43 protein-coding genes and 2 pseudogenes (2 of these 45 cut by a window edge) are annotated in these 57,671 nt (G+C 69.5%); 21 read left to right on the top strand and 24 right to left on the bottom strand.

From position 1 onward, the window contains the following. The 3 genes from yczE to NNI01S_RS14285 form a co-directional block, all read right to left on the bottom strand. Window positions 1-578: the 5' portion of a membrane protein YczE gene (gene yczE, locus NNI01S_RS14295; RefSeq protein WP_245676135.1), read on the bottom strand. 7 nt of this gene lie to the left of the window's left edge; 578 of the gene's 585 nt are visible here — the first part of the coding sequence; the start codon lies at window positions 576-578; its stop codon lies beyond the left edge, outside the window. Between the two features lie 869 nt (window positions 579-1,447). Further along, window positions 1,448-2,086 (bottom strand): histidine phosphatase family protein, encoded by a 639-nt coding sequence (locus tag NNI01S_RS14290; RefSeq protein ID WP_063020572.1) that lies wholly within the window; start codon window positions 2,084-2,086, stop codon window positions 1,448-1,450. 124 nt (window positions 2,087-2,210) lie between these two features. Next, entirely contained in the window at window positions 2,211-3,245 is a 1,035-nt protein-coding gene (locus NNI01S_RS14285) for a uroporphyrinogen decarboxylase/cobalamine-independent methonine synthase family protein (protein ID WP_063917481.1), read from the bottom strand. A gap of 361 nt (window positions 3,246-3,606) precedes the next feature. Between NNI01S_RS14285 and NNI01S_RS14280 the strand changes: the two genes are divergently transcribed. The 3 genes and pseudogenes from NNI01S_RS14280 to NNI01S_RS14270 all read left to right on the top strand — a co-directional run bounded on the left by NNI01S_RS14280 (window position 3,607) and on the right by NNI01S_RS14270 (window position 8,432). Further along, the gene (locus tag NNI01S_RS14280; protein WP_063917468.1) at window positions 3,607-4,131 is read left to right on the top strand and encodes a P-loop nucleotide/nucleoside kinase family protein; all 525 of its coding nucleotides are present in this window, start codon (window positions 3,607-3,609) and stop codon (window positions 4,129-4,131) included. A 347-nt stretch (window positions 4,132-4,478) separates the two neighbouring features. Further along, a complete protein-coding gene (locus tag NNI01S_RS14275; protein ID WP_063020629.1) occupies window positions 4,479-5,195 on the top strand; it encodes a metal-dependent hydrolase in 717 nt (238 codons plus the stop codon). Between the two features lie 263 nt (window positions 5,196-5,458). After that, a pseudogene (locus NNI01S_RS14270) lies at window positions 5,459-8,432 on the top strand (Tn3 family transposase). A 147-nt stretch (window positions 8,433-8,579) separates the two neighbouring features. Here NNI01S_RS14270 and NNI01S_RS14265 read toward each other — a convergent pair. After that, entirely contained in the window at window positions 8,580-9,224 is a 645-nt protein-coding gene (locus NNI01S_RS14265; RefSeq protein ID WP_063020569.1) for a class I SAM-dependent methyltransferase, read from the bottom strand. Between the two features lie 256 nt (window positions 9,225-9,480). Between NNI01S_RS14265 and NNI01S_RS35695 the strand changes: the two are divergent. From NNI01S_RS35695 to NNI01S_RS14250, 3 genes and pseudogenes are all read left to right on the top strand, one after another. After that, window positions 9,481-10,200, top strand: a pseudogene (locus tag NNI01S_RS35695) (recombinase family protein); the annotation flags it as partial. A 312-nt stretch (window positions 10,201-10,512) separates the two neighbouring features. Then, on the top strand, window positions 10,513-11,511 hold the full coding sequence (locus NNI01S_RS14255; RefSeq protein WP_245676111.1) for an SMP-30/gluconolactonase/LRE family protein: 999 nt from the start codon (window positions 10,513-10,515) through the stop codon (window positions 11,509-11,511). A gap of 43 nt (window positions 11,512-11,554) precedes the next feature. After that, complete coding sequence (locus tag NNI01S_RS14250; protein ID WP_063020567.1) at window positions 11,555-12,793, top strand: lipase family alpha/beta hydrolase; 1,239 nt, start codon at window positions 11,555-11,557, stop codon at window positions 12,791-12,793. Between the two features lie 45 nt (window positions 12,794-12,838). Here NNI01S_RS14250 and NNI01S_RS14245 read toward each other — a convergent pair whose 3' ends face one another. After that, complete coding sequence (locus NNI01S_RS14245) at window positions 12,839-13,930, bottom strand: hypothetical protein (RefSeq protein ID WP_157114786.1); 1,092 nt, start codon at window positions 13,928-13,930, stop codon at window positions 12,839-12,841. 185 nt (window positions 13,931-14,115) lie between these two features. Here NNI01S_RS14245 and NNI01S_RS14240 point away from each other — a divergent pair, with 185 nt between their 5' ends. The 3 genes from NNI01S_RS14240 to NNI01S_RS14230 all read left to right on the top strand — a co-directional run bounded on the left by NNI01S_RS14240 (window position 14,116) and on the right by NNI01S_RS14230 (window position 17,714). Next, window positions 14,116-15,435, top strand: a complete 1,320-nt coding sequence (locus NNI01S_RS14240; protein WP_063020566.1) for a family 1 glycosylhydrolase — start codon at window positions 14,116-14,118, stop codon at window positions 15,433-15,435. 115 nt (window positions 15,436-15,550) lie between these two features. Next, the gene (gene prcB, locus NNI01S_RS14235; RefSeq protein WP_063020565.1) at window positions 15,551-16,360 is read left to right on the top strand and encodes a proteasome subunit beta; all 810 of its coding nucleotides are present in this window, start codon (window positions 15,551-15,553) and stop codon (window positions 16,358-16,360) included. Between the two features lie 532 nt (window positions 16,361-16,892). Next, a complete protein-coding gene (locus tag NNI01S_RS14230) occupies window positions 16,893-17,714 on the top strand; it encodes a hypothetical protein (protein WP_063020564.1) in 822 nt (273 codons plus the stop codon). Window positions 17,715-17,902: 188 nt separating this feature from the next. Here NNI01S_RS14230 and NNI01S_RS14225 read toward each other — a convergent pair whose 3' ends face one another. Both NNI01S_RS14225 and NNI01S_RS14220 read right to left on the bottom strand, forming a co-directional pair. Then, on the bottom strand, window positions 17,903-19,201 hold the full coding sequence (locus NNI01S_RS14225) for an NtaA/DmoA family FMN-dependent monooxygenase (protein ID WP_063020563.1): 1,299 nt from the start codon (window positions 19,199-19,201) through the stop codon (window positions 17,903-17,905). A 182-nt stretch (window positions 19,202-19,383) separates the two neighbouring features. Then, window positions 19,384-19,566, bottom strand: coding sequence for a hypothetical protein (locus NNI01S_RS14220; protein ID WP_063020562.1), 183 nt, complete (start codon window positions 19,564-19,566; stop codon window positions 19,384-19,386). A gap of 214 nt (window positions 19,567-19,780) precedes the next feature. Between NNI01S_RS14220 and NNI01S_RS14215 the strand changes: the two genes are divergently transcribed. Next, window positions 19,781-20,044 (top strand): hypothetical protein, encoded by a 264-nt coding sequence (locus NNI01S_RS14215; RefSeq protein WP_063020561.1) that lies wholly within the window; start codon window positions 19,781-19,783, stop codon window positions 20,042-20,044. A gap of 22 nt (window positions 20,045-20,066) precedes the next feature. On the opposite strand, the gene NNI01S_RS14210 is transcribed toward NNI01S_RS14215, so the two are convergent. Next, window positions 20,067-20,705, bottom strand: a complete 639-nt coding sequence (locus NNI01S_RS14210; RefSeq protein ID WP_063020560.1) for a TetR/AcrR family transcriptional regulator — start codon at window positions 20,703-20,705, stop codon at window positions 20,067-20,069. A gap of 61 nt (window positions 20,706-20,766) precedes the next feature. Between NNI01S_RS14210 and NNI01S_RS14205 the strand changes: the two genes are divergently transcribed. From NNI01S_RS14205 to NNI01S_RS14195, 3 genes are all read left to right on the top strand, one after another. Next, complete coding sequence (locus tag NNI01S_RS14205) at window positions 20,767-21,531, top strand: SDR family NAD(P)-dependent oxidoreductase (protein WP_245676131.1); 765 nt, start codon at window positions 20,767-20,769, stop codon at window positions 21,529-21,531. Continuing rightward, window positions 21,528-22,031 carry a VOC family protein gene (locus tag NNI01S_RS14200; protein ID WP_063020558.1) on the top strand — a complete coding sequence of 168 codons (504 nt, stop codon included), beginning with the start codon at window positions 21,528-21,530 and terminating at the stop codon, window positions 22,029-22,031. The genes NNI01S_RS14205 and NNI01S_RS14200 overlap by 4 nt, the downstream gene beginning before the upstream one ends. A gap of 148 nt (window positions 22,032-22,179) precedes the next feature. Next, window positions 22,180-23,055 (top strand): TIGR03619 family F420-dependent LLM class oxidoreductase, encoded by an 876-nt coding sequence (locus NNI01S_RS14195; protein ID WP_063020557.1) that lies wholly within the window; start codon window positions 22,180-22,182, stop codon window positions 23,053-23,055. A 13-nt stretch (window positions 23,056-23,068) separates the two neighbouring features. Here NNI01S_RS14195 and NNI01S_RS14190 read toward each other — a convergent pair whose 3' ends face one another. From NNI01S_RS14190 to NNI01S_RS14170, 5 genes are all read right to left on the bottom strand, one after another. Beyond that, window positions 23,069-23,938 (bottom strand): fructosamine kinase family protein, encoded by an 870-nt coding sequence (locus NNI01S_RS14190; RefSeq protein WP_063020556.1) that lies wholly within the window; start codon window positions 23,936-23,938, stop codon window positions 23,069-23,071. Then, on the bottom strand, window positions 23,935-24,714 hold the full coding sequence (locus NNI01S_RS14185; RefSeq protein WP_063020555.1) for a helix-turn-helix domain-containing protein: 780 nt from the start codon (window positions 24,712-24,714) through the stop codon (window positions 23,935-23,937). Before NNI01S_RS14185 ends, NNI01S_RS14190 begins: the two co-directional genes overlap by 4 nt. A gap of 156 nt (window positions 24,715-24,870) precedes the next feature. Beyond that, on the bottom strand, window positions 24,871-25,494 hold the full coding sequence (locus NNI01S_RS14180; protein WP_063020554.1) for a hypothetical protein: 624 nt from the start codon (window positions 25,492-25,494) through the stop codon (window positions 24,871-24,873). 103 nt (window positions 25,495-25,597) lie between these two features. Next, window positions 25,598-26,149, bottom strand: a complete 552-nt coding sequence (locus NNI01S_RS14175) for a TetR/AcrR family transcriptional regulator (RefSeq protein ID WP_063020553.1) — start codon at window positions 26,147-26,149, stop codon at window positions 25,598-25,600. Then, window positions 26,146-27,087, bottom strand: a complete 942-nt coding sequence (locus tag NNI01S_RS14170; RefSeq protein WP_063917462.1) for an esterase/lipase family protein — start codon at window positions 27,085-27,087, stop codon at window positions 26,146-26,148. The genes NNI01S_RS14175 and NNI01S_RS14170 overlap by 4 nt, the downstream gene beginning before the upstream one ends. A 111-nt stretch (window positions 27,088-27,198) precedes the next feature. On the opposite strand from NNI01S_RS14170, the gene NNI01S_RS14165 reads away from it, so the two are divergent. Then, entirely contained in the window at window positions 27,199-27,579 is a 381-nt protein-coding gene (locus NNI01S_RS14165; RefSeq protein ID WP_063020552.1) for an inorganic diphosphatase, read from the top strand. Window positions 27,580-27,763: 184 nt separating this feature from the next. Next, window positions 27,764-27,994 carry a DUF6480 family protein gene (locus tag NNI01S_RS14160; RefSeq protein ID WP_063020551.1) on the top strand — a complete coding sequence of 77 codons (231 nt, stop codon included), beginning with the start codon at window positions 27,764-27,766 and terminating at the stop codon, window positions 27,992-27,994. Window positions 27,995-28,059: 65 nt separating this feature from the next. Here the strand turns inward: NNI01S_RS14160 and NNI01S_RS14155 are convergent, their stop codons facing one another. From NNI01S_RS14155 to NNI01S_RS14135, 5 genes are all read right to left on the bottom strand, one after another. Then, on the bottom strand, window positions 28,060-28,899 hold the full coding sequence (locus NNI01S_RS14155; RefSeq protein WP_063020550.1) for an SDR family oxidoreductase: 840 nt from the start codon (window positions 28,897-28,899) through the stop codon (window positions 28,060-28,062). Between the two features lie 41 nt (window positions 28,900-28,940). Continuing rightward, a complete protein-coding gene (locus NNI01S_RS14150) occupies window positions 28,941-29,498 on the bottom strand; it encodes a hemerythrin domain-containing protein (RefSeq protein WP_063020549.1) in 558 nt (185 codons plus the stop codon). A gap of 20 nt (window positions 29,499-29,518) precedes the next feature. Beyond that, the gene (locus NNI01S_RS14145) at window positions 29,519-31,300 is read right to left on the bottom strand and encodes a thiamine pyrophosphate-requiring protein (RefSeq protein ID WP_063020548.1); all 1,782 of its coding nucleotides are present in this window, start codon (window positions 31,298-31,300) and stop codon (window positions 29,519-29,521) included. A gap of 88 nt (window positions 31,301-31,388) precedes the next feature. Further along, window positions 31,389-35,990, bottom strand: a complete 4,602-nt coding sequence (locus tag NNI01S_RS36340; RefSeq protein WP_063020547.1) for a cation-translocating P-type ATPase — start codon at window positions 35,988-35,990, stop codon at window positions 31,389-31,391. 94 nt (window positions 35,991-36,084) lie between these two features. Continuing rightward, window positions 36,085-37,278, bottom strand: coding sequence for an alcohol dehydrogenase catalytic domain-containing protein (locus NNI01S_RS14135; protein ID WP_063020546.1), 1,194 nt, complete (start codon window positions 37,276-37,278; stop codon window positions 36,085-36,087). A 114-nt stretch (window positions 37,279-37,392) separates the two neighbouring features. On the opposite strand from NNI01S_RS14135, the gene NNI01S_RS14130 reads away from it, so the two are divergent. From NNI01S_RS14130 to NNI01S_RS14120, 3 genes are read left to right on the top strand one after another with little or no spacing between them, the layout of a single operon-like run. After that, window positions 37,393-39,705: a molybdopterin oxidoreductase family protein gene (locus NNI01S_RS14130; protein ID WP_063020626.1), complete on the top strand. Its 2,313-nt coding sequence runs from the start codon at window positions 37,393-37,395 to the stop codon at window positions 39,703-39,705. A 41-nt stretch (window positions 39,706-39,746) separates the two neighbouring features. Beyond that, window positions 39,747-41,222 carry an aminotransferase class I/II-fold pyridoxal phosphate-dependent enzyme gene (locus NNI01S_RS14125; protein WP_063020545.1) on the top strand — a complete coding sequence of 492 codons (1,476 nt, stop codon included), beginning with the start codon at window positions 39,747-39,749 and terminating at the stop codon, window positions 41,220-41,222. A 22-nt stretch (window positions 41,223-41,244) separates the two neighbouring features. After that, window positions 41,245-41,856, top strand: coding sequence for a flavodoxin family protein (locus NNI01S_RS14120; protein ID WP_063020544.1), 612 nt, complete (start codon window positions 41,245-41,247; stop codon window positions 41,854-41,856). A gap of 55 nt (window positions 41,857-41,911) precedes the next feature. Here NNI01S_RS14120 and NNI01S_RS14115 read toward each other — a convergent pair whose 3' ends face one another. After that, window positions 41,912-42,412, bottom strand: a complete 501-nt coding sequence (locus tag NNI01S_RS14115) for a hemerythrin domain-containing protein (protein WP_063020543.1) — start codon at window positions 42,410-42,412, stop codon at window positions 41,912-41,914. Window positions 42,413-42,551: 139 nt separating this feature from the next. Between NNI01S_RS14115 and NNI01S_RS14110 the strand changes: the two genes are divergently transcribed. After that, window positions 42,552-43,040, top strand: coding sequence for a CinA family protein (locus NNI01S_RS14110; protein ID WP_063020625.1), 489 nt, complete (start codon window positions 42,552-42,554; stop codon window positions 43,038-43,040). 7 nt (window positions 43,041-43,047) lie between these two features. On the opposite strand, the gene NNI01S_RS14105 is transcribed toward NNI01S_RS14110, so the two are convergent. The 5 genes from NNI01S_RS14105 to NNI01S_RS14085 form a co-directional block, all read right to left on the bottom strand. Then, window positions 43,048-43,257, bottom strand: coding sequence for a CDGSH iron-sulfur domain-containing protein (locus tag NNI01S_RS14105; protein ID WP_063020542.1), 210 nt, complete (start codon window positions 43,255-43,257; stop codon window positions 43,048-43,050). Further along, window positions 43,235-43,888: a HemK2/MTQ2 family protein methyltransferase gene (locus tag NNI01S_RS14100; RefSeq protein WP_063020541.1), complete on the bottom strand. Its 654-nt coding sequence runs from the start codon at window positions 43,886-43,888 to the stop codon at window positions 43,235-43,237. The genes NNI01S_RS14105 and NNI01S_RS14100 overlap by 23 nt, the downstream gene beginning before the upstream one ends. A gap of 31 nt (window positions 43,889-43,919) precedes the next feature. Further along, complete coding sequence (locus NNI01S_RS14095; RefSeq protein WP_063020540.1) at window positions 43,920-44,936, bottom strand: iron-containing redox enzyme family protein; 1,017 nt, start codon at window positions 44,934-44,936, stop codon at window positions 43,920-43,922. A 35-nt stretch (window positions 44,937-44,971) separates the two neighbouring features. Next, the gene (locus NNI01S_RS14090; RefSeq protein WP_063020539.1) at window positions 44,972-45,307 is read right to left on the bottom strand and encodes a histone-like nucleoid-structuring protein Lsr2; all 336 of its coding nucleotides are present in this window, start codon (window positions 45,305-45,307) and stop codon (window positions 44,972-44,974) included. 362 nt (window positions 45,308-45,669) lie between these two features. After that, a complete protein-coding gene (locus NNI01S_RS14085) occupies window positions 45,670-45,927 on the bottom strand; it encodes a hypothetical protein (RefSeq protein WP_218019197.1) in 258 nt (85 codons plus the stop codon). A gap of 447 nt (window positions 45,928-46,374) precedes the next feature. Between NNI01S_RS14085 and NNI01S_RS14080 the strand changes: the two genes are divergently transcribed. Together NNI01S_RS14080 and NNI01S_RS14075 are read left to right on the top strand one after the other, a co-directional pair. After that, window positions 46,375-47,667 (top strand): glycosyltransferase, encoded by a 1,293-nt coding sequence (locus NNI01S_RS14080; protein WP_063020537.1) that lies wholly within the window; start codon window positions 46,375-46,377, stop codon window positions 47,665-47,667. Window positions 47,668-47,752: 85 nt separating this feature from the next. Then, window positions 47,753-57,671: the 5' portion of a hybrid fatty acyl-AMP ligase/type I polyketide synthase gene (locus tag NNI01S_RS14075; RefSeq protein WP_157114785.1), read on the top strand. The gene runs 86 nt beyond the window's last position; only the first 9,919 of its 10,005 coding nucleotides appear in the window; the start codon lies at window positions 47,753-47,755; its stop codon lies off the right edge, out of view.

Raw genomic sequence — 57,671 nt, 5'->3', positions numbered from 1 at the left:
GTCGGGACCCCCGCGGCCGCACCGACAACAGGCACCGGCTCCGGCACCGCGAATCCCGGTAGAAATCGGTTCACCGCGGGAATCATCAGATGGATCAGCGGCCCGATCCCGAAGGCGTACACCAGCGTTCCGATGCCGACACTGCCGCCGAGCAAGAATCCCGTCGTCAACACCGTCACCTCGATCGCCGTGCGCACCACCCACACCGATCGGCCCGTTCGCCGAACCAGTCCAGTCATCAGTCCATCCCGCGGACCCGGACCCATGCCCGCCCCGATGTACAACACACTCGCCACCGCGTTCAGCACGACCGCGGCCCCCATGGCGCCGGCCCGCACCACGAGCAGGTCCCACGACGGCAACCACGCCAGACCCGCGTCGACCGACACGGCGATCACCACGACATTGCTCACCGTGCCCAACCCCGGCAACTGCCGCAACGGAATCCAGGCCAACAGCACCACGACACCGGTAATCGCCGTCACGGCACCGAAACTCAGCGGCAGATGCCGCGCCACACCTTGATGAAACACATCCCACGGATCCAACCCGAGCCCCGCCCGGACCATCACCGCCATCGAGAACCCGTACAACCACAATCCGGCATACAACGCGACCAACCGACGAACCAGCACCGCCCCAGCGTGCCCGCAACTGGCACCCACAACCAGAGCCAATCACCGAACACTGGACCGCTCACCGGGCGGCCAGCGCAGCACCACCCACCACGCTTCGTCACCATGCCGATGCACCGACGCCCACCGCTAGCCTCCACGAGGACGATCTAGGAAATTTCCAAGACTCGTCATCTCTCAGCAACCGAGCAAGGACGGCAACCGGTTCGAACCCCGCGGCGATGCACGACCTGCCAACCCGCGCACACCGCCACGGCCGCCCAGCAAGCAGCTACTGCCAGTCCGGCCAGCAAGCAGCTACTGCCAGTCCGGCCACAGCACGAGCGGAGCAAGAACGCCCAGTGCGCCAAACTTAGCCTGCCCATATTCGTCACAGTGACGAATATGGGTGCCGGGAGAGAGGGGAGGGGGAGAGGGTGATCCCGATCCGATGCGCGATCCAGGCGGGGAGCCAATCCCTTTCCGGGCGATGCCACTCGCCTTCCGACCGAACACGCCACCGATCGAGAACCTGAGCACCGACGAACACGGTCGTGCCGGTTCGCCCGCACCAAACCCGCAGAGGACCTCGACTTGACATAACTCGTATCGCAAAAGTTCTCGCTTGCATAACTATGCGCACACCCACGAAGGAACCGACCACCGAACGAAGATCACCCCGAAACACCGCCCGAGTCCGCGTGCTCTGGCCACCAACACGGCTCCCACAGCAACGAATACATGTGCGCACCCACGGCGGCGGAACCGTCCGAAAATTACGCCGATAATCGACATTATGTCAACTAGAGGCGTTCAGAGCTTCCGGGAAGCAATCAGTCCTCCCCGCCTCTCAAGTGAGACGTCTCGGCAAGCCCGATCAGCGTGCGGTTGCGCCAGTAGTCGTCGTGCCGAAGGTGAGTGATCGCACCGGGCGCGGTCGCGAACGACGCGAAGCCGACCGCCTCCACCGGCAGCATCATCCAGGTCGTGACAACGAACGTCAGCGCGTAGCCGTGCGTGACGACGATGTGGTCGTGCTCGGTATCGGTCATCAACTCACGCACACACGCGCCTACTCGCGTCGCGACCTCACGCCGCGTCTCCGCACCACGAATCGGCCCGCGATGATCGAGCCGATCGTGATCCGGTGCCGGAACCTGCCGCTGGGCGAGCCACGCGTTCGGCCGACCACCCGCTTCCCCGAAACTGATCTCCCGCAACCGCTGGTCCGCCGTGATCGGAACACCGAACTCCGCCGCGACAATCCGCGCGGTCTCCACACAACGGGCCAGATCCGACGTCGTGATCCGCACCTGCCGGACCACACCGTCACGCCGACGCACCAACTCGGCGGCGACAAGACGGGCGTCGCGCCGACCGCGCGCCGTCAGTTCCGAGTCGTACCACCCACCGACGAGATCATGTTCGGTGTGCTCCGCATGCGGATGACTCACCACGTAGAGATCGTGCATCCCACTCCCCCCAGTCCACAGACGGAACTGTCCTGCCCCGACGCGTCACCCTACCGGCTCGCCACTCGCGGCCGCGACGCCGGGCCCAACCCCGAAAACAGGCCCGGCGCCGCGGCTTGGGAACTCAACCCAGCATGTCGGCCAGTTCCGCGTGCAGGTCGAACAGCGCCGGGATCTGCTCCGCAGGCCGGCGTCCCATGCCGCACTCGGTAGCGATGCCGAAGTCGGCGACCGCAGAACGAGCGGCTTCGATGCGCTGCAGCGCGCCCGCACGACCGTCGGTGGCGTGCACCAGACCGAGGTGCAGATCCGTCTCGGCCGGAAGGGTGAGATCCGCGAGGGGCTTGAAATAGTCTGCGTCGCTACGCGAACGCGGAACCGGCAAGTGGATCCAGTTGACCGGCCGAGCCGACCCCGCCAGAATCCGGTCGGCGACCGCCGCGAGCCGGCCGGTGTCGGCGGGTTCAGCGAAGTGCTGGTGCCCGAAATCGCCGTAGCACAGGTGATAGCCGAGCTCGACCGGTTCGGGCACTGCGGCGCCCAGCCGGACGAGGCGCTGCCCGACCTCCTCGAGCTGTGTCGCGTAGTCCGAGCCGAACCATGACGGGAAGATTCCCTCGAAGATGGCGAACTCGACCGCGGCATCCCATTGCACAGCAAGGTCTTCCGACGGAATCGCCGCGACGATGGCAGCCAGCTCGTCGAGCAGGCGCGCTTCGTATCTGCGTTCCAACTCCGCTTGCGGGCCCGCGACGAACGCCCCGATCACCGCGATCGGCGTCGGCAGGCTCACTTGAAAACGGATGCCAGCCGGGATCGTGCCGTCCGCGCGCAACTGCTGGAATACCTGCCAGGATTCCACCGCCGCCTCGGCGTATCCCAGCGGACCGAAATCGATCGACGCCGCGTCCACTCCGGGCTTGGGCTGCACCCGTTCACTCGGCCCGTACTCCGGGCTCGGCGGAGGAACGGTTTCCAGATCGGGATGCGCCTGCATCTTGGGCAGCTGCCACACCACCCAGTTGTCCCGTACCCCGGTCTCGCCGTCCGGGATCCGCTTCAGATGCTTCCCGATGCGCCCCGCCGCCTCGGTGAAGACAGTCCGCGCGTTCGCCAGCGGAACGCTGCCGCACAGATGAACTCCACGACCCACACCCACCACAACCTCCTACCCATGGCCTACCGCTGTCCAGTCCAGCCCGGTATCGAAACCAGACATTTGCCACATGTCCTGCCCAACATTCGAGTTCAGAGCGGGCAATCGATCAGGCCGAGCTATGCGATGCAGCGTAGGCGCGGGCCCACCGATCGAATCCCCAACTCTGGGAAACAGTCAGCGATCGGTTTACTGACGAAACGTCAGCTCCGCCACCTTCCGAGACCTCCGGCACCCGGCGGCCCCGCGACCTTGCCGCCGATGCTGGTGGGCAACAAGAATCACGATATGACGGTCGACAGAATCCGCCGACCCGATACCGTCGGCCGCTCTGGAGGTACGTCCCATCTGCGAACTACTCGTCATGGTCAACGGCCTACCCGGCTCAGGGAAGTCGACGGCGGCTCCCCCATTGGCACGAGAACTGCGCGCGCACCTGATTTGCAAAGACCCCGTCAAGGAGGCACTGGGATCCGGGCTGGACGACACCTCCGTCTTGCCGAACATCGGCGCGATCGCGATGGAAGCGGTGTGGGCGCTCGCCGCCGCGTTACCCGGCGTCGTCGTGGTCGACTCCTGGTGGTTCAAGCCCCGTGACGCGCGGTATGCCGCCGACGGGATCGCGGTTTCCGGCGCCACACGCGCCGTAGAGGTCTGGTGTTCGGTTCCGTCCGATGTCGCTCGGGCTCGATATCGCGGCCGCCCCCGCGCGGATCTCTACCAGGATGACGCGCACCTGGCGCAGGACTGGGACAGATGGGCGCGACTGGCAGAACCCCTCGCGCTCGCCCCGGTCGTCACCGTCGACACCACTGCCCCGGTCGACTACCCGGAGCTCGCGCGCCGGGTGATGGCCGCGGCGACCACCTCCATCGGCGACGTCCTCTAGCGACAAAACGCCGCCCCCTCGGAACCTGCTGCGCCAGTTGAGTTCCCCTGGTGTCTGTGCGGCTTTTCCGGCTACGTTTGGGTTGTGTTGTGTACTGCTGAGTTCGAGATTACATGCGCATATTCGTATAGGGGCGTATCGCAATTATTTCTGTCGCAGTGGCGACGCCACCGACGCAAAGGCCTCGGGAACACCCGAGCGGCCACCCGTTCGACCCTCATGTCCACGCCACAACTCCCTATTCTCGGCTCTTCTCCCTGCCACTGCCCTACCCCACGGGGTGCACAACTCCCCCGCCCGACAACGTCATTCGCAAACCAATAGCAAGCTGAACTAACGTTCGAATGGTGCTTGGACATTCACACGCGACCAGTGGCGCGCTGGCCTGGTCGGCGGCGGCGGCGGCACTGCCGGTCACCATCTTGACATTCCCCGCTCTCCAGGATGCGACGGGACACCTCGGCACCGTCGATCTACTGCTCGGCGTCTTCCTGACCGCCGGGGCCGCACTGCTCCCCGACGCCGACCATCCCGACGGGACGATCTCGCATACCCTCGGTCCGATCACGCACACCGCCTGCAAGCTGATCTCCTGGGTCTCGGGCGGCCATCGCGGCGCCACCCACTCCCTGGCATTCGTCGCGGCCGTCGCCTACGGGACGTGGGCCGGCGAGCACTGGCTCGGCCGCTGGTTCACCCTGAGTCTGGTCTTCTTCCTGCTCGCCCTAGCCGTGCGCGCACTGCATCTGTGCCCGTCCGGCAACAACTTCAAGGCGTGGGGGCCGATCGTGGTACTCGCCTCCGCGGGCACGTTCGCGATGGAGCATTGGATCGCCGACAAGCCCGTCTGGCTGCCGTTCGCGGTCGCATTGGGCGCACTCGCCCACCTCCTCGGCGACTGCCTCACCGATCGCGGCTGCCGCCTGTTCTGGCCCTTCGGCCTCCGGGTAAGCCTTCCCGTCATCGATCGCACCGGGAACAAGGTCGAAACCTTCGTCGTGGCACCGCTGTTCACGCTGGGCACACTGGCGATCCTTTGGTACACCATCACCCACCAGCCCTGATTCTCGGCGCCGCTTGCCCGCGTTCCGCTGCCGTGCCCGGCGGTCGCCGCCGCTACGAAAACCGGATAGCGACGCGGGCTCACCGCTTCGCACTGTCGACCCCGACCTCGTCGGGGTAGCCGTAGTATCGGCCGAATTTCGGGCGGATATGGCGTAACCCGCTGGTAGTGGTGGTATTTGGGGTTGCCGCGCTGCGGGATTGGGTTGTTAGTGCTTTGCTGGCTGGCGTCGTGGTCGGTCGGTGTGGTGGAGGGTGAGAGTTCGTGGCGACGCGGGTGTTCGCGGACGAGCAGTTGGAGCGTCTGCGGGAGTTCCCGGAGATCGGGCGGGAGGAGTTGTTCCGGTTCTTCACGTTGAGCCCGGCGGATGTGGCGTTCGTGGATCCGGGGCGTGGTCGGGGGCCTGCGGATCGGTTGGGGTTGTCGATCGCGTTGTGCACGTTGCCGTGGTTGGGATTCGTTCCGGACAGGTTGGTGACCGCGCCGCCGGTGGCGGTGGCGCGGTTGGCGGGGCAGTTGGGGGTGGATCCGGTCGAGATCGGCTCCTACGGCCGTCGCGCGAAGACCCGGACTGAGCATGTGCGGCTGGTCGCGCGGTATCTGGGCTGGCGCACCGCGGGGGTGATGGAGTTGAAGGAACTCGACGAGTTCTTGTTGGCGCGGGCGTTGGAGCACGATTCCCCGACGCTGTTGTTCCGGTTGGGGTGCGAGTTTTTGGTGTCGGCGCGGGTGATCCGGCCGGGGCCGGTGATGGTGATCGAGCGGGTCGCCCACGCTCGCGCCCAGGCCCAGGCCGAAACCTACGATCGGCTCGCCCACGAGTTCACTGCCGAGCGGTGCGCGCAGTTGGACGGGTTGCTGGTCAACGACGCCTCGATCGGGATGTCGCGGTTGCGGTGGCTGTCGACCGGGCCGGTGGAGGCATCCGCGTCGGCGGTGCGCGCGGAGGTCGACAAGCTCGGATTCCTGCGCGGTCTCGGCGCCGACGAGCTGGATATGTCGGTGCTGCCCGCCGAGCGGCGCCGGTTCCTGGCCACGATGGGCCGCCGGTTGACCGGCCAAGCCCTCGAACGTCGTGACCCGCAGCGGCGGTATCCGATCCTGCTGACGGTGTTGGCGCAGTCGATCAGCTCGGCGAAATTCGGTGCCGCCGAACGCCGGATGCAGCAGGAGTTGGCCGAGCGCGGCAAGACCGGGGAGGACCGCCAGGCCCTGCTCGACGATCTCCTCGAAATCATCACCGACCTCGGGATCGGCGACGAGCAGATCGGCGGGCTGATCCGCGGTGAGCGGATCGGTTGGGAACGGCTACGCGCGGCCATCGCGCAGGCCAAACCCCGACTTCCGCGTGATCACGGCCATCTGGCCGCGCTCGACGCCTCGTATTCGTATCTGCGCCAGTTCACCCCGGCGGTGCTGTCGACGGTGCGGTTCGCGGGCGGCACCGCGGCGACGGAGTTGCTGATCGCGGTGCACATGCTGCGCGAGTTGAACGCGACCGGCGCCCGCAAGGTCCCCGCCGAGGCCCCGACCGGGTTCGTGCCGACGAAATGGCGCGGCTACCTCGACGAAGCCCGCAAATCCGGCAGCGCCACCGCGTATCGGCACTACTGGGAGCTGTGCGTGCTGCTCGGACTGCGCGACGGGCTGCGTAGTGGGGATGTGTTCGTGCCGGGGTCACGCCGCTACGCCGACCCGGCCGCCTACCTGCTCACCGCCGAGCAGTGGGAGCCCCAGCGGGATGAGTTCTGCCGGCTGGTCGGCAAATCTGCCGACCAGGCCCAAGCCCTGGCCGCGGCGACCGACGAACTGCACACCGCGGTCGCCGAGCTGGAGGCGGTCCTCGCCGGCGGTGACGGTCCGGTCCGTCTCGACGAGGCCGGGGATCTGGTGATCTCGCCGCTGACCGCCGAGGACGTCCCGGCCGAGGCGGTGGCGTTGAAGGCGGAGCTGACCGAGATGCTGCCTTTCGCGCCGATCGTGTCGTTGCTGATCGAGCTGGACAAACGCACCGGCTACCTGGACTGCTTCACCCACGCGAGCGGAAAGCAGGCTCGCACTCCGGAATTGAAACGCAACCTGATCGCGGTCCTGCTCGCCTACTCGACCAACCTCGGGCTCACCAGGATGGGTGAGGCGTGCGGGATCTCCTATGACATCCTGGCCTGGACCTCGGAATGGTACGTGCGCGAGGAGACCCTGCGGGCGGCGAACCTGGCCATCATCGACTACCATCAACGCCTGCCGCTGACCACGGTCTTCGGCGCCGGAGCCCTGTCCTCCTCGGACGGGCAGCGGTTCCCGACGCGCGGCAAATCGATCACCGCCAGAGCGTTGAGCCGCTATTTCGCCAACGAGGGCCTGTCGACCTACACCCATGTGACCGACCAGCACGCCACCTACGGCACGAAGATCATCGTGGCCACCCGCCGCGAGGCCCACTACGTGCTCGACGAGATCCTGGGCAACGCCACCGATCTCCCGATCACCGAACACGCGACCGACACCCACGGCGTCACCCTCGTCAATTTCGGATTGTTCGACCTGCTCGGGATGCAGCTCTCGCCCCGGATCCGGGACCTGGGACGCATCACCCTCTACCGGCCTGGCCCGCGCGCCGACGCCGAGGCGCGGTTCCCGCGCACGGGCCCGTTGATGACGCGCAAGCTGAACACCGAGTTGATCGCCGAGCACTGGGACGACCTGCTGCGGTTGGCGGGGTCGTTGAAGTTCGGGCGCGCCACCGCCTCGCTGCTGGTCGGGGAAACTCTCGGCCTCCGGGCGTCAGAACGCCCTGGCCGCGGCACTCAAGGAGTACGGGGCGCTGCGGCGCACGATCTACGCCGCGAAATACCTCGCCGACCCCGGCTACCGGCGCAAGATCTCGCGCCAACTCAACAAGGGAGAATCGTTGCGCGCGCTGCGCCGCGACCTGCTCTACGCCCACGAGGGCATGATCCGGGCGCGGCACCTCGACGGGCAGACCGAACAAGCCTGGTGCCTGACCCTGGCCACGAACGCCGTGATCGCCTGGACCACAGAGTATTACGGTCTCGCCGTGGAGCAGATGCGGCGGTCCGGCCGCCGAATCGATGACGATGTGCTCGCCCACATCAGCCCCGCGCACAGCGAGAACATCAATTTCTTCGGCGCGATCGAGGTCGACATCGACGCCGAACTCGCCGCGCTCGGCCCGACCGGGTATCGGCCGTTGCGGGTCCGCGACACCTTGTTCTGATCGCCGCCGCGGGCGGGATTCACAGGGCTTGCAGGGTGTAGAGCGCGTCCGTGGTCACGACGGTCGCGCCGAGGGTATAGCGCAGTGTCGGCGTCCATCTCGGGGATCGGCTCCGGATCCGACTGGCGAGCCCGACATATGCAGAAGTCAGGACTTATTGCGTGCGAAAAGAATCGCTTGCTGAGCTTTCGCGTCCGGGTCGAGTAGCATCTGAGCCTCAACCACGAATCCGGCATCGCGCAGCCAGGATGCCACCCGGTCAGGCTGACGGCGGTGGACATGCACATTCATCGGGTGACCGCCATAGCCGTCGGTCTTCAACCGCGACTCATTGCCGACGTGAAACAGCAGCTGCAGCGGTCCGCCGGGACGCAATGCTCGGTGGAAGTGCCCGAACACGGTCGGCACCTCGTCGTCAGGGATGTGGATCAACGACTGCCAGGCGAGCAGGCCGGCCACCGAAGCGTCGGGGAGGTCCAGGTCCGTCATCGAGCCCACCTCGAACCGCAGGCCGGGGTGGTCGCGCCGGGCCACGTCGATCATAGCCGGGGATAGGTCGACACCGAAGGCGTCGACACCGAGCTCATGCAGGTGGGCGGTGACTTCACCGGGGCCGCAGCCGACGTCCGCGACCGGCCCGCCGCCGACGACCCGCACGCTGTCGGCGAACAACGCCAGCGCCGCGCGAAGGTACTGGTGTCCGGCGAGGGCGCCGCGCACTTGGTCGGCATAGCTGACCGCGACCGTGTCATAAGAGGTTCGGGTGTCGGTCAACCAGTCATTCGTGGTCATGACCGGCACGATATTCCATGATCACGACCTCGTGGACGGCCGACGCAGACAGAACCGATCATCGGCCCGCCGACTGGCCCTGAACTCCGCCGCGTTTCCGCGGACCGCAATGCCGGAGAGCACACCATGGCGCTGACCACCGAACAGCGCCGCCGTAACAAGCTGGCATCCGTGCTTCGATAATGTCGTCAAATGACCCTTTGACGACAGCCACCGGGGTCGGCTTTCGGTCCACGCGGATCGTTACGCGCGCCCCGGCGACCGGCTCACCGTGTCCGAGCTCTACCGGCTGTGCCGCGACCTGCCCGACATCCTCGCCGTGCGCGAATGGTGCCAGCGGCACCAGGTCAAACTGCGGGTGCTCTCCGGCGCGCTGTCGGGCATCACCGACCTGGCCGCCGCCGACGCGACCACCACCATGCTGGTCAACGTGCTCATCTCGGTCGGCCAGTTCCAGCTCGACCTGCAAAACGAACTCACCCGCGAGGGCCTGGCAGCCGCCCGCGCCAACGGTGCGATATCGGGGCGCCGCCCCCAGGTCGCCACCAACGGGGACCTCGAACAAGTCCGCCGCCAATGCCGAGAAGGCGCCAGCATCGCCGCCCTCGCCCGACAACACCGAGTCAGCCGCGTCGCGATCCGCACCGCACTCGCCGACCTGCTACCCGACCGGCCCCAACAACCCGACCCCGCCGATATCAACAAACCCCGCTCGATCCGAATCGAGATGCCGGGCAAGCTCGCCCACCACCTCACCGCCCATACCGCCGACCTCGGTGAACCCGAACGCCACGCCCTACGCGACGGCCAGCAGATACGGCGAGGCCAGGGCTACAGCCTGCACGTCACCGCACCACCACAGATCCACCAGGCACTGCTGGCCGCCGCCGAACCCCTCGCCCACAGCAACGCTGCCGCCGACCGCAAGGCATACCGGATCTACCGCGACCGCCTCAACCGGCAACCCCCGGCCTGACCAGCACCCAGCGCGCGAAACTAGACCTCTACCAGCGGGTTACGCCATATCCGCCCGAAATTCGGCCGATCCTACGGCGACCCCTCGTCTCGGCGGCGATCCTCTCCCCTCCTTGTCGTTTCGGTGGTTTGTGGTCGTTGCGGCTGATGCACAGAAGGACATCTATTGTTAGATGCGCATATCTACGTAACCACATTTATATACTCGCGGTCCGGCTCGCCCTTTTCGGTCGTGCACTTCCGCCGCCGCGCAGCCCCCTACCCGAACCGTTTCCTCCGAGAACTCCGCACTCCCCCGGGCTACCCTCATGCCATGCTTGCCTCGACCATGCAGCCGCAGCGTTGGACGCCGCCACCCTCCCCTGCTCGGGCACGCCGAACTCACAGCACCCCGCCCCTCCCCGCGGTCCGGCGCCTGGAGTTGCCCGGCGCCGGACCCGAGGATGTCGTGCTCTCCCCCGACGGCAGGATCATCGCAGGCATCGAGACCGGCGCGATTCTCAGCATCGATCCGGCGACCGGCGATGTCCGGGAGCTCGCGAACACCGGCGGCCGTCCGCTCGGTCTGCACGCCGATCCCGACGGACGCGTGCTGATCTGCGATTTCGAACGTGGACTGCTGGAACTGGACACCGAGGGCACGCTGACCGTGCTGGTCGACGAGGTCGATGGTGAGCGACTGCGATTCGCCAGCAATGTCGTGCGGGATGCCGATGGCACGATCTATTTCTCGGCGTCGTCTCGCCGGTATTCCCTCGACGAGTACATGGGCGACATTCTGGAACACTCCGGTACCGGTCGCCTGTTCCGCCGGGATCCCGCGGGTCGGGTGGAGACCCTCATGCGGGATCTGCAGTTCGCCAACGGTCTCGTCCTGGCGCCGGATCGTTCCAGTGTGGTGGTCGCGGAGACGGGCGGTTACCGGTTGACGCGCTATTGGCTGACCGGCCCCAAGGCGGGCACGTGGGAGAGGCTGGTCGAGAATCTCCCCGGATTCCCGGACAACCTGGGACTCGGCAGCGACGGCCTGATCTGGATCACTCTTCCCTCGCCACGGAATCCGCTGCTGGACCGGCTTCTTCCGCTGCCGGGCATTCTGCGGCGCATCGTGTGGACGCTGCCCACCTGGGTGCAGCCGAAACCGGCGCGAACGGTGTGGGTGATGGCGGTCGACTTCGCGGGCGAAGTCGTGCACGACCTCCAGGTGGAAGGCACCGATTACGCGATGGTGACCGGGGTGGTCGAGCAGGATGGTGTGCTGTATCTGGGCAGCCTCACCGAGCGGGCGGTGGCTGTCTCTCGGGTGCCGTAGGGTTCGGCGCCACCTTTTCAGTGCACACTTGTACACTGATTGCATGACGGAGAGCGCGCGCCAACGGCAAGCGGAGGTCAGGGCGCTGGTCCGGCTGGCCGGTGACGAACTCGGCGGAGCCGTAGAGGGGATCGCGGCCGTGCATCGCGCGATCGCGCATCGGGTGTTCACCGCGGTGCGGTGGGGTGTGGGACCGGCGGTGGCGCCGGTCGAGCTGATGCACGATGTGATCGCCGAGAGTGTCTACCGTGTGGTCAGCGGATCGGCGGCGGCGGCGGGCATGGTCGCCGAACGGGCGGCGGATCTGCCCGGTGAAGCTCCGTCACGCACGGTGTACGGCTCGGGATTGCTCGCCGCCTTGCAGGGTTTGATCGGTGACGATCTCGAGCAGACGCGACCGATTCTGGCCGGTCCGATGACGTTCCGGATCGATGGAGATCCGGTTCGAGCGGAGCTGGTCGGCGCGCGGGTCCGGCGGCCGGGCGCGCATGTCGTGGTTTTCCTGCATGGGTTGGTGGAGAGCGAGCATGCGTGGCGTCTGGGTGGTGGGCCGACCTATGCCGAGCGGCTGGAGGGTGATGTCGGCTGTACGGCGCTGCAGGTTCGGTACAACTCCGGCTTGCATATCTCGGAGAACGCGGCGCAGTTCAGCGAACTGATGGAGCGCTTGGTCGACGGGTGGCCGGTGCCGATCGAGCGGGTGTCGCTGGTGGGTCATTCGATGGGCGGTCTGGTCGCGCGGGGTGCGTGCTTCGTGGCGAGCGAGGCCGGATCGCCGTGGGTGCGTCTGGTCCGGCAGGTGGTGTGCCTGGGTTCACCTCATATGGGTGCGCCGCTGGAGCAGTTGGTGCATTTCGCGTCGGCGGCGTTGGTGCGGTTTCCCGAGACTCGTCCGTTCGGGCGGCTGTTGCGTCGGCGTAGCGCGGGGATCCGGGATCTTCGGGACGGCTCTCTGGTGGACGAGGATTGGCGGGATCTGGATGCTGACGCTCTTCGTCGCCGGGTGGTTCGTGAGGTTCCGCTGTTGGTGGGGGCTGAGCATTATTTCGTGACCGCCACGGTGACGCGCAGTTCGCGGCATCCGCTGGGCCGTGTGATCGGTGACGGGCTGGTTCTCATACCGAGTGGTTCGGGTCGGGATCGGACTCGCCGTCTCGGGTTCGACGTCGACAAGGGGATGCATCTGGCGTCGGCGCATCATTTCACGTTGCTGAATCACGAGGCGGTGTATCGCGCGCTGCGCACCTGGTCGACCGCGGAAGCCGTCGAAGTCTCCGGTTGAGCCCTTCGTGGGCGGGACCGGTGTGGCCGTATCCCGCCCGGGGGTTCAGAGGAGGTCTTCGGGGTCGGCGTCGGCTTCCAGGCGTACGTCTTCGGCGAAGTGGGCTTCGGGGTCGTCGTGGTCGGTGTGGGCGGCGTAGAGCAGCAGGCAGCCGCGGATGCCGTCGAGGAGGTCTTCCAGGAGGTCGAGGGCGGGGCGGGCGGGGTCGAGGCGGCTGATGCGGAAGCTGGTGAGCATTGCTTCGCGGGTGTCGGCGTCGACGCCGAATCGGTGGGCCTGGGCTTCGATTTCGGCGACGCGGGCGACGAGGCTCCAGGGTGCGGGGACGCGGCCTTCGTGGACGGCCATGGCTTCGGCGATGAGGTCGAGGACGACTTCGGTCGGGGTGTCGCCCGCGGCGAGTCGTTCGAGCACGAGGGTGGGGGTTTCGACTTGGAGGGCTTCGATGTCGTCGGCTTCGGTGACGACATCGGTGGTGGGTGTGTTCGCGGCTTCTCCGGCGACTTCGGCGGCGGCGTAGAGCCAGTGTGCCGCGGCGACGGAGGCGGAGGCGGGGTCGAGTTCGGTGAACAGTTCGATGCTGCCGAGCGGGTCGGCGCGCAGGAGTGCGTCCGCGGCGTGGACCTGGGCCGGGGATACGTCGGGGCGGGACAGTTCGACGGCTTGGCGGGCGCGGCCGGAGAGGTCGCCGCGTTCGGCGGATTCGATGGCTTCTTGTTCGGTGCGTACTTCGGCGGCGACGGTGTCGAGCAGGGCGGCGTCGTCGATGTCGTGGAGGGTGCGTCCGATGCGGTGGGCGGATTCGATGACGCCGCTGTAGGAGACGAGCAGGCCTTCGTCGGTGGGCAGGTGGGGGCTGCGCAGGCCGGTTTCGACTTCTTTGAAGTTGCGGCGTTCTTCGGCGCGGCGCCATGCTTCGCTGTTGGGGACGTCGGGGTCGCCGGCGGCGCTCGCGGGGTGGGTGTAGGTGCGCCATTGGAACCGCGAGAGGGTGGTGAGGTTCGACGCCAGATCGGTTGCCTGGTCCCTGGTCACCTGCGGGGGCAGGGTGGCCACCGTCTGGGCGAGGTCGCCTCGTCCGGTCGCCCACGTGGCGACGAGGGCGGCGCGGTCGGCATCGAATGCGTATCTGGTCACCTGGGCAAGTCTGGTCGATCGGCGGCGGATGTGCTCGGTCAATCGATTCGTTCGTGTGAGGTTGTGCGGCGTTTTCCGCTGGTCGCGCTGGGCGCAGGGGGTCGGTGTGGATCGTGATGGTTGCGCAACCGGCGACACGCAGATCTCTCCCAGGCTGTCAGCAATCCCACAGCTACGCTACGGCGATGCGTATACGGACTCACCGGCGCGGGTTCGCCGCGCTGTCGGCTGCTGCGGCTGTGCTGATGGCTTCGGGTGTTTCCGCTGCTCAGACGAGCCGGGAGTTGCCTGCGTTCGATGCGGATTTCTTGTGGGGTGTGGCGTCGTCTGGGTTTCAGTCCGAAGGTCATGCGCCGGATAGCAATTGGTCGCGTTTCATCGCGTCGGGTGAGACGGTGGATCCGTATCACGATTCGGTGGATTTCGCTCACCGCTATGGCTCCGATATCGAGTTGGCGGCGCGTCTGGGTGTGCGGGTCTATCGCGTGGGGATCGAGTGGGCGCGGCTGCAACCGGCGCCGCATGCCTGGGACGAGGCGGCGTTCGGGTTCTACGACAAGATGATCGGGCGGATCGTGGCGGCGGGGATGCGGCCGATGCTGACCTTGGATCATTGGGTGTATCCGGGGTGGGCGTCGGATCGGGGCGGGTGGCGCAATCCCGGCATGGTGGAGGATTGGCTGTCGAATATGCGCAAGGTGGTGCAACGGTATGCCGCGCGTGATCCGTTGTGGGTGACGTTCAACGAGCCCGCGGCGTATGTCGGCACCGAGTTGCGTACGGGCGGGATCAGCGTGGCGGAGGCGCCGGTGATGCTGGATCGGATCGCGCAGGCGCACAATGTGATCTACGACGTCATCCATGAGTATCGGCCGGGTGCGCAGGTGACCAGCAATCTGGGCTATGTGGCGGGTGCGGAGACGGAGGTGAATCAGCCGATCGTGGATCGGATCTCGGCGAAGCTGGATTTCATCGGGGTGGATTACTATTTCGCGCCGCTGCCGCAGACCGGGGAGGCGGCGCAGGGCGGCGCGGAGGGGGGTCCGGCGATGTGGGAGTTGCCGGTGCATCCGGAGGGGATCTATTACGCGTTGCGGCATTACGCGCGCCAGTTCCCGGGGCGTCCGCTGTATGTGGTGGAGAACGGTCTTCCGACGGAGAACGGGCAGTCGCGGCCGGATGGCTATACCCGCGCGGACCATCTGCGGGACACGGTGTATTGGTTGCAGCGGGCGAAGGCCGATGGGATGAATGTCATCGGCTACAACTACTGGAGTCTGACGGACAATTACGAGTGGGGGTCGTATGCTCCGCGGTTCGGGCTCTACACGGTGGACGTGCTGACCGATCCGGAGTTGACGCGCCGTGCGACCGATGGGGTCGACGCGTATGCCCGGCTGATCCGCGCGGGTGGTGTGGCGCCGTCTTATCGGCCGACACGGGCTCCGGTCCCCTGTCTGCAGATCGATGCGGTGGATACCTGCGCGGGGGAGGATCCGGATTAGGGGCGGGTTCGGGCGTTGCCGGTTGTCGGCGTGTGGTGATGGTGTTGCGGTAACGTCGGCGCAGAGCACGTGTCGCGTTCGGGGGTGGTGCACGCTCCGCCCGGAAAGGTGATTCATGACCATCGATAGTCACCTGCCGCTGGGCTTGCGGTATCCGGCGGCGTCTTTCTCCGAGTTCTTGCACCGGTATGCGCCGCAGTTGTTGCCGGAGGTGGGTTTCGAGGCCGGTTGTGGGGTGGAGTCGGCGCCGCACGGTACGACGATCGTGGCGATCGGTTATCGCGGTGGTGTGCTGGTGGCGGGTGATCGCCGGGGCACGATGGCGCATCTGGTGGCGACGCGGGATATGCAGAAGGTGTTCGTCACCGACACCTATTCGGCGGCCGGTTTCGCGGGCACGGTGGGGATGGCGCTGGAGATGATCCGGTTGTTCGCGGTGGAGCTGGAGCATTACGAGAAGATCGAGGGGGCGTCGCTGACGTTCGATGGCAAGGCCACGAAGTTGTCGGCGATGGTGCGCGCGAATCTGCCTGCGGCGTTGCAGGGTATGGCGGTGATTCCGGTGCTGGTGGGTTACGACGTGGACGCCGGGGCGGGCCGGATCGTGTCGTATGACGCGGTGGGTGGGCGGCAGGAGGAGCGTTTCGGTTATACCGCGGTCGGTTCGGGGTCGGTGTTCGCGAAGTCGTCGTTGAAGAAGACCTATCACCGCGATATCGATGAGCAGGCGGCGTTGCGGCTGGCGGTGGAGGCGTTGTTCGACGCGGCCGATGACGATACCGCGACGGGTGGGCCGGATCTGTTGCGCGCGATCTATCCCACCGCGGTGCTGGTGGACGCCGAGGGTGCGGTGGAGGTTCCGGAGGAGCGTCTGGCGGCGATCGCGGGTGTGGTCGCCGACGCGCGTGCGGCGCAGGCGCTCTGAGCGCTTCATGCGGTGCCGGTGGAATGCGCTGGGGCGCGGGCGGTTCGCGATTGCACGGCGGGTGCAGGTCTGGGGTGCGGGTTTGTGACCGAAGTCCCATTGCGCGGTTGTTAAGCCTGTCACAGCAATTGGGTGTGGTCGGGGTTCGGGGTTCGGTGGCGGAATCGTGAAAGCCGAGTTCAACGCTGTGCGCGAAAAGTTACTCATCGGTTGGGTCACTCGGGGTTGTATGCCCCGGTAGCTGCGGTGATGGGTGGGACATCGATCACGCTTGCCTGCTGCCGCCGCGCTGCATACGGTGATTTTCGTCGATGGCCGATGATGCCCGATCGAATTACATCTCATTGATGTGCCGTGATTTCCGGCCTTCGGGCAATTCCACTGTTATTGCATTGAACGGCAGGGAAATTCATGCGGCACCGGCGAAACTGGAGCAATGGTACAACCAACCCCCTGGCAGGTCAGCGAAGCGCGAGACAGTCGGAGCCGCGGCTCCGGAGGCAGGGCACGCGGCGCGACGCCACCACGGGGTGTGGATTGGGGGTTCTTGTTCGCCGCGGCCACGAGTGCGGCCGGCTTCGCCCTGCTGTTCCAGCCGTGGTTGTCGGCGTCGGGTTCGGGTGGTGAGGCTCGCTCCGACGCGTTCGGCCGGGTCACCGGGATCACCCATGGTTTCGACGAGTGGTCGGTGTCGAAGTTCCGTGACGTGAACATCAGTGGCGCTTGGGGTCTGCTGGCGGCGGCCGCGATGATGATCACCGTGTTCGCGGTGGTGGCGCAGCTGCGGTCGCGTACGCGGGTGCTGGCTCAGGTGATCATGGGCTCGAGTGTGGCGGCGGCGATTCTGGTGCTGATCGCGCTGCTGTATCTGAATGCGCGGGGGCCGGAACTGCGGATCCTGATCGATCCGGGCGAAGGCCTCGGCGCGGGGTTGCTGCATCGTTTCTTCGACGAGGGCGCGACGGCCGCTTCGGATACCGGTGATCGGCGCATGGCCGGCGCCGGACTGACGCTTGTGGCGTTCATCGCCGGTGTGCTCAGCTGCGCCGGTGCGGTGGCCGCTGTCGCGCAGGGCAGTCGGCGCTACGGTTCGAGCCCGATGCGGGCGCTGTCGTGGCTGGTGACTCCGCTGCCCGCCGAGCAGCCGCAACCTCCGGTCGCCGCCGAGGCGCCGCGGCCGGCGCCACGTCCGGCGGCGCACCCTACCGCGGATGCCGCGGAGCGGCTGCTGTGGGACGAACTCGTTTTCGACGACGACTTGGTCGCCAACGTCACCTGGGTGCGGAACACCTACCCGCCGGGGCACCCGTCCGCCGAGCGGCGTTCGCCCTCGGCGCCGATCCTCACCCGCTAGCGGCCGACGGGCGGTCCGGTCCCCACACGCGCGCCCCCGTCTGTGGGGACCACTGCACGTATTCCAGCTCCGCGCCGTCGGCGTGCCGGAGGTAGACGAACGAGCAGCGGGGTCTGGGCGATCGCGTGACCGGTCTTCGCGGCGTTGTCGGCGAAGTGGGCGTTGGAGGAGATCGTGGGTGCGGCGCGTCAGTTCGGGAGCGGGGGGAGTTCGAGGTTGTCGCGGAAGGTCGCGCCGACGTAGTCGGATCCGACGATGCCGTGGCGGCGTAGTTCCGGCAGCAGCCCGTTGACGACGAAGTCGCGGGTGCGCTCGTCGGCGAGCCCGCCGAGGGAGATCACGTCGAGCACACCTGCCTCGTAGCGTTCCCGGATTGCGTCGGCGAGTTGTTCGGGGGTTCCGGTTGCCGCCCAGTGGCCGGTGTCTTTGGCGGCGATGATCAGTTCGCGCAGTGTTTTTCCCGATCGGGCGAAGTTGCTGAAGATCTCCACGCGGCCGCGCCTGCGGTGCACGGACGCCACGTCGGGCAGCACGCTCTCCGGGAGGGGCTTGTCCAACGGGAGGCCGGACAGATCGACGCCGCCGCCGAGCATGTCGGCGAGGGCGGCGCGTCCGGCCTCGAAGTCGGTCGCCTCCGCCTGTTCCCGGGCAAGGCGTCGGGCCTCGGCTTCGGTGGCGCCGTAGGTGGCGTGGAACGAGCTCATGATCAACGGCAGGCCCTCGGCGCGGCCGAGTTCGCCGGCCCGGGCGCGGATGCGCTTGGTGTAGGTGACCGCGTCTTCGAGGGTGGGCAGCGAGGTGAACACCACCTCGGCGAAGCGCGCGCCCAGTTCGACGCCGCCCGCGGACTGCCCGGCCTGGAACTGGACCGGCCTGCGCTGCGGCAGGGGTGGGATGTTCAGCGGTCCGCGCACGGTGAAGTGCTGGCCCGCGTGGTCGATGGGCCGGATGCGGGTGGGGTCCAGGATCGCGCCGCCGCTGCCGTCGGAGGTCAGCGCGCCGGGGTGCCAGCTGTCGAACAGGGCGTTGACCACCTGGAGGGATTCGGTGGCGCGGGCATAGCGGTCTTCGGGGCCCGGCAGGTCTTGGTCGCCGTAGTTCTCCTCCCCTACCGAGGAGGTGACCGCGTTCCAGGCGGCGCGGCCGTTGCTGATGTGGTCGAGTGTGCCGAACAGCCGGGCGAGGTTGTAGGGGTGGTGGAAGGTGGTGGTCACCGTCGCGATGAGCCCGACGTGGGAGGTGACGGCGCTCAGCGCGGACAGGAAGATCAACGGTTCCTGCGCGCCGATCGCGCCTTGTGCGCCGAAACTGAGCAGGTCGGCGGCGAAGAGAGCGTCGAATTTGTGTTGTTCGGCGATCTTGGCGACCTCGATGGATGAGGCGACCGTGGTCGCGGTGGGATCGATGGCCGCCGCGTACACGCTGACCGCGCCGCTGACGCCCGTGACGGTCTTCAGCGGTCGCCGTCGCCTTCCAGCATTGCCCATTGCGGTGACGCTACCGGCGCGCGCGCCTGGGGTAACGGATTGCGATCAGCGAGATGTTTTCTGCGCGAGCGGGATCCGATGCGGGCGGGCCGGGAGGGCGTGAGGTGGTGCGGGTTTCTCCACGGGCGCGGGGGTGCGAAATGCGCTCGGGTCACCGGTGTCCGGACGAACCGGGGACGATTCTAGGTTTCTTGCTCGCACGCGTCGCCGTGGTCTTCGGCGGTGGGCCGGTCCGCGCGCGGTACCCGGACCACTCCGGTGTCGAGGTCGATGTCGAATCGCGGCGTGTGGGTCTGGCCGTCGCTGTCTTCACTGCCTTCGTGGGTCAGCTTCTTGCCTGGAAACAGCTCCCCGATGACGCCCATATGATCACGATACGCGCGAGCGGCTTCCCGGGGCCCCGCCGGCCGCGCAGGAGTGGAAGGGCGAGTCGCCATGCGATAGCCGGAGGGCGGTCCCATTTCGGCACCCGAGGGGCCGCGGCTCGGTTAGCATCGTGTTCTGCTCCTGTCGGCCGAGGACCGCGGCACGGGGGCACTGGGCGACCGGCATTTGATCGAACGACAGATCGGCCATCGAATGGAACAAGACGCCGACCTCGCCCAGGCTCGGGTCTTCTTGGAGTTGCTGACCCGGCGAGCCCAGACGTTGGCGCGGGACATCGAATTCTCCTACCGCGGCGATCCCGCCGTGCGCCACGAGTTGCACAGCGAATTGTGCGTCGTGCGCCGCTGTATCGACCGCCTGCACCGCAGATTCCCGGAAACCGCCGGGCCGCAGGGTGATCGGCGGTTGGCGGCGGTTCCGGGCAGCGGCCTCGGGACCCGGCGGACGCTGGGTTGAGGCGGCGGGGACCGTGCCGATTTCAGCGTCGCGGCGCGGTGGCGGCGCGCTCGGGGACGGGCACGGTGAGTATGGCGACGATCATGTCCACGATTTCCGCGGCGTCCCCGGGCTGCGCGGTGCGGACTCCCGATTCCAGGGTGCGTTCGTAGTCGGCGATCAGGGCGAACATGATGGTGGCCATGGTTTCCAGGCGCTGTCTGCGCAGGTGCCGTGGCAGGCCGGTGAGCGCCGCGTCGAGGCGGGTGGCGATGATGCGGACCGCGGCGCGGTCGGCGTCGGCGAGGCGGTGCGCGTCGGCCACCACGGGATGGGTGCGCACGACCTCCAGGAACCGGCCCAGATGGGTGACCCGGTCGTGGCCGAGCAGTTCGAGGATCGGTGTGGCGAGCATGGCGACGAGGGCGTGCACGTCGTTGGCGCGGCCGTCGGCTTCGTGGGCGGCCAGCAGCTGCATGCGCCGCTGCTCGAGCCAGTTCATCCGCCGCTCGACGATGGCCTCGATCAGCCCGGTGCGCGAATCGAAGTAGTAGTGCACCGCGGAGTTGTTGCGCTGACCGGCGGCGGAGGCGATGTCGCGCAGCGGCACGTCGAGGCCGCGTTCGGCGATGAGGCGTTCCCCGGCGTCGAGCAAGGCGGTGCGCGATGCGTCGCTCGGCATAACCGCACTCTACTAAACACTGGTATTGACGATGTTAAACACAGATGCTTAATTGAACGGCGTGGTTGATGTGGCGGTGGTCACCGGTGCCGCGTCCGGCGTGGGCGCCGCGCTGTGCCGTCTGCTGGCCGCACGAGGCGTCGCGGTCGTGGCCGCCGACATCGACGCCGCCGGACTGGTCGGGCTGGCCGCAGACACCGCGATCCACACGCAGGTCGTCGACGTCTCCGACGACGATCAGGTACGCCGCCTGGTCCACGGCACGGTGGCCGAACTCGGTGGCATCGACTTCCTGTTCAACAACGCGGCCATCCGCCTCGGCGGCGCCGTCGAGCACATGCCGTTGCCCCAGTGGCAGCGCATCGTGGACGTGAACCTGTGGGGTGTGGTGCACGGCACGCGCCACGCCTACCCGCTGATGCGTGCGCAGGGCTCCGGGCACATCGTCAACATGGCCTCCCTGGCGGGGCTGACGCCGGTGGCTCCGTCGGTGGCCTACGCGATGACCGAGCACGCCGTGGTCGGACTCAGCACCGCGCTGCGCGTGGAAGCGGCCGCGGCCGGGGTCAAGGTGAGTGTCGCCGTGCCCGGCGGGGTCGTCACCGACATCGTCGATTCCGGGATCGACCTGCCCGGGTATTCCTACCGGCATCCGGCGCGCCGGACGCCGATCGGGATGATCAGTGCCGAACGGGCCGCTCGCCACATTCTGCGCGGCATGCGCAAGAACAAGCCCTGCATCGTGTTCCCGCATTACAACAGGGCGGTGGTCGCCGCTCACCGGTGGTGTCCCGGCCTGATGAGCCGTCTCGGGGAGCGCCGATGATCGCTTGCGGTCCGATCTTCCAATTGTGCTGGGTGGTGGCCGATCTGGGCGCGGCCTGCCAGGCGTTCACCACCCGGTACGGGGTCGGCGAGTGGTTCACCATCCCGGAGGTCCACTTCGGGCCCGACGCCGCCGAACTGCGCGGCGCTGCGGCCGACTACACGATCGCCGTGGCGCTCGGCTATGCCGGTGGCCAGCAGGTGGAGCTGATCGAGCCGCGCGGCGGAGTGAGCCTGTATGCCGAGCATCTGGACCGTCACGGTCCCGGGCTGCACCACGCCGCCTGGGTGCCCGAGGACTACGACGCCGCTCTCGCGGAGGCCGCGGCGGCGGGGATCGAGATCGCCGCGCGTGGCAGGTTCGAGGGGGTAGGGATGGAGTTCGCCTACCTCGAGGGCGGGCCGATCGGCTCGCACATCGAACTGCTGCGGTTGTCGCCGGAGATGAAGGCTCTGTTCGACCACTTGATTCCGGAAGGCTTCACCAACCCATGGCAGTAGGCGGTGATCTCTCGGGCGGCCTCGATATCCTCGGGGCGGCTCGGGTCCGCTTGCGGCGTTTCCTCTCACGTTCCGGTCCCGGCCCGCTCCGTGGGTCCCGGCGCCGGAATCCACGCGGCGCGCTGGACGCGCCAGGAAGGCGAGCATCATGCGTTTCACCTACGCCGAGACGATGACCGATCCGTCGTATTATTTCGCTCTCGCCAAAGCCGCCGAGGAGGCGGGCTACACCTCCATGGCCGTCGCCGACAGCATCGCGTATCCGAAGGAATCCGACGCGAAGTACCCCTACACCCCCGACGGCGGCCGCGAGTTCCTGGAGGACAAGCCGTTCGTCGAGGCGTTCGTGCTCAGCGCGGCGATGGCGGCGGTGACCACCACGCTGCGTTTCACGCCGTTCGTGCTGAAGCTGCCGATCCGCCCGCCGGTGCTGGTGGCCAAGCAGGCCGCCTCGGTGGCCGCGCTGAGCGGCAACCGGTTCGGGCTCGGGGTCGGCATCAGCCCGTGGCCGGACGACTTCGAGATCATGGGGGTGCCGTTCGACAAGCGCGGCGCGCGGATGGACGAGTGCATCGATATCGTGCGCGGGCTCTCGGCGGGCGGGTACTTCGAGTACCACGGGCAGTTCTACGACATTCCGCCGATCAAGATCAGTCCGGTGCCGACCGAACCGGTGCCCATCCTCGTCGGCGGGCACAGCAAACCCGCGTTGCGCCGAGCCGCGCAGCGCGGTGACGGATGGATGCACGCCGGCGGCGACGGCGCCGAACTCGACCGGCTGCTGGCCGAACTGGACGTTCTGCGCGCGGAGTACGGCACCCGCAAGGACTTCGAGGTGCACGTCATCTCGCTGGACGGGTTCACCGTCGACGGCATCAAACGCCTCGAGGACAAAGGGGTCACCGACGTGATCGTCGGTTTCCGGCTGCCCTACACCACCGAGCAGGACACCGAGCCGCTCGAGACGAAGATCGCCAACCTGTCGCGCTTCGCCGAGAAGGTCATCGCGCGGTGCGCCGGGTGAGGCCGGGCGCGGGTCACTGCGCGAGCGCCGCGGCGGCCGCGGCGAGCGTCTGAGACCGGTAGCCCGCGCCGAACAGCACGACGTGCACCAGCAGCGGGTGCAGCTGGTGCAGCGGCATCCGGGTGCGCCATCCGTCGGCGAGCGGACGGGCCTCGTGATAGGCGGCCTGGATGCGGTCCAGGTGCGGAGCACCGAAGAGGGCGAGCATGGCCAGGTCGGTTTCGCGGTGGCCGGCGTGCGCGGCGGGGTCGATGAGCATCGCCCGTTCCCGGGTCCACAGGAGGTTGCCCGACCACAGGTCGCCGTGGATGCGGACCGGTGGTTCGGCGGGCCCGGCCAGTTCATCGATGCGATCGATGACGCGCTCGATCAGGCGGGCTCCGTCGGCGCCGAGATGCGGCGCCGCTCGCACGAGGTAGGGCGCGAGACGATGTTCGGCGTACCACTGCGGCCACGGTCGGCCGGTCGGAGTGTTGGGCAGTGGCAGGGTCGCGATCCAGCCTTCCCAGGGTGCGCCGAACAGCTCGGATCGGCAGGAGTGCAACGCGGCCAGCTCTCGACCGAACCGTTCGGCGGCCGCGGGAGTGGGGGCGGATTCCTCCAGCCACGGCAGCACCAGCATCCGGTCGTCGGCGGCCAGCACCTCCGGCAGCAACGCCTGCGTGCTGTCGCTCGACGGGCCGGGCGTGGCGTCCCGCAGCCAGGTCAGGCCGGCCGCTTCGGCCGCGAAGACGGGTGTCGGCTCGGCCGTCGCCTTCACGAAAAGCGATCGGCCGTCGGCCGATTCGGCGCGGTGCAGGGTCCAGGCGTGGCCTGCGCCGATGCCGGTGATGGTGTGCACGGGCACGTTCAGCAGAGCGGACAGCCGGGCCGCGTGGCTCACGGCGTGCTCGCGGTGAGCCGCTGCATGGTGTCCTCGTCGGCGGGGAAGAACGATTCGATGGCCAGTTCGGCGACGGTGACGTTCATCGGGGTGCCGAACACCGTGGTGACACTGAGGAACGACAATTCGTTCCCGTCGTGTTCGATCCGCAGCGGGACCACCGCCTGGTCGGGTTCGGGGACGGCGAGCTCCACTTCCCCGCCGGGGTAGGACCGCAGTTCGGTGAGCAGATCGGCCAGTTCCGGGGACCCGGTGACTTCGACTTGGCGCGCCAAGCGGGCGAAGATGTGGCCGCGCCACTCGGCGAGATTGCGGATGCGGCCGGCCATGCCGTCGGGATGCAGGCTCAGGCGCAGGGCGTTCACCGGCGGTGTCACCAAGGCAGGATCGATGCCGTCGATGAGGACGGCCACGCCGCTGTTGGCGTCGATCATCGTCCAGTTCTGGTCGATGGCCAGCGCGGGGTAGGGCTGGTGACCGGCGAGGATCTGGCGCATGGCGCCGCGAACGGCGTTCATGGCGGGGGTGTCCAGGCCGGGTTGCGCGTAGGCGGGGGCGTAGCCCGCGGCCAGCAGCACACGGTTGCGCTCGCGCAACGGGATATCCAGATGCTCGGACAGGTGCACGATCATGGTCCGGCTCGGGGTGGCGCGTCCGGTTTCGATGAAGCTCAGATGCCGCGCCGAGGTGTCGGCCCGCCCGGCGAGCTCCAGCTGGCTGAGCCTGCGTTCCAGACGCCAGTGTCGCAGCAGGTCACCTGCTGTTGGGGTACTCACGCCCCGATCCTACGAACCACCGTGGGGCCTGGCCATTACCTCACGGGTAAGCGAGATCGGGACTCGCCGTTCGCGGTGGGGCGCGACCGATCACCCGGTGCGCGACGCACGGATACCCGGCCGGAGGCTCGTGTTCCGGCCGGATCTCGCGTGCTCTCAGGCCATCTCGGGTACGCGCAGATGCGCGAAGGCCAGCTCGAACTCCCCCACCTCCAGCACGTTGGCGCCCACCCGCTGGGTCGCCGTCTGCCTTATCTGATTGGTCTGCTCGCGGCTGTCGTCCATCGCCTGCCGGTTCTCCCACACGGTCGCCCCCACCGCCCGGCCGCTGTTGCGGTCGATGAGCAGGCTCGCGCTGCAGAATCCGTCGAGCATCTCCGTCTGCGGCAGCACTTCCATCTTGAACATGTCGGCCAGCCGGTCGACCTGGCCCGGATCGACCTGTACCCACGTGCAGCGGGTGCAGGCACTCGCACCGGCCGGATGATCCCGGTGCATCACCGCGATCTCCCATTCCTCCACGCGTTCCGCCCGCCCGCCGAGCCGCCGGGCCATGCCCTCGCGCAGTTGCTGAACCCGTCCTCTGCTGGCATGCAACGCCTCCTGGGTCTCCCACGAAGTAGTCGCGATGCAGCGTCCCGTCGACCGGTCGGCCATCAAGGACAGACCGACCCATCCCTGGATCTCGGACAGATTCGGCATCAGTTCGTCACGCAGATATGCGAGCCCGTCGTCCACCGACGACGGCTGCGCCGCAATGGTGCTGGAACGTGCGTACACGGGCCACCTCCCACTCGGTCGGGGTGGCGCCCCGGTGGCACCACCGGACATACTCACCTTCCTCCAGCCCGCGTCCCCGCGCAATGCCTCGGCTACTGTCCGGCTACCCGGTGCTGCGACGTCCGATGGCCAACCGCACCAACGCCGCACGCAGCTCCGGAAGGTTCTGCGACGCGGTCAGTTCGGCCAGGGCGATATCGGCGATCGCGGCGACGACGAGTGTCGCGACCGGTTCCGGGTCGTCCCACCCGGCGGCGGCGAGATCGTCGGTGATGAGCACCGCGGCTTGCCGATTGCGTGCGGCGACCTGCTCGCCGAGACCCGCTTCGGATCGGGCCTGGATCAGCAGAGCCTTCGTCGCGGGCTGAGCCAGACAGCCGTCGAGATAGGCGTGCATGCCCGCGGTCAACCGCTCGATGCCCGGCGCCATACCGGAGACGGTGTCCAGCACGTGGGCGAACAACTCTTCGTGGAAGACGTGGTGCAGCGCTCGGACATAGTCGCCGCGGCTGGACCAGTGCTGGTAGAAGCTGCCTTTGGCCATGCTCGCCCGCGCGACGATCGCGTTCACCGACAGTTTCGCCAGATCCGCCTCGCCCAGCAGAGCCTGTCCCGCTTGCAGCAGAGCCTTGCGGCCCGGTTCGGCCGACCTCACGATCCGGCCGCCGGCGTGAGCGGTCCGAGGATCGGCGCGACCACAGGGCACTGGACCGGCCGGGCGTGTCCGGGGTCCAGCGCGTTGAGCACTTGGCGCACCGCGACCGGATCGGAGGTGAGGCCGTAGTGTTCGGAGTAGTCGGTGGCGCACACGTCCTGCAGCACGATGTTGCGGGCGTTCGGCCCTTCGAGCATGCCGGTGGTGTAGGGCGTCGCGATTTCGTCGTAGCGGCTCACGATGCCGACGAACTCCACGCCGGGCACCAGCCTGGCGTCCGCTTTCAGTTCCCGCAGGAACGGCGAGTCCGGCGACATCTGGCACGGACCGCACCCGGCGACGGCATCTTCGGCGCCCGGCAGATTTCGCAGGGGCCCGGCCGCGGCGTCGGCGCCGCTGAGCGTCGACCCGTGATACGGCGCGCCCAGCCCGATATGGCGGGCCACCTTTCCGGCGCCGCCGAGGTGGTGGAAATAGTAGAACGGCACCGCGCCGCCCATGGAGTGCCCGACGAGATCGACCTTCGCCGCACCGGTGGCAGTCAGGACGCGGTCGATGAACGCTCCGATCTGGCGGGCGCTCTCGGGGACCGGAGCCACCGCGCCCAGCGCCGGGCCGAACGCCCCGGTGCCGTAGGTGGTGGTGTAGACGCAGTAACCCGCGGCCGCCAGCAGGGGTGACAAGGTCTGCCAGGTCACCGTCTCGTTGCCCAGCCCGTGCAGCAACACCACGGGATTCGGATGCTCCGCACTCGGGTGGCAGCTCCACTCGTTGGCTCCCGGCGGCGGCGCTCCCGGTGCCGCCAGCTGCGCGGCCAGCCCCGCCAGATAGCTGTAGGGGACATTTGCGGGCTCCTGCGCCTCGGCCGCGGGCTCGGCTCCGATGAGGCACACCGCGGCGGTGGCCGTTGATGCGGCAATCCGAAGCAAGGTCTTCACTGCTACTCCTCGCACAAGCTCGTTACGCTATGACCGACCGGTCGGTCATAGCGTACCGGCGCGGCGGCCGGACGTGAAGAGCACGATCGAGCGTGCGGTAGCGTGGGGCCGGTGACCGACCTGGTGCCACTGGAGGATTCCGAGTCGCTGCGAACGGCACGCCTATTCCTCGGGCACACCGTGGATCTCGTCATCGACCGCCCGTACGGCAGCCATCACCCGCGGTGCGGATTCCGCTATCCGGTCAACTACGGATTCGTGCCGCTCACCTGCGCCCCCGACGGGCAGGAACTCGACGGCTACTTTCTCGGACCGTCCGAACCGATGGTCTTCGCGCGCGGACGCTGTGTGGGGATCATCCACCGGCTCTACGACGATGACGACAAGCTGGTGGTCGTGCCGACCGGCAGCCCGGTCCTGGACGACGCGGCGATCGATGCGGCGGTCGCGTTCCAGGAGACCGCCGGTCATTACGTGATCGTGCGGAGCTGACCTGCGAATAGCCGGACGGATGCCGATTGGGCCCGCGGATACCGGGTAGGACCCGGGCATGGAACTGTTGGTGATTCTCGCCCTCGCCGTGCTGGTCGGCGCCGTGATCCTGTATCGCAAGAGGTCCGGCAAACGGCCCGGCGCACCCGAGGTACCCGGCAACGACGGCGAGTAGGGAGCGGCTATGAGCGCGATGGATCCTGATCCCGCGAAAACCCCCGATCTGGAGCCGGGCGGCGGAGTGCCGCCGGGCGCCACGCCCCCGGACACGGCGCAGACCTCCGGGCTGTCGGCGCCGGAGCCCAGGACCAGGCACCACTTCCCCGTCACCGGGGTCCTGGCGATGCTCATCGGGGCGTTGGTGATCCTGCTCTTCGTCGCCGCGGCGGTCGGCATCGTGGTGTCGATGCTGTGACTCGCGACATCGACGGTCGGCCGCCCGGACGTGCGGCCGACCGTGCGGTCATCGTGCGCGCGATCTCACAGGATCGGCCTGCCCCCGGTGACCGCGATGCGGGCGCCGGAGACGTAGCTGCCGTCGTCGGAGGCCAGCAGGACGTAGGTGGGGGCCAGTTCGGCCGGTTGACCGGCGCGACCCAGCGGGGTGTCGTCCCCGAACTTCGCCACCTTCTCGACCGGCATCGTGGCGGGGATCAGCGGGGTCCAGATCGGACCCGGCGCAACGCTGTTGACCCGGATCCCGCGTTCGCCCAGCAGCTGCGCGAGGCTGGCGGAGAAGTTCGCGATGGCGGCTTTGGTCGCCGCGTACGGCGCGAGAGTGGGTGAGGGCATGTCGGAGTTGACCGAGGAGCTGCCGATGATCGATGAGCCGGGGGGCATGTGTGGCAGCGCGGCTTTCACCAGATAGAAGTAGGCGTTGATGTTCAGCTTGACGGTGTGCTCGAACTCCTCGTCGCTGATCTCCTCGAGCGTCTCGTGTGTCATCTGGAACGCCGCGTTGCTCACCAGCACGTCGATCTTTCCGAATTCGCGCACCGCCCGATCGATGACGGCGCGGCAGTGCGCGGCCTCCGACAGGTCGCCCGGCACGAGCACGGCTTTGCGTCCGGCCTGCGTCACCAGGTCGGCGACCTCCTTCGCGTCCTCGTCCTCGTCGAGATAGGAGAGCAGCACATCGGCGCCCTCGCGCGCGTAGGCGATCGCCACCGCCCGTCCGATTCCGCTGTCGGCGCCGGTGATGACGGCGGCTTTGCCGGTCAATTTGCCGGAGCCGCGGTAGCTGTCCTCACCGCAGTCCGGGATCGGGTTCATCCTGGCCTGGATGCCCGGGACGTCTTGCTGCTGTTCGGGAAAACCCATGTCGGTCTCTTCCTCCTGTGCACTCGGGTACTACGGGTGATTCACGTGTCCTGCTGTCGCCAGTCGCGTACCGCGTCGCGAGCCCGGTCGAACAGCGCCAGCGGCGGGCCCGCCAAGAGGTTCGCGACCGCGGACTCCCCCGCGTGCGGGTGCGGGCGGGTGGGGGCCACCGCCTCGGCGGCGCGCAGCGATCCCGCCATCCGCTGCAACTGACTGCTGGAGAACTGCGCGCGCAGCAGGGGGAACTCCTCGGCCTCCTCGTGCGAGGCGTGCTCGTCCACGGCTTCGGCGAACCGGGCCAGCCGGGCATCGAACTCCGGATGGTCCACACCGAGGTCGTAGAGGTCCGCCAGCGCGCGCTTGGCCGCGTTCTCCTCCTCCAGCCGCGGTTGCACGATCTCGGCGTCGGCGCCGAAACGGGCCCGCCCGGCGACCGGGTGCACGACCTCCTCCTCGGCGCTTTCGTGCACGGCCAGCAACCGCACCAGATCGGTGAACAGATCCTGTTTCGCGGCGGGACCCGCCTGCAGGCGCGCCAGCAGCTCGCGAATCTTCGCGTGCTGGGCGGTGAGCAGGTCGACGACATCCTGGTCGGTCATCGCAACACTCGTTTCTGTCGCTACGGAATGAATTCCTGGACTTTGGCTTTCGCGCCCTGTGCGAGCAGGTGCCAGGCGTCGGGATCGCCGCGCAGCACGGCTTCGGCGGTGTCTTTCATCTGGTCCCAGGTCGCGTGCGGCGGGATGGGCGGCACGTCGGGGTCGCAGTGGACATCGAGCACCACCGGGCCGTCGGCGTGCAGGGCGCTGTCCCAGGCCGGGCCCAGCTCCTCGGGTGTCCGCACGGTGATGCCGGTCAGGCCGGCGCTGTGGGCCACCTCGGCGTAGGAGACGTCGGGCAGGGTTTGGGACTGCTCGAACTTCGGGGCGCCGCCCATCGCCCGCAGCTCCCAGGTGACCTGGTTGAGGTCGTTGTTGTGAAAAACGCACACGACCAGGCGCGGGTCGCGCCAGCGGGGGCGGTAGCGGGCGATGGTGAGCAGTTCGGCCATGCCGTTCATCTGCATGGCGCCGTCGCCGACCAGCGCGATCGCGGGCCGGTCGGGGTGGGCGAACTTGGCGCCGATGGCGTAGGGCACGCCCGGGCCCATGGTGGCCAGGGTGCCCGACAGTGATCCGCGCATCCGGCCGCGAAAGCGCAGGCAGCGGGCGTACCAGTTGGTGGAGGAGCCGGAATCGGCGGTGACGATGGCGTCCTCGGGAATGCGTTCGGACAGCTCCCACACCACCCGCATGGGATTGACCGGTGCGGCATCCAGCAGGGATTGGCGTTCGACGGTCTGCCACCAGCGGGCGACGTTCTTCTCGATCCGTTCCCGCCAGTCGCGGTCACTCTTGCGCCGCACCAGCGGAATCAGTTCCGCCAGCGTTGATTTCGCGTCGCCGACCAGGTTCACCTCGGTCGGGTACCGCATGCCGATCATGGTGCCGTCGATGTCGATCTGCACCGCGCGCGCCTGCCCGAACTCGGGCAGGAACTGGCTGTAGGGAAAATTCGATCCGACGATCAGCAGCGTGTCGCAGTCGCGCATGAGCTCGTAACTGGGCCTGCTGCCGAGCAATCCGATCGCGCCCGTGACGAAAGGCAGGTCGTCGGGCAGGACGTCCTTGCCCAGCAGCGCCTTCGCCACACCCGCGCCGGTGCGCTCGGCGAGCTCGACGATCTCTTCGGCGGCCGCGCGGGCGCCCTGACCGACGAGGATGGCGACCCTCGATCCGGCCTCGAGTACTTCGGCCGCGCGCCGGATGTCCTCGTGCGCGGGCACCGCGCGGGTCGAGACGGGGCCCGGCGGGCTCGACGGCACCTGCTTGAAGGCGTGCTGCGGCGGCTCATAGTGCTCTTCTTGCAGATCCGAGGGCAGGATCACCGCGGTCGGGGCCCGGCGCGCGGCCGCGATCCGGAAGGCGCGATCCAGTGCGTTGGGCAGCTGGCCGGCCACGTTCACCTCGACCAGATAGTCCGACGCGACGTCCTTGAACAGGCTCTGCAGATCGACTTCCTGCTGATAGCTGCCGCCCATCGCGCTGCGCGCGGTCTGCCCGACGATCGCCACCACCGGGACGTGATCGAGCTTGGCGTCGTACAGCCCGTTGAGCAAATGGATCGCCCCCGGCCCCGAGGTCGCGGTGCACACGCCCACCTTGCCGCTGAATTTGGCGTATCCGGTGGCCTGGAACGCCGACATCTCCTCGTGGCGGGCTTGGATGAACGCCGGCTTGTCGTCGGCGCGGCCGAAAGCGGCGATCAGGCCGTTGATCCCGTCGCCGGGATAACCGAAGACCTGCTCGACGCCCCACTCCCGCAGACGTTGCACGACGTAGTCACCGACCAGTTGAGCCATAGGGTTCCTCCTGTCCGTGTGCCGGTGGCAGGGTCCGTCGCCCGGCGGATACCCGAGCGGTCGGGCGCCAATCAGCGCGCCGCCGCCCCTAGGCGGTGTCGGGCTGGGGCAGCAGCCGCGGAAGCAGCGCGGCGGCGGCGGTGGCGGTCGTCGCGCACGTGGTCGCGATCCCCCACCCGATGGGATCCAGCGGGCGGCAACCGAAATAGCCGCACAGTCCCGGCGTCATCACCACCGCGCCGAGCACCGCGCCACTGGCCGCCGTGGTGAGCCACACCAGCGGACTGCGGTATCCGGACACCAGGGTCTGCCCGAGCTGCGTGCCGATGAGCGCGACCAGGCCGATGGTGGCCGCACGGCGCTGCGTGCCGGTCATGCGGCCGAGGGTCCACGCGACCGACGCGCTGGTGGCCGTGGCGACACCGCGGACGCCGAGGGTGCGCAGCAGGTCGGTGCCCAGGTCGGCGCGCGGGAGTTCGGCCAGCCGCTCGGCGGCCCGCTCCGCCTGCGCCCGCGGATCGTCGGCGTCGTCGGGATCGGCGGCGTCCCGCTCACGCGACAGCGCCAGCGCCATGGCGGGGAACATGTCGGTGAGCATGTTCACCAGCAGGAACTGCCGGGTGCCCAGCGGCGCCCGGCCGCTGACGGCGGTGCCGTACAGCGTGAAGGCCACTTCGCCAGCGTTGCCGCCGACCAGCACGCCCACGGCGTCGGTGACCCGCTGCCACATGCCGCGTCCTTCGACCAGGGCGTGTAACAGCACCAGCGGGTCGGGGTGGGTGAGCACCATGTCGGCGGCATTGCGCGCCGCGACCGAACCCTGTGCGGCCAAACCGATTCCGACATCGGCGGTGCGGATCGCGGCGGCGTCGTTGCTGCCGTCGCCGGTCATGCCGACCACGTGACCCGCGCGGCGCAGAGCAGCCACGATGCGCACCTTCTGTTCCGGGTCGACGCGGGCGAAGACGGTGCTGCGTTCGATCAGCTCCGTCTGCGCGGTCTCGTCGAGCCGGTCGAGATCCGCGCCGGTGACCACCCGGCCCTCCTCGATGCCGAGCCGGCGGGCCACCGCCGCGGCGGTCACCGGGTGGTCACCGGTGATCATGCGCACACTGATGCCGTTGCGCTGCAACGCGGTGACCAGCGGCAGCGTCTGGGGACGCGGAGCGTCGGCGAGGCCGAGGAAGCCGAGCAGGGTGAGTTCGTCGACCGCCGCCTCGACATCGTCGGGTGCGCTGCGCAGATCGCGGCGGGCCACCACCAGCACCCGCAGGCCCTGCTCGGCGAGATCGCGCACCGCCTTCTCGGCGCGGTCGCGCAGATGCTCGTCGAAGGGATGGTCGCTGTCGTCCGCCCGCACCCGGGTGCAGCGCGACAGGACGACTTCCGGCGCGCCCTTCACGATCAACCGCAGTTTGTGGGCGGTCTGCCCGAGGGTGGCGGCGTAGCCGCGGTTGGATTCGAACGGAATCTCCTCGATCGGATCCCACTGGCGGGGGTCGTCGCCGAGCGCCGCGGCGGCGGCGTCGACGACCGCGCGGTCGGTGGCGTGCGCGATGGGTCCCTCGGCGGGATCGGGGCAGGCGCGGGCCGCGGCGCGCAGCAGGCGATGCGCCTGCTCGGAGCTCGCGTCCGGGGACCACTGGTCGTCGAGATCGGCGAGGGTGGTCAGCCGCAGCCGTCCCTCGGTGAGGGTGCCGGTCTTGTCGAAGCACAAGGTATCCACACGGCCCAGAGCTTCGACGGTGCGGCTGGCGCGCACCAGCACGCCGTGCCGCGACAGCCTGCGGGCGGCGGCCAGCTGAGCGACCGTGGCCACCAGCGGCAGCCCCTCCGGGACCGCGGCCACCGCCACGGCCACGCCGTCGGCGATCGCGGTGCGCAGCGGCCTGCCGCGCAGGATGCCCAGTCCGGTCACGACGCCGCCGCCGGTCAAGGTCAACGGCAGCGCGCGGTCGGTCAAGCGGCGCAACTGCGCTTGCACGCCTGCTTTCTCCGGGGGGATGGCCCCGGCCGCGGCGCGCCCCGCCTGGGTGTCGGGACCGACGGCCACGACGATCGCGCGTGCGGTGCCGTTGACCACGGTGCTGCCCTCGAAGACCATGCAGGCGCGGTCGGCCACCGACGTGCCCGGGGTGGCGGGCACCTGCTTGTCGACGGTGATCGACTCGCCGGTGAGACCGGATTCGTCCATCTCGAGGTCGTCGGCGCGCAGCACTCGCGCGTCGGCGGGGACCACGTCCCCACCGCGCAGCACGATCACGTCGCCGAGCGCGAGGACGTTGGCGGGAACCTGCCGTTCACGCGGGGCGTCCGCGTGGAGGTCGGCGCGCTCGATCACGCGGGCGGTGAGCCGTTCGCCCTCGAACAGGCGGTGCAGCGCGCCCTCGGCGCGCTGCCGCTGCCAGGCCGACACCAGCGCGTTGACCGCGAGCACCGACGACAGCAGCACCGCGTCAGACGGCGCGCCGAGCACGGCGGTGGCGACCGCGCCCACCCCGAGAATCGGGGTGAGCGGATCGGCCAGCTCGCGGCGCAGCTGGCCCGCGAACGACGCCGCCGAGGCGAGGACACGCACCCCGGGGATGCGGGCAGCGGCGTCCGGCTCGGCACGCTCGTCCACCGGGACGGGCCGCGGCAACCGGCTCAGCACCTCACCGGGTTCGAGGGCGTGCCAGGGCAGCAGCGGGGCGAGGGTGGCCGGTGGCTCGGCGCGTGCGGTCCGCCAGCCGGTGTAGGCGCCGGAGAGCAGACCGGTGTAGTGGGCGGCGGTCATCGGCGAAGCTCGCCCCGCGCTGTCCGGGGCCACGGCCAGCAGCAGCCCGCCCAGCGCGGCCGCCGACAGGGCCAGGGAGCGGCCACGTTCACTCACCTGACGGGCCGGGGCGATGGCGGCGAGCACCCGGTGGGCCTGCCCGAGATCGCGGCACACCGTGTCGGCGGTCCAGGGCATCTGCAGCGCGTTGTCGTCGCGTACCGCCATCCCGATCCCGACATCGGCGACGGCGAGGGCCTTGTGGGCGCGCGGGCTCAGCACGGCCACGACGTGCCCGTCCTGCTGCAGGGTGCGCACCAGTCCGCTCAGCGAACGCGACGGGGAGACGAATTCATCGGCCATGGAGCGCAGTTCGGCGGCGTCGGCGCCCCCGGCGAGGGTCACTCGCAGACCCGCGCCGCGCGCCCGGCTCAGCAGCGCGTGTGCGCGCCGGTCGAGTTCGCGTCCGATCAGCACCCGCCCCACCGGGGTGCCGTTGTCGTGCAGTTCGCGCCACACGGCGCGGCGCGTGACACCGTTGTCGGGCTTCCCGGTCGCCGGATGCACCAGCCGCCGGTGCCCGCCCGAGGACAGATAGCGGTCGGTGTCGTCGGGTAGCAGGTCGTCGCCTTCCCCGGTCTCCTGTTCCCACAGCAGCCGCTGACCCGCACTCCATACTTCGGCGACCGACCATCGCGGATCGTCCGTTTCGGCGTCGAGGACCAACCGGCGCGCGGTCAACAGCGACTCTCCGTCGATGACCAGCGCCGACACACGGTCCAGCCGCCGCCATACGCGCGGGTGCAGCGTCAGCACACCCGCCCGGCCCAGCATCGTCGAGACCAGCGCCGCGTAGGCTTCGCGGCTCGCCCGCGCCGCCTTGGGCGCTCCCAGTTCCAGCGCGTCGGCGGCGCCGAACAGGCCGCGGCCGCCGAGCACGGAGGTCACCGCCCCCACCAGCGCGCCCGCGGCCGTTTCGTCGGCGACCCGCTCGATCGGTCCCTGCGGCATCTCGACCACGCGGGCGGGCGGCGACAGCGGATCGCACACTTCCGCCGGGCGGCGATCGATCTCGGCTTCCCAGTCGCGCCATTGCGCGTAGCGGGTCAGCGACTCGGTCAGGGTCAGACCGCGGTGCACCGCGTCGATCACCAGGTTCGCCGTGCCCGCCGCCGCGCTGTTGCCCAGGGCGTTGCCGATGGCGTTGGCCGTGGTGAGCACCATGTCGGTGCGGGGACGGCCGAGCTGTTCCTCCAGTGGTTTACGCAGGCGGGGCTGGGTGTCGACGAAGGCTGCCACCGCGCGCAGCACCCGGGCGGGCCCGCGCAACGGCAGCACCGCGGCCACCGTAGACAGCGCGATCGCACCTACGTCTCCGGCGACCTGGACCCCGGCCGCCAGCAACGGTTCCCGGTCGCCGGGATGCTCACAGCCGCGGCTCCAGTCCAGATCACCGACGGCGGTGTCGGCCTCGACGGACTCGATGGCCGACACCAAGGCGGGCAGGTCCGCCGCGCCGTGCTCGAGCGCGGCCACGACGCGGCCGGTCACCGCGTTCACCCGCCACCAGCGCACGTCGCGGCGCCGGTCCAGGGTGCGGTGCAGCGCCCGGGTGACGTCGCCGCTCTTGCCGGAGTCCAGTCCGCGCACCTCCACGGTGGCCCGGTCCTCGTAGAGCGCCACCCGGCGGCGGGTGCGCAGCGCATGCGGATCGATCAGCGCCGCCAATTCGTCGCGCAATTCCTCGTCGCGTCCCAGGTTCAGCAGCGACGCGCTCGCCCGCGCGCCCGCCGCCACCGCCTGCACCGGCGCCTGGGCCGCTTTCGCGCCCAGACCGACGGCCTTCTCCACACCGGCGCGGGCCATCTCGGCAGCGACGGAGGTCGGCGCCTCGAGCCACCACGGCGAGACGGCTGCGCGTAGTAAGAAGCTCATACACGGCAGCTACCCAGGTCCGAACAGAGCAAACCGCCCGCAGCCGCGGTCTCGGTCGACCGCGGCCGGGTCCGGTGCCCGCCCGCTGCGCCGGTCAGGTCGTGACGGTCGGGTCGAGCACGACTTTTATCGCACCGTCGGTCTTCTGCTGGAAGATGGCATAGCCCTGCGCCGCGTCGCTCAGCGGTAGCCGGTGGGTGGCGAAGCCGTCCACGCCCAGCGGGTCGCCGTCGCGCAGCAACGGCATGATGTCCTCCACCCATCGTTTGACGTTCGCCTGGCCCATCCGCAGCTGGATCTGCTTGTCGAACAGCACCCGCATCGGCAGCGGATCGAGCATGCCGCCGTAGACACCGATCACGGAGATCGTGCCGCCGCGACGGACGATGTCGATCGCGGAGTTCAGCGCCGCGAGCCGGTCGACGCCCGCGGTGTCCATCACCTTCTGCGCCACCAGGTCCGGCAGGAACGCCGCCGAGCGCTGGGCCGCCGACGCGATCGGCGAACCGTGGGCCTCCATCCCCACCGCGTCGATCACCGCGTCGGTGCCGCGGCCGTCGGTCCAGCCGCGGATGATGTCGCCGACCGGCTCGTCGACGGCGGCGAGGTCGATCACCTCCACGCCGCGCCCGGCCACCCGCGCCAGCCGCTCGGGCACCCGATCCACGCCGATGACGCGATAGCCGCGATGCGCCGCGACCCGGCAGGCCATGTCCCCGATCGGGCCGAGACCGAGCACGGTCACCGATCCGCCGTCCGGCACGGCGGCGTATTCCACCGCCTGCCAGGCGGTGGGCAGCACGTCGGACAGGTACAGGAAACGGTCGTCGGAGGGCCCCTCGGGCACTTTGACATGGGTGGCGTCGGCGTGCGGGACTCGCAGATACTCCGCCTGGCCGCCGGGCACCTGCCCGTAGAGTTTCGAATAGCCGAACAGGGCCGCGCCACAACCGTATTTGCGGACCTGGGTCGTCTCGCACTGGGTGGGCAGGCCGGTCCGGCACATGTAGCAGGCGCCGCAGCTGATCTGGAACGGGATCACCACACGGTCGCCGCGAGTCAGCCCGGCGACCGCCGAGCCGGTTTCCACCACCCGCCCCATGGGTTCGTGGCCCAGCACGTCGCCGCTGCTCATGTAGGCGCCCAGCACCTCGTACAGGTGCAGGTCGGATCCGCAGATCCCGGTGGAGGTGACCTCGATGATCGCGTCGGTCGGTGCCTCGATACGCGGATCGGGCACCGTCTCCACGGCCACTTTGCGTCGTCCTTGCCAGGTCACTGCCTTCATCCGGGCGCTCCTCCGGTTCGGGGTCGATACAGTCCCGGTCCTACCCGGACGCCTGCGCCCGAAACGACCGCCGCCGGGTTTGCCCGAACCCCCGCCGGGTAGGCGGGCACCGTGGTGGAACTCGACCGGATCGCCCATCCCTGGGGCGCGCGCACACCGTATGGTCCCGGCGAGCAGTGGCCGCCGCGCGTGGACATGCACCTGGCCGCCGGGGTCACCGCCGCCGACGTGGAACGGTGGGTTCCCTCGGCGTCGGTGCTGCACTCCAACGGCGACGCGTTCGACATCGCGGTGCGCGGCCGACGGATCGTCGGCGTCCGCGGGCGCGCGGGCGACCGGGTCAACCGCGGCCGGCTGGACCCCAAGGATCTCTACGGCTGGCAGGCCAACGCCTCCTCGGATCGGCTGACCACGCCGCTGGTGCGAATCGACGGCGAACTGGTGGCGACCGACTGGGACACCGCGATGGACCGGATCGTCGCGCACACCCGCGGCCTGCTCGACCGGCACGGCCCGGACAGCGTCGGCTTCTACACCAGCGGGCAGCTGTTCCTCGAGGAGTACTACACGCTGGGCGTCATCGCCCGCGGCGGGCTCGGCACCAATCATCTCGACGGCAACACCCGGTTGTGCACCGCCACCGCAGCGGAGAGCCTCAAGCAGTCCTTCGGCTGCGACGGCCAGCCCGGCACCTACACCGATATCGACCACGCCGACGTCATCGCCGCCTTCGGTCACAACGTCGCGGAGACCCAGAGCGTGCTGTGGTCGCGGATGCTCGACCGGTTGGCGGGCCCGAATCCGCCACGGCTGCTGTGCGTCGACCCGCGACCGACTCCGGTGGCCCGGCACGCGACGATTCATCTCGCGCCGCTGCCCGGCACCAACGTGGCGCTGCTGAACGCGCTGCTGCACGAGCTGATCGGCAACGGATGGGTCGACACCGGTTACGTGCGCGCCCACACCATCGGCTTCGACGACCTCGCGCAGCAGGTGGCGCAGTGGCCGCCGGAACGCGCGGCCGACATCTGCGGTCTCGACGTGGACGACATCCGCGCGGCCGCGCGGCTGCTGGGGACCGCGCGACGGCTGGTGTCGACGGTGCTGCAGGGCTTCTACCAATCCCATCAGGCGACCGCGGGCGCCGTACAGGTCAACAACATCCATCTGGTGCGCGGCATGCTCGGCCGGCCGGGGTGCGGGATCCTGCAGATGAACGGTCAGCCCACCGCGCAGAACACCCGGGAGTGCGGCGCCGACGGCGACATCGCCGGATTCCGCAACTGGGCCGACGACGCCCACCTCGCCGAGCTGGCCCGGGTATGGAACGTCGACCCCGAACGGCTGCGCCACGACAGTCCGCCCACCGACGCCATGCGGATGTTCGAACTCGCCGACGAAGGCGTCATCCGGATGCTGTGGGTGTCGGCGACCAACCCGGCGGTGTCGCTGCCCGAGCTCGAGCGGGTGCGCCGCGTCCTGTCGCGGCGCGACCTGTTCCTGGTCGTGCAGGACATCTTCCGCACCGAGACCGCCGAATTCGCCGACGTGGTCCTGCCCGCCGCCGCGTGGGGCGAGAAGACCGGCACTTTCACCAACGCCGACCGCACGGTGCACCTGTCCGAGCAGGCGGTGCCGCCACCCGGCACCGCCAGATCCGACCTGGACATCTTCCTGGACTTCGCGCGCCGGATGGACCTGCGCGACCGCGACGGCGAGCCGCTGCCGTCGTGGCACGACGCGCCGACGGCGTTCGCGGCCTGGCAGCGCTGCAGCGCGGGCAGGCCCTGCGACTACACCGGGATCGGTTACGCGCAACTGCGCGCCGGAGGCGTCCAATGGCCGTGCACCGAACAGGCTCCCGACGGCACCGAACGTCTCTACACCGACGGGGCCTTCGCCGCCGACCCCGCCTATTGCGAGAGCTACGGCAAGGACCTGGTGACCGGTGCGCCCTGGAGCGCGCAGGACTACCGGGCGTTCAATCCGCACGGCAAGGCGATGATCAAAGCCGCGCCGTACCTCCCACCGCCGGAACCGCCCTCGCCGCAGTATCCGCTCGCGCTGCTGAGCGGACGCACCATCTATCACTTCCACACCCGCACCAAAACCGGTCGCGTGCCGCAACTGAACCGCGCGGCGCCCGAGGTGTGGGTCGAGATCTCCGCCGCCGACGCCGAGGCCGCGCAGGTGCGCGAAGGCGACGCGGTCGAGATCACCACGCCCCGGGCCGCGGTGCACGCGCGGGCACGCATCACGCAGATCCGTCCCGGCGTCGTCTTCATCCCCTTCCACTACGGGTACTGGGATCGCGGCGACGGCGCGCACGACCGGGCCGCGAACGAGCTGACCCGCACCGATGTGGATCCGGCGTCCAAGCAGCCGCTGTTCAAGACCGCGGCCGCCCGTATACGACGGGTCTCGTGAGCCGTAGGTGTGCCGCCGGCGATTCCGGGTAGGCGGTAGCCGTGGACCATACACGAGCTCCTCTGCTGGAAGCGCTTGCCGACTATCACCGGCTGGGCCGGTACGGCTTCACGCCCCCCGGGCATCGGCAAGGACGCGGAACCGACGAACGCGTCCTGGACGTGATCGGCCGGGACGCCTTCGGATCCGATGTGCTGGCCGTCGCCGGACTGGACGACCGGCTGGCGCGCGGCGGCTACCTGGCCCGCGCCGAGGCCCTCATGGCCGACGCGGTACGAGCGGAATCGGCGTTCTTCTCCACCTGCGGCAGTTCCCTGTCCGTCAAAGCGGCCATGATGACCGTGGCAGGCGGCCACGACGGCGGCCTGCTCGTGGCGCGGGACAGTCACAAATCGGTGGTCGCCGGGCTGGTCTTCTCCGGCGTCCAGCCGCACTGGATCACGCCGCGCTGGGACACAGACCTGCACTTCGCGCACCCGCCCGCACCGCAGCAGGTGCGCGAGGCGTGGGACGCGCACCCGGATGCCGCGGGCGCGCTGATCGTGAGCCCGAGCCCGTACGGCACCTGCGCGGACATCGCGGGCATCGCCGAGGTCTGCCACGAGCGGGGCAAGCCGCTGATCGTGGACGAGGCGTGGGGCGCGCATCTGCCGTTCCACGACGACCTGCCGACCTGGGCCATGGACGCCGGCGCGGATCTGTGCGTGGTCAGCGTGCACAAGATGGGCGCCGGGTTCGAACAGGGCTCGGTGTTCCATCTGCAAGGCGATCTCGTCGACCCGATCCGGCTCAGCGAATGCGCGGACCTGCTGATGACCACCAGCCCCAACGTCCTGGTCTACGCCGCGCTCGACGGCTGGCGCAGGCAGATGGTCGAGCGCGGCCAGGAGCTGCTCGGTGACGCGCTGCTGGTCGCCGAACAGGCCAGGCGGCAGCTCGCGGCGATTCCGGGCATCAGGGTGCTCGAAGACGAACTGCTCGGCGTGGAAGCCTCGCACGACCTCGACCGGCTCCAAGTCCTCATGGACGTGTCCGGCACCGGCGCCAGCGGCTATCAGGCCGCGGACTGGTTGCGCGAGCACCGGCGCATCGACATGGGATTGAGCGATCACCGCCGTCTGCTCGCCACCCTGTCGCTCGCCGACGACAAGGACACCGTCGACACCCTCGTCGACGGCGTCGCCGCCTGGCGCGACCAGCTCGACGATCCCCGGCCGCCGAGCATCGACCTGCCCTCTCCCGAGGATCTGCAGCTGGAATCGGTGATGCTGCCGCGCGACGCGTTCTTCGGCCCGGTGGAGACGGTGGACGCGCAAGAGGCCGTCGGCCGGATCGCCGCCGAGCAGCTCACCCCCTATCCACCGGGTATTCCGGTGGTAGTGCCCGGTGAACGCATCGACGGCGCGGTCGTCGACTACCTGCGCACCGGGCTGGAGGCGGGCATGAACGTGCCGGACGCCGCGGACTCGCGGCTGCGCACGATCCGGGTCGTCGCCCGCGGCCGAACCGAAACATGATGTCGATCAGGAGGTTTCCTTCATGCCAGGACCGACCGCGCTCGCGCTGGTGTGCACCCTGAAGAAGTCACCCGCCGAATCCAGCAGCGACCTCATCGCCCGGCAGGTGCTCGACGAGCTGGCCCAGCACGACGTGCCCGGCACGGCGCTGCGCGTAGTGGACTACGACGTGCTGCCCGGCGTCACCGCCGACGAGGGCCCCGGCGACCAGTGGCCCGCGATTCGCGAGCGGATCGCGGCGGCCGACATCCTGCTCCTCTCGACACCCACGTGGGTGGGGCACATGTCGTCGGTGGCGCAGCGGGTGCTCGAGCGGTTGGACGCCGAACTGTCCGAGACCGACGACGAGGGGCGGCCCGCGATGGTCGGCAAGGTGGCCACGGTGGCGGTGGTCGGCAACGAGGACGGCGCGCACAAGATCGTCGCCGATCTGTATCAGGGGCTCAACGACATCGGATTCAGCATCCCCGCACAGGGGTGCACGTACTGGAACGACCAAGCCATGGGCGGCACCGACTACCAGGATCTCGACGCGGTACCCAAAGCGGTCGCCTCGGCCACCGCGGCGCTGGCCGCAAACGCCGCGCACCTGGCCCGGGTGCTGCGCGCCAAGCAGTACCCGCCCGCCGGATGAACCCTCGCACGCGATCGCGCCGGCACCTCCTCGGATGCCGGCGCGATCGCGCCGGTCAGGCCAGTACCGCGTCGACGGTCTTCTTCAGTGCCGAGGGCTGCGCGGGCGAGGTCGGCGCCTTCTTCCTCAGCTCCTGCATCCGCGCGCCGATCTCCTGCAGCTGCTTGCGTCCCAGCTGCTCGCGCACCTTCGGGAACCACTCGTTCTCTTCCTCGTCGATGTGATGGTCGACGTTCTCGATCAGCACGGTGGTCTTGGCGGTGAAGTGCTCGTCGCCGGGCTTCATCATCGCCAGCTCGGTGACCAGCACGTCGGCGACGTGATGCTCCTCGTAGGACTCCAGGATGTCGTCCTCCAGGTCGGGAACGAGTTTGCGCACCTCGGGGTACATGCACTCGTTCTCGAGATAGGTGTGCACAGTGAGCGCCTCGATGATCTTCTTCACCACCTTGCCCTTGGTTTCGACGGCGTCGTCGCCCGCCTTCTCGAACTCGCGGAACAGCTTCCGGATCGCCTTGTGGTCGTCGCGAAGCAGCACGATCGCGTCGGTGGTCATCGCTTTCTCCTTGCGTCGGGGCCGAGTCTTCTGCCGACATTCCCGGCGCCACGCCGCCGAAACCGTGGTGACCGCCGCGCGGCCGCATCCCGCCGCCGGCCGTATGGTGAACAGGCAGCCGACACAGGAGAGGACGAAGATGCCCCAGGCGGACGACTACGCACACGAGCTGGCCGAATCGGCGCAGAAGTCGGAGATCACCGTGGCGGTCGCCGAATCGCTCACCTCCGGACGGATTTCGGCCACATTGGGCGCGGCGCCGAATTCGTCGGACTGGTTCCGCGGCGGCCTCGTGGCCTACAGCACGGAGGTCAAGCGGACCGTTCTCGGGGTGCCCGACGTGCCGGTGGTGTCGCAAACCGCGGCCGAAGCGATGGCCACCGGCGTCCGTCGCCTGTTGAAAGCGGTTGTCGCCGTAGCGGTCACCGGCGCGGGCGGCCCGGATCCGCAGGACGGCCAGCCGCCGGGATCGGTGTGGTTCGCGATCGCCACCGAGCGCGGCGTGCACGCCTGGCACCGTCAGTTCGACGGGGAGCCCGCCGACGTGGTCGAGCAGACCGTCACCTGCGCCACCGAAACGCTGCTCGACACCGTCCGGTCGCTGACCCGGGACGGCTCGCCGTCGTGACCCGCGGTCACGCCGAGCGGCGGCGCTTGCGGTGGCTGGTGTCGCAGAAGGGATAGTTCTTCGAGCGCCGGCACAGGCACAGCGCCACCACGAACCGGTCGGAACGGATCGTCCTGCCGTCCGCGGTGACGAACTCGACCGGGCCCTCGATCAACGCGGGGCCGTCGGCGGTGAGCGTCACCCGCCGCCACTGCTCATTGCCGGATACGGTCGGCACGGATCACCACCAGATCTTCCATTCGCTGACCGGGTCCGATCAACCCGGCCGATTCCAGCCATTCCGCGCGGCGGCGCAGCACCGGCCCGAACGGCACGGTCGCCCGCGCCACGATCGCCGCCTTCAGACCCCGCTCGCGCAACTGGTCCAACGTCGTATCGGGATCGCTGAGCGCCGAATGCACGATCAACGCGACCCCGCGCGGCTTCAGCAGTCCGGGCAGCGCCGCGCACAACTGGTCGAGAATCGCCCTCCCCCCGGCTCCGGCGTTCCACGCCCGCGCCAGACCACGGGTGTCGGTCCCCTCGGGAGCGGGCACGTAGGGCGGGTTGGCCAGCACCAGATCGAAACTGCGCGCACCGAGGACCGCCGCGAAGTCCCCACGCAGCACCTCCGCGTCGATCCCGCGCAGCCGGCAGTTCAGCCAGGCGGACACCACGGCGGTGCGGGAGACGTCCACCGCCGTCACCCGTGCGGCTCCGGTGTACGCGGCGGCGACGGCCAGGGCGCCGGTGCCGGTACACACGTCCAGCGCGTGCCCGCCGCGCGGCACGCCCGCCTCGGACAGCGCACGGACGAGCAACCAGGTGTCCAGCTGCGGCGGATAGACGCCGGGAGGTCGTATCAACATCACATTCGGCGGATAGCCCGCCGCGAGCGGCTTAATCCCCCGCGCCGTCCGAGCCGCCCAGGGGCTCGCGCAACGAACTGCCACCGCTGCGCCAGGCCGCCAGCACATGATCGGCGAACCGGTCCTCCAGCAGGTTGGTCACCTGGATGCCGAATGCCACCGACTTCGTCAGCGCGGGTTCGCGCCGCAGCAGATCACCGATCACGCCGGTGCGCATGACCTGCTCGTGCACCGCGTCGGCTTCGACATGCTCGCGGTAGAACAGCACACACGCCGGGTCGGCGTCCCACCGCCGCAACGCCTCCACCAGACGCTGTGCGCCCGGCGGGGAGGTGATCTCCACCGTCGCGAAGTGGCCGACCAGCGCGCCGCGCCACGAGCGGTGCAGCCCGAACAGCGACATCATGTTCACCAGCGCGAGCATCGGCGCGGGAACCACATCCAGATAGTGCAGATAGTCCGGGTTCAGTCCGGCGCCGGCCAGCAGATCCGCGTACAGCTGCGCGTGCACGCGTTCGCCGCGGCCGCCACCGAACTCGTCGAACTCGACCGCGACCAGCGAGGCCTTGGCTTGGCCGCGCAGCCGGGGAATCACCCAGGCGTAGGGATCGGCCTCTTTGTGGTGGTAGATCGAACGGTGCACGAAGTATTCGCGCAGCTGCCACCACTCGCCCTCGTCGCGCAGGTAACCGCTCAATCCGTCGGGGTCGGCCGGCGCGACCAGCAACTGGTCGAGTTCCGCGTCCAGATCGGCCCCACCCGCCACATCCTCCCGCAGCGCGCCGAGGAACCGCTGCTCCATCGCGGCGCGCAGACCCAGCAGACCCGGGTCCCATTCCCACCCAGCGTCGACCGGACCGAAACCGTGATAGTGCAGCTCATAGCAGGTGTGCAGCGCCAGATGCAGGTCTTCGCCGTACGGGTCCACCGAGCCGAGTCCCGGCACCGGATCGCCCGGGCGGCCGCGCAGCAGTTCCACCACCGTCTCCGACAGCTCGCCGCGGGGGCGGGGCAGATCCTGTTGCTCGGGGCCGATCGTCACCGTCATACCGGTCGCTTACCCCGGCCGGGCGACGTTATCGCTTATCCGTTCGCCTTCTTGTACGCCTCGACGACCTCGGCGGAGATCCGTCCCCGCGCCGACACATCGATGCCGTTCTTGCGCGCCCATTCCCGGATCACCGTGGCCTGTTCCCGATCGGTCGCCGGCCGCAGGACACCGCCGCGCCCGCGCCGCGCACGACCGACCTTGCGGGCATACGGAACCCACTGTTCGAAGAATCCGCGCAACTGACCGGCATTCTCCGTCGACAAGTCCATCTCGTAGGCCACGCCGTCCACGGCGAAAGACACGGTTTCCTCGGCCTGAGACTTGCCGTCGTAGTCATCGACCAGTGTCACGACGACCTTGCGTGCCATAGAGATAATCCCTTCGCGGTTACCGAGCGCGTGCAGTCGAAATAAATCGTAGCCAGTAGATAACAGATCGGTTCCACCCCCGGAACAGCGGGGTCCCCTTGCCGCGGCACGGGATGCGACGCAGCCGGCGGCGCACCGCGGCGACCATCGAGCCTCCATATATTGCCCGCGCGACCGGTACGGCTGCAAACGGCCCCTTTCTCGCCGAGTTCGACCCCGGCAGCCGGCTCAGCTGTCGCCCGTCCGACCACTCGTCCGGCGAAATTCGGCAGCGCGCCGCCTCAGTCGAGCGACCAGGACGACGACGAATAGCGCCCGGCATCGCGCGGGCAATTCCGCATCGGCGTGATCTGCGATCGGATTCAGTCGGCGATCTTCTCCCACGCCGAGACGCGCCCGCGGCTTTCACCGGTGAACGGCTCGCGCGTCCAGCCGTCCCAGCGCTCACGCAGTCGCAACCCGGCCTGCTCGGCCATCAGGTCCAGTTCGGCGGGCCACACGTAGCGGAACGGGATCGATCGGTGCGTTCCGCGTCCGTCGACGATGTCCACGTAGTGGGAAGTCATCGTCTGCGTGAGGAACTGCACGGCCGGATCCACGACGCTCGCTTCGAACATCACGGCCGAGGACTCTCGTAACTCGCCGCGACCTGTTCACCGAAATAGTCGTTCATTACCCGCACCCGGGCACCGTAGCGAGACGAAATCGTTTGCACCCCCTGATTTTCGGGGCATGCCAGCTCCCACCAGTGAGAAGGCGACGACTCCTCCCCCGCCTAGTCTGGACGGCGCCCGGTAGAGCCGGAATACTGGCCTGCGCCGGTTTCGCAGGAGCCGACCACGCCGAGTGCGGGTAGTCGGTGGGTTCACGGTTCGGACGAAAGGATCATCCCTCGATTCTGCAGGCAGGCAATCGGCCCGTTGAGGACGGCGGGGGGCCGAGTACCGTTCCGAACTCTGTCGAGCGAGTAGGACATCCGCGGGAGGCGGACCCCACAACGAACCAGATGTCGGCCGATTCACCGAACTCGGCCCGACGAGCCCAGTGCACGAGCGGAAGTCGATAGTATGCGTGTGGCCTTGTTGCCCGCAGGTACCAGGGGCGATCATCAACCGTATCTCGCGTTGGCGCACGAATTCCGCGCCCGCGGGCACGACGTGCGGATCACCGCCACCCGTAATCAGGCGCACATCATGCGCAACGCGGATTTCGAACCCCACGTGATCCCCTTCGATGCCGCGGAACTGCTCGAGACGACCGCGGCCAAACGGGCCCTGGCCTCCGGCAAGACGCTGCCGTTCGTTCGCATCATGCTCGACACGGTGAAGATCATCGAAGGCGAGCGGGGCGTGGCGATGCACGAGGTGCTCGCGGAAACCTGCGCGACCGCGGATGTCGTAGTCGCCTGCGCGTCGACGCTGCCGTGGGCGATGGAGTTCCGCGAGAAGACCGGGACACCGGTGATCGGCTGCCTGCCCTACCCGCTCGAACGCACCGACGAGTTCCCGTCGTCGTTCATGGCGAAGAACATGACGTCGTCTCGGATGCTGTCGCGGGCGACCTACAGCCTCTTCGAACTGTCCTACACCTTCCTGTATCGCAAGGTCGACCGGCAATTGCGCCGGCAGATGGAACTGCCGGGCAGACCGCGCAATCCGTTCCGGCGACTGCGGGCCGAGCAGATCCCGCTCGTCCACATGGTCAGTCCGGTGCTGTTGCCCAAGCCGCACGATTGGCCGGAACGCGCGACGATCGTCGGCGCCTCCATCCTGCCGCCGACGCTGCGCGACGCCTGGGGCGAAGCGGTCGTCGACCCGGCTCTCGACGCGTGGCTCGACGAAGGGGAACCGCCGATCTACTTCTGTATGACCGGGATGCCCGTGCTCGATCCGGTGGAATGCCGCGAGATGATCGCGACGGTCTGCGCGCGCTTGGGGACGCGGGCCCTCGTCACGGTGAAAGGCGAGGGGTTCCCGAAAGGATTCAGCGCCGATCGCAGCCTGCTGATCATCGATTCGTTCGACTACGACCGCGTGCTCCCGCGCTGCAGCGCCGTCGTGCACCACGGCGGCAGCGGGAACACCCACGACGTGGTGCGAGCGGGGGTCCCGGCCGTGGTGATCCCCGTGCACAGCGACCAGTTCTTCTACGGGTGGCGCATCGCCGCGCTCGATATCGGAGCGACCTTCCCGTATCGCACGATCACCACCGATCGCCTGCATCAGGCGTTGGCGCAGGTCCTGACGTCGACGGTGCGGCAGCGAGCGGCGGAGATCGGCCGCACGGTCGCGGCGGAGAACGGTGTGCTCGCGGCGGTCGACGCCGTGGAGAAACTCGCTGCCGCGTCCACCCGACCATGAGCTGCCGGTCGGCCGCCGCGCGATCGCGGCGTCGTCCGATGCGCGCACGACAACCGTGACAGTCGAGTTCCGAAGGTTGTACCGCATGACCGAATTCCGTTCGTTCGTCGATGTCCTGCTCAGCCGTGGCGAAACCCACACGGGCGAAACGGCCTACCGCTTCCTGCGGTCCGGGGAGTCCGACGGGCCCGTCGACGAGCTCACCTACGCCGCCGTGTCGGCGCGCGCGCAGGCGATCGCCGCCGCCTTGCAGGATCGCGGCATCCGGCGGGCGCTGCTGCTGTATCCGTCCGGACTCGACTTCATCGCAAGCTTTTTCGGCTGCCTGGCCGCGAACGTCGTCGCCGTGCCCGCACCGCTGCCACAGCTGGACGCCCGGTCCCTGCGCCGATTGCGGCACATGGTCACCGACGCGGGCATCGACGCGGTGCTCACCACCGGGCAGGTCCGCGCCGACGCGGCCGCGGCGGTCGAGCAGCTTCCCGAACTGGGCGCACCGGCCTGGCTGGCCACCGACGAGATCCCCGACGACGCGGCGGCCTCGTGGCGCAGGCCCGCCGTCGGCCCGGAATCGGTCGCCTTCCTGCAATACACCTCGGGTTCGACGAGCGCGCCGCGCGGCGTCGTGGTCACCCACGCGAACCTGCTGGACAACGAGCGCGCCATCGCCACGGGACTGGGCCACACGCAGGAGGTGCTGGCGTCGCTCACCGGCGCGTTGTTCGTCAGCTGGCTGCCGATGTACCACGATATGGGGCTCATCGCGCCCGTGTTGCAGACGATGTTCGTCGGGGGGAACGCGGTGCTGTTGTCGCCCAGGCACTTCCTGGAGCGGCCCGAGCGCTGGCCGCAGGCGGTGTCCGCGTTCGGCGCGCACACCAGCGGCGGACCCAACTTCGGCTACGAGCTGTGCCTGCGCCGGATGACCGCCGAGCAGATCGACCGGCTCGACCTGCGGGGCTGGAAGGTGGCGTTCAACGGTTCGGAGACGGTGCGTCCGGCCACCGTGCGCCGGTTCGCCGACACCTTCGCGAGCGCGGGGTTCCGGGCGGAGTCGTTCCAGCCGGTCTATGGTCTGGCCGAGGCGACGCTCATCGTGAGCGCCGCCGAACTCGGCGCGCGGCCGACGGTGATCCTGCCGCCCGGCCGGTCCGAACTGGTCGGCGTGGGGCGTGCGGCCGACGGATTGTCGGTCGTCGTCGTGGACCCCGAACGTCACACCGAGTGCGGCGAGGGCGCCGAAGGCGAGATCTGGGTGTCCGGAAGCAGTGTCGCCGCCGGATATTTCGGCAACGAAGCGGCCACCGCCGAAACCTTCCGCGCCCGGCTCGAGGGTGACGATCGCGCGTTCCTGCGCACCGGGGATCTGGGTTTCCTGTCCGGCGGCGAGCTGTTCGTCACGGGCAGGCGCAAGGATCTGCTGATCATCGACGGCAAGAATCATTACCCGCAGGACCTCGAGCTGACGGCCGAAACGGCGCACGAGACCGTGCGCCCGGGGTGTGTGGCGGCGTTCTCCGTGGACGAGGGCATCGACGGGGAACTGCCCGTCGTCGTCGCGGAGGTGCGCACCGAGGACCCGGCCGAACTCTCCGGCGCCGAGGACGCGATCCGCGCGGCGATCGGCGCCGAGCACGGGCTCACGCTGCGCTCGGTGGTGCTGATCCGGCCCGGCGATCTTCTGAAGACCAGCAGCGGCAAGGTGCAGCGGCAAGCTTGCCGCGCAGCCTATCTCGACGGCGAGTTCTCCCCGGTGCTGCCGGCCGGCGGTGAGTTCGACGAGCTCGGCGCACGGGCCGGCACGTCGCCCGGTGCGGCCATGACCGCCGAAGAATTGCAGAACTGGCTGGTGGAGATCATCGCCCGGTTGGCGTATCTGGATCCCGCGCGAATCGACGTGCATCGTCCGCTGGTCGAATTCGGCCTCGGCTCCGCGGATCTCGTCGAACTCGTCGTGGAGTTGTCCGACGGAGTCGGGCGGACCCTGGACACCAATCTGTTCTTCGAGCACCCGACCATCGCGCAAGTGGTCGCGGCGCTGCACCGCACCGAAGCCGAGACCGCGCCCGTCGCGCCTCAGGAGCACACCGACGACGCCATCGCGATCATCGCGATGGCCTGTCGCTTCCCCGGCGGCGCCGACGATCCGGAATCGCTGTGGCGCATGCTGGACGACGGACGCGACGGGCTGTCGGAGGTGCCGCCGGGGCGCTGGAACGTCGAGGGGCTCTACGATCCGGATCCGGCGGCGGAGGGCAAGGCATACACCTTCCGCGGCGGATACCTCACCCAGGTCGACGAATTCGACGCCGCGTTCTTCGGCATCGGCCCGCGCGAGGCGGCGGTGATGGACCCGCAGCAACGGCTCATGCTCGAACTGAGCTGGGAGGCGATCGAACGATCCGGCCGCGACCCGAGACAGTTGCAGGGCAGTATGACCGGCGTCTACTTCGGCGTGTACAGCACCGGCTATCTCGCCGACCCGGCCCCGCAGCAACTGAACGGGCAGGTGGGCACCGGCCTCTCGCCGAGCGTGGCCTCCGGCCGGGTCGCCTACACGCTGGGCTTCCACGGACCCGCGGTCACGCTCGACACCGCGTGCTCGTCCTCGATCGTCGCCATGCACCTGGCCGCGCAGGGCTTGCGCGCCGGTGAGTGCGATCTCGCTCTGGCCGGTGGCGCGACGCTGCTGATGGGGCCGACCGCGCACGTGGAGCTGTGCAAGCTCGGTGTGCTGTCGCCGTCGGGACGGTGTGCGCCGTTCTCGGCGGGCGCCGACGGCACGGTCTGGGCCGAAGGCGCCGGTCTGGTGTTGCTGAAGCGGCTCGACGACGCCCGGCGCGACGGCGACACCGTACTGGCGGTGTTCCGCGGCTCCGCGATCAACCAGGACGGCCGCAGTCAAGGGATCAGCGCTCCCAACGGGTTCGCGCAGGAGCAGGTCATCAACGCGGCGTTGCGCTCCGCGGGACTGACGCCCGCGGACGTGGATTATGTGGAAGCGCACGGCACCGGCACCGCCCTGGGCGATCCGATCGAAGCGCGGGCGCTGTCCCGGGTCTTCGGGCCCGGCCGGGAGCCGGAGCGTCCGCTGGGGGTGGGCTCGCTGAAATCCAACGTCGGCCACACGCAGGCGGCGGCCGGGATCGGCGGGGTCATCAAGCTGATCCTCGCGCTGCACCACGAGCGGATACCGGGGATGGCCCACGACGGACCGCCGACCGCGCAGATCGATTGGCACGGCAGCGGATTGGCGGTGCGGACCGATTCGGCGCCGTGGCCCCGCGGCGCCCGGCCGCGGCGCGCCGGAGTCAGTGCGTTCGGGCTCAGCGGCACCAACGCCCATCTCATCCTGGAGGAGGCGCCCGCACTCGACGACATCGGCGAGTTCGACGACGCGCCGGAGGACATCCGGGTGGCCCTGCTGCCGATCTCGGCCCGCAACCGGGCCGCGCTGCACGGTCAGGCGCGCCGCCTGCTCGAGCGCGTCACCGCCGACCACGCGTTGACGCCCGCACCGGTATCTCGTTCGTTGGCGATGCAGCGCACTCCGTTCGAATGGCGCGCCGTCGTCGTCGCGGGCGACCGCGAGGACATGCTGTCCGGCCTCGGCGCTCTGGTCGAGCGGCGCGCCGAACCCGATGTCGTGGTCGCCACCGACGCGGCGCTCACCGCGGGCAGGACGGCGTTCGTCTTCCCCGGCCAAGGCGTGCAGTGGGCGGGGATGGCACGCGACATGCTGGCCCGGTCCGAAGTGTTCCGCGCCGAGTTCGCCCGCTGCGACGAAGCGTTCCGCCACCGCACCGGATGGTCGCTTGCCACCGCGCTGTTCGGTCTCACCCCGGAACACCTGGGCGACTTCACCCGCGTGCAACCGCTGCTGTTCGCCACGATGGCCGCGCTCGCGGCCACCTGGCGGGATGTGGGTGTCATCCCGGATGCCGTCATCGGGCACAGCCAAGGCGAGATCGCCGCGGCCTACGTCGCGGGCGCGCTGACTCTCGACGAGGCGGCCCAGGTGGTCGTGGCCCGCAGCCGCTTGATGGCGGACATCGCCGAGGAGGGCGCGATGGCGATGGTCGGGCTGCCCGAGCAGCGGCTCGCGCAGCGCTTGGCCGCCTTCGAGGCGGTGTCGGTCGCGGCGGTCAACATTCCCCGCTCGACGATCGTGGCCGGGGCCCGCGACGCGGTCGAGGCACTGGTGCGGGAATTGGAGGACGACCAGGTCGAGGTGCGGGTGCTGGCCGCGGGACCGGCGCTGGCGGGACATTCGGCTCTGCTGGAACCGATCCGCGAGCGATTGCTGGACGAGCTCGCCGGGTTGAGCGCCGCGGCTCCGGCCGTCGCGTGGTATTCCACCGTGCTGGGCGAGCAACTGACGGACGACTCCGCCGACGGCGGCTACTGGTATCGCAACGCCCGCGAACCGGTCCGGTTCGCCGACACGATCGAGCGCATGATCGGCGACGGGTTCCGGTATTTCGTCGAACTGGGCGTGCATCCGCTGCTGACCACCGCCGTGCGGGCCGTCGCGGAACAGACCGGTCGCGAAGTGGTCGCGGTCGGTTCGCTGGTGCGCGAACAGGACGGGCCGCGCAGCCTGGCCCGCGCCCAGGCCGCGCTCTGGGTGGCGGGCCGCGACCTCGACTGGTCGCGCCTGGTGCCCACACGCGGCGGCGTCGACCTGCCCACCTACGCCTTCGACCGGCGGCGGTTCTGGACCGAATCGGCGTCCGAGGACGCCGCGGCGCTCGGGTTGCAGTCCGCGGGCCATCCGTTCGTCGGCGCCGTTGTGCCGCACCCGGATTCGGGCGGCGTGACGCTCACCGGCCGGATCTCGCTGCGGACCCATCCGTGGCTGGCCGAGCATGCCGCCCCCGGCGCGGTGCTCCTGCCGGGCACCGGCCTGGTGGAATTGGCGATCCGCGCCGGTGACGAGGTGGCCGCGGGCGACGTGCGCGAACTCGTGCTGCACGCCCCGCTGGTGGTTCCGGCGGACGCCGCGGTGCAGATCCAGGTGGTAACCGGGGACGCCGACGCGACCGGCGGCCGCCCCGTCTCGATCCACTCCCGTCTGGAACGGGATCTGGACACCTCGTGGACGTTGCACGCGCGCGGGGTGCTGGCGCAGGCATCAGAAGCCGATGCCGCACATGCCGACACCGCCGTGTGGCCTCCCGCGGGCGCGGCGGCCGTCGACGTGGAAGACCTGTACGCGCGGCTGTCCGAGCGCGGACATCGGTACGGGCCGATGTTCCGGTCGGTGCGCGCGGCGTGGCGGCGCGGCGCGGATGTCTTCGCGGAGGTGACGCTTCCACAATCCGCCCACGCCGACGCCGCGCGGTTCGAGATCCATCCCGCGTTGCTGGACTCCGCACTCCACGCTGCGCTGCTGCTGAACGCGGACGACAGCGATTCGGCGCTGCTGCCGTTCGCTTGGGCCGGGGTGAGCTTGCATGCCTCCGGTGCGACGGCGCTGCGGGTGCGGATCTCGCACGACGGCTCCGACGGGGTGCGCGTCGTCGCGAGCGATCCCAGCGGTCGCCCGGTCGTATCGGTGCGGTCGCTGGTGCTGCGGCCCGCGCCCGCGGCGCAGCTGCTCGACGGAGCACTGTCGGCCGCGCACCGCGCCCTGTTCCGGCCGGAATGGGCGGCCCTCGCGACACCGGCGACGGTCCGGCCGGTCACCGCGGTGCCCTGGTCGGCGCTCGGCCCCGCACACCCCGCGCCCGGCGCGGTGCTCATCGATGTCGCCGAAGGCGATTCGATCGACGCGGTGCACGCGGCGGTGCGGCAGGCGCTGGAGGCGTTGCAGGCGGCACTGGACGATCCGCGCCTGGCGGCGGCGACCATCGTGGTGCGCACCCGCCGGGCGATGGCGCTGCCCGGCGAGGACGTCCCGAACACCGCCGGAGCCGCGGTCTGGGGCCTGGCCCGGGTGGCGCAGTCGGAGAACCCGGACCGCATCGTGCTGGTCGACAGCGCCGACGCCGACCTCGACATCGCGACGGTGCTGTCCTCGGGTGCGACGCAGGTGCTGGTCCGTGACGGCGCCCTGTCCGTCCCGCGACTGGCGCGGCCGCCGATGACGGGGGATGCGCCGCGCCGCCCGGAGTTCGGCGACGGCTACCTGCTCGTCACCGGAGCGCCGGGACGGCTCGGTTCGCTGCTGGCCCGGCATCTGGTGCGCGCCTATGACGTCCGGAAGCTGCTGCTCGTCAGCCGCCGGGGCGCCGACGGCCCCGGCGCGGGCGCATTGCGCGACGAACTGACCGGTCTCGGAGCGGAGGTGGTCTTCGCCCGCTGCGACGTCGCCGATCGCGCCGCGCTGGCCGAGGTGCTGCGCGGACGCACGCTCAGCGGCGTCGTGCACGCCGCGATGGTGCTCGACGACGGCACCTTGGGCTCGCTCACGCCCGAACGGCTCGCGGCGGTGCTGCGCCCGAAGGTCGACGCGGCGCACCACCTGCACGAATTGACCGAGGACATGGACCTGGCCTGCTTCGTGCTGTTCTCTTCCGTCGCGGGCGTTCTCGGCAATCCCGGCCAGGCGAACTACGCCGCCGCAAACGCCTACCTCGACGCCCTGGCCACCCATCGTGTCGCGCGGGGGCGCACCGCGCAGTCGCTGGCGTGGGGCCCGTGGAGCCTGGACATGCACGAGGTGCTGGCGGCGGCCGACATCCGCCGCATGGAACGCTCCGGTATGCGCCCGCTGAGCGCGCAGGACGGCTTGGCCGCGTTCGACGCGGCGCTGCGGCAGCACGAACCGGTGCTGGCGCCGATGCGGATCGACGCCGACGCGCTGCGGCGCGCGCCGTCCGTTCCCCTGCTGCTGCGCGGGCTGACCCGCCCGCCGTCGCGCCGCACCGCCGTCCAGCGCGAGTCCGCCGACCCGTCGGTGCGATCGCGATTCGCCCAGCGGCTGCGCGAATTGCCGCCCGCCGAAGCGACCGCGCTCGCGGTGGACGTGGTGGCGCGCCGGGCTGCCGACGTACTGGGACATACCGGCGCGGACGCCATCACGGCGGATCGGTCGTTCCAAGGGCTGGGCATGGACTCTCTGATGGCGGTGGAACTGCGCAACCGGTTGCGCGAGGACACCGGCATCCTGGTGCCGCTGAGCGAGATCTTCGCCCATCAGAGTCCGGCCGCGCTGGCCGGATACCTCGTCGGCGAGGCAGCTCGCACGGACACCGGTGAGCCCGCCGTGCGTGCGGCGGAGCAGGACGTTCCCGAGGTCCTCTCCCTGCCCGTCACCCGGGACCTGATGCGGCTGCTGCGCACCGCGCAGCAAGGCATTCCGAGTGCCGCCCAGACCGGCGGTCTGGCCATGCGACTGCACCGGGCCGTCGACCACGCCGAACTGGACGCGATCCTCGCCCGCCTCGCCGGGCGCCATGCGGCGCTGCGCACGGCGGTGGTGCCCAGCGACGAGCACGGCACCCGGCTGCAGGTGCGGTCGCGGCCGGGCGGGCCGCTGCTGCGCTGCGCGGACGTCGACCGGCTCGACCACACCGTGGCGCGTGCCCGGTTCCGCGAGCTGATGCGCGAGCCGTTCGACCTCGCGCAGGGGCCGCTGTGGCGGTTCGAGCTGCTGACGTCGGATTCCGGCGAGCAGACGCTGATCTTCGGCGCGCACCACGGCATGTGCGACGTCCAGTCGATGGTGCTGGTCGCCGGGGAGATCGACGCCGAGCTGTCCGGCGCGCCGTACCCGGATACGCTGTCCAACAAGGATATTCACGACATGCTCGCCGCGCAGGCGCCGCAGGCCGAGCCCGATGCCCGGTGGCGCGCGGAGTTCGCGGGCTGCCGCCGCCTCGAGCTCACCCTCGCCCGGCCCCGGCCCGCGCAGCGCACTCACCGTGCCGGAGAAGTACTGCTGCCACTGCCGGCCGGGCTGCAGGATCACGCGGCGCGGCGGGCCCGGGAACTGGGCATCACGCCCGCGGCGCTGTTCCTCGGCACGCTGACCGCGCTGCTGGCCCGGCTGCGGGACACCGATCGCTTCGCGCTGGCCGTCCCGGTGGACACCCGCATCCACGCCGACGCGCCGACGGCCGTCGGCTATTTCGGAGTGCCGGTGCCCTATCCCGCGATCGTCGAGCCCGGCGAGTCGTTCGACGATCTACTGCGCCGGACCGGTGACCGCCTGCGCAGGCTGCTGGTGCCAGGAGCGGGGTTCTCCGACGCGCTCGCCGCGCTCGCCGCGGAGGGCCTGTACCGGGACAACGCGCCGCTGGTGGAGGTGTACTTCAACTACCTGCGGGCCGCCGCGCCGAGCGGGCGCGCGGACATCGTCCCGGTGGGGACCGGGTACTCCGATCTCGATCTCATGGTGGCCGTGCTGGCCGACGCCGGTCAGGTCTGGTTCACCTACAACGCCGACATCATCGACGACGCGACCTGCACCCGTCTCGGGCACGACTACCTCGCGCTGCTCGGTGAGGTGGTCGAGCACGCCGGGCTGCCGGTGCGCCCGCTGTCGCGCGCACCGCGCCGGGACATACCGCCTGGCGTCGCGTTCGGGGCCACCTTCGCGCTGGGCAAGCTGCCGGATCTGTACAGCGCCGCGGCCGCGCATGCCCACGGTGCGGAGGGACCGACCGTGCTCGAAGCGCCCTACCACCACGTCCTGGCCGGACTGCGCGACCCGTCGGGAGTGTTCGTCCAGCCGTCGACCGCGCTGGGCATCGTGCTGGTGCGGGCGGCGGACCTGGAGCGATTCGGCGCCCTCACCGACGACTCGCTCACCGATCTGGCCGCGCAGTATCCCGCCGCCGTCCGGGAAGCGGCCGAGCGCGCCCGGGTGCCGATCATCGTCGGTTTCCTTCCCGCGCCCGCCCTCGATGAACGGCTGGCCCGGTGGGAACGGCTCACCGCCGAGCGGATGCGGGAGATCCCCGGCGTCGCGGTCCTCACCGAGGCCGACTGGACCCGCGAGCACCGGGTGGCGCACCGTTTCGACGAGCGGACCGACGCGCTGGCGCACCTGCCGTTCACCGAGGAGTTCCAGGCCGCGGTGGCGCTGACGCTCGCCGCCGTGGCCCGCGTCGCCCTGCTGCCCGCACCGAAGGTGATCGCCGTGGACGGCGACGACACGCTGTGGAGCGGCGTCGTGGGCGAGATCGGGCCCGAGGGTGTCACTTTCGACGCACCACGGCTCGCGCTGGCGCGGCGGCTGCGGCAATGGCGCGCGGCGGGGACCCTGCTCGTGCTGATCAGCAACAACGACGAGGAATCCGTCCACGCGGTGCTGGACCGACCGGACAGCCCGCTGCGCGCGTCGGATTTCACCGTCGTCTCCACCGGATGGGAGGGCAAGGCCGAGCGGCTCGCGCAGGCCGCACAGGCTCTGCGGCTCGCGCTGGACGACGTGGTCTATCTGGACGACAACCCGGTCGAGATCGCGAAGATGCGCTCCCGCCTGCCGGAAGTCCTCGCGGTGACCTGCCCGCCGGACGATGAACTGGAGGCGTTCCTGACCCGGCTGTGGCCGGTGACGCCGGTGGCGGTGACCGCGGAGGACGCCGAACGGGCGGAGTTCTACCGGCACGAACGCGCACGGGACCTGGCCCGCGAGCAACTGGACTTCGCCCAGTTCCTCGACAGCCTGCACCTGGAGGTGACCGTCGAGCGGCTGACCGACCGGACTCGGGCGCGCGCCGCCCAATTGATCCGGCGGACCAGTCAGTTCGCGATGAGCGCCGACGGCGGGCGGGATGTCGACCACTGGCAGGAGGAAGGCGAGGTGTGGACGGCCGCGGCGCGGGACCGGTTCGGCGACTACGGAATCATCGCCGTGCTGGGCCTGCACGCCGACGGGACCGCGCTGCGGGTGCTCGGCTGGCACCTCAGCTGCCGCGCACTCGGCCGCGGCGTCGAGGAACGCCTGCTGAGCTGGCTGGCGGACCGCGCGGCGGCGCTGGGCTGCGCGACGGTGCGCATGACCGTCCACCGCACCGACCGCAATGTGCCCGCCCGCCGGTTGGCCGCGGCGC

It is taken from the genome of Nocardia niwae NBRC 108934 = DSM 45340 (assembly GCF_001613465.1).
GTDB classification, from domain to species: domain Bacteria; phylum Actinomycetota; class Actinomycetes; order Mycobacteriales; family Mycobacteriaceae; genus Nocardia; species Nocardia niwae.
The sequence above is the reverse complement of the archived record's forward strand: the minus strand, read 5'-3'. Positions and strand labels throughout refer to the sequence as shown.

What these genes read in the sequence shown, in the direction of transcription:
- NNI01S_RS14080 (WP_063020537.1), top strand. Translation starts at nt 46,375, where the DNA reads ATGCGTGTGGCCTTGTTGCCCGCAGGTACCAGGGGCGATCATCAACCG.
- NNI01S_RS14155 (WP_063020550.1), bottom strand. Translation starts at nt 28,899, where the DNA reads ATGGGTTTTCCCGAACAGCAGCAAGACGTCCCGGGCATCCAGGCCAGG.
- NNI01S_RS14135 (WP_063020546.1), bottom strand. Translation starts at nt 37,278, where the DNA reads ATGAAGGCAGTGACCTGGCAAGGACGACGCAAAGTGGCCGTGGAGACG.
- NNI01S_RS14265 (WP_063020569.1), bottom strand. Translation starts at nt 9,224, where the DNA reads ATGACCACGAATGACTGGTTGACCGACACCCGAACCTCTTATGACACG.
- NNI01S_RS14280 (WP_063917468.1), top strand. Translation starts at nt 3,607, where the DNA reads ATGGTCAACGGCCTACCCGGCTCAGGGAAGTCGACGGCGGCTCCCCCA.
- NNI01S_RS14250 (WP_063020567.1), top strand. Translation starts at nt 11,555, where the DNA reads ATGACGGAGAGCGCGCGCCAACGGCAAGCGGAGGTCAGGGCGCTGGTC.
- prcB (WP_063020565.1), top strand. Translation starts at nt 15,551, where the DNA reads ATGACCATCGATAGTCACCTGCCGCTGGGCTTGCGGTATCCGGCGGCG.
- NNI01S_RS14100 (WP_063020541.1), bottom strand. Translation starts at nt 43,888, where the DNA reads ATGTTGATACGACCTCCCGGCGTCTATCCGCCGCAGCTGGACACCTGG.
- NNI01S_RS14240 (WP_063020566.1), top strand. Translation starts at nt 14,116, where the DNA reads ATGCGTATACGGACTCACCGGCGCGGGTTCGCCGCGCTGTCGGCTGCT.
- NNI01S_RS14120 (WP_063020544.1), top strand. Translation starts at nt 41,245, where the DNA reads ATGCCAGGACCGACCGCGCTCGCGCTGGTGTGCACCCTGAAGAAGTCA.
- NNI01S_RS14200 (WP_063020558.1), top strand. Translation starts at nt 21,528, where the DNA reads ATGATCGCTTGCGGTCCGATCTTCCAATTGTGCTGGGTGGTGGCCGAT.
- NNI01S_RS36340 (WP_063020547.1), bottom strand. Translation starts at nt 35,990, where the DNA reads ATGAGCTTCTTACTACGCGCAGCCGTCTCGCCGTGGTGGCTCGAGGCG.
- NNI01S_RS14150 (WP_063020549.1), bottom strand. Translation starts at nt 29,498, where the DNA reads ATGACCGACCAGGATGTCGTCGACCTGCTCACCGCCCAGCACGCGAAG.
- NNI01S_RS14220 (WP_063020562.1), bottom strand. Translation starts at nt 19,566, where the DNA reads ATGGGCGTCATCGGGGAGCTGTTTCCAGGCAAGAAGCTGACCCACGAA.
- NNI01S_RS14090 (WP_063020539.1), bottom strand. Translation starts at nt 45,307, where the DNA reads ATGGCACGCAAGGTCGTCGTGACACTGGTCGATGACTACGACGGCAAG.
- NNI01S_RS14095 (WP_063020540.1), bottom strand. Translation starts at nt 44,936, where the DNA reads ATGACGGTGACGATCGGCCCCGAGCAACAGGATCTGCCCCGCCCCCGC.
- NNI01S_RS14160 (WP_063020551.1), top strand. Translation starts at nt 27,764, where the DNA reads ATGAGCGCGATGGATCCTGATCCCGCGAAAACCCCCGATCTGGAGCCG.
- NNI01S_RS14195 (WP_063020557.1), top strand. Translation starts at nt 22,180, where the DNA reads ATGCGTTTCACCTACGCCGAGACGATGACCGATCCGTCGTATTATTTC.
- NNI01S_RS14255 (WP_245676111.1), top strand. Translation starts at nt 10,513, where the DNA reads ATGCTTGCCTCGACCATGCAGCCGCAGCGTTGGACGCCGCCACCCTCC.
- NNI01S_RS14225 (WP_063020563.1), bottom strand. Translation starts at nt 19,201, where the DNA reads ATGGGCAATGCTGGAAGGCGACGGCGACCGCTGAAGACCGTCACGGGC.
- NNI01S_RS14215 (WP_063020561.1), top strand. Translation starts at nt 19,781, where the DNA reads ATGGAACAAGACGCCGACCTCGCCCAGGCTCGGGTCTTCTTGGAGTTG.
- NNI01S_RS14110 (WP_063020625.1), top strand. Translation starts at nt 42,552, where the DNA reads ATGCCCCAGGCGGACGACTACGCACACGAGCTGGCCGAATCGGCGCAG.
- NNI01S_RS14145 (WP_063020548.1), bottom strand. Translation starts at nt 31,300, where the DNA reads ATGGCTCAACTGGTCGGTGACTACGTCGTGCAACGTCTGCGGGAGTGG.
- NNI01S_RS14210 (WP_063020560.1), bottom strand. Translation starts at nt 20,705, where the DNA reads ATGCCGAGCGACGCATCGCGCACCGCCTTGCTCGACGCCGGGGAACGC.
- NNI01S_RS14115 (WP_063020543.1), bottom strand. Translation starts at nt 42,412, where the DNA reads ATGACCACCGACGCGATCGTGCTGCTTCGCGACGACCACAAGGCGATC.
- NNI01S_RS14290 (WP_063020572.1), bottom strand. Translation starts at nt 2,086, where the DNA reads ATGCACGATCTCTACGTGGTGAGTCATCCGCATGCGGAGCACACCGAA.